Below are 41,116 nucleotides of genomic sequence, written 5' to 3' on the forward strand. Positions count from 1 at the left end.
CAGTTGATCGGCCCAGCGGTGGGCCTCGCTTGCATGCGTCATGGCGCGACACCTCCGTGTCTAAGACAACGCACAAGCCCCGGCTGTAGTACTAGAGCAGGTTCGACTTAGACAGGCTCATATCCGCAGTTCCTGATGTAGTTCTGGCACTCATTTGGCTCGAAGGCGTCAAGCAGTTCTCCGATGGTGGTCCAGAGCGCCTCCTTGGTGCGGGTGCCTGCCTTGCGCAGGAGCGCCTTGAGCTTGGCGAACAGCTGCTCGATCGGGTTCAGGTCGGGCGAGTACGGCGGCAGGTACAGCAAGCTGGCCCCGACCGCTCGGATCGCCTCCTCAACGCCCGCCACCTTATGAGCTGCCAGATTGTCGAGCACGACCACATCGCCAGGCGAGAGGGCTGGTGCCAGCATCTGCTCGACATAAGCGCGGAAGACCTCGCCCCGCATGGGCCCGTCCACCACGAGCGGAGCGATGATCCCGTTCTCCCGCAGGCCGGCCACAAAGGTGGTGGTGAGCCAGTGCCCGTGCGGCACCGCATCGACCACCCGCTGTCCGCGCGGCGCCCTGCCGTAGCGCCGGGTCATGTTGGTGGCCGTGCCGGTCTCGTCCAGGAACACAAAGCGGCTGGCATCCATGAAGCGCTGCCACACCCGAAAGCGGCGGCGCTCCTGGGCTACGTCCGGCCGGTCCTGCTCGGCCGCCCGGAGCGTCTTTTTTGTGCGTCAGGTGCATGCGCTTGAGCATCAGGTGAATGGTCGAGAGCGCCTGCACCACGATCCCGCGGGCGCGCAGTTCGGCTTGGATCTCGGCCAGCGTGATGCCGGACTTAGCGTCCACCAGGGAGCGCAGCAGATCCTGATGCGGCTCGAGGACCGGACGACGATGGCCGCCGATCCGCTCTGGGGTGACCGAGCCGGTCTGGCGCAGCCGCCGCATCAGCTTCACGGCCGCCGACGGGCTGACCTCATAACGAGCGGCCGCCTGGCGGATCGAGCTGCCCTTCTCAACAGCGCGAACGATGCGCCGGCGCAGGTCCTGCGACAACGGTGTAGTCATGGCGAGCCTCTGTCTCACGCCCCTGACCTCCATCGAGTCAGACTTCCCGATTCCGTTCAACCCCAAACCGCTCTAGCTCTACGCTAAATTATGGATCCCGAAACTTACGCTCTTCCGACTACAGCTAAAATTCAGTTGCCGCATCGGCTGCAAATTAGATTAGCCCCCTTCCCCCGGAAATGTCCGAGTTCTGCTACTGCTGATATTAAGCACATCTCCCGCAAGGGCTCGCTCTGGACGCCGACCATGCAATTCAAAAATCAATAAAGACATTTTATAACTCATGCGCCCAGGAAAGGAGCGGTGGCGCAAATTCAGGTTGATATGCCTACAACGCATAGGTCATGTGTGCTGACCTATCTACCGCGCAGCAGCATAAGAATTATCTATTCATCATAGGAGGCTTATTGAACGCCTCTGTAGAGGGATAAGAATTATGCTCGTAACAGCAATCCTCCGCCTCGTGATGCGCGTCGTTAATGCAACTGCCTACGCGAACCAGCTCAGGGCCGAACGTGTTCTGAATGCGCATCTCGCACGCGCTGGCAACAAGCTCGACTGAGAGCGCAAGTAAGCCATAAAGGCAAGATTCCGCAGTCTCTGCGAAGCAACTCACAGCCCTGCCTGTCACGGCGCGTTGCGACTATCAGCGACAACTAGGCTACATTCCTGTGACCGGAGAGACCCGATACGAAGTCGTTCCAAGCACGAAGAGCCGCCCCCTCCGCTTCAGCTGCCGACCCGCACGGTTCTGACAAAGGGCCCTGTGGTGCGACTTCGCTCTCGCAACTGAGGCAGAGAAAATGCGCCTCGTACTGCCCATATAATTCGAGGCAGTTGATCCCTAATTCGGCGCTTCTGCACACTGGGCATGGCTTAGGCTCAGTCATTGTCGTTCCACTCTACCGTTAATACGGACATTGCGGATTAGGGATGCACTAATCTACACGCATGAGATTGTCGCTCGTGCCTTTCCGAGGCTCTCACTCGCTGATGTTGAGGATCGAAATCTTCGACTCTTCCCGACGCCATAACCAGTAACACTCCTGAATAGCCTCACGAGCGAGCTCCGGCTCGCGATCCCTTAGGGCTTGCACGAGTGCCCGGTACGCTTCGACGTTTCGCTCGAACGCACCGCGGACCATGGAGATGATCCTGACCTTGTTCGCAATCACAGATCGGATGACGGACGAGAGGCCATCGATGACGATGACGATTACAGGGTTGCGGCACGCCCTGGCGAGGCTGGCGTGAAGCTCGAACTGGAGCTCAACCACATCTTCCAAGGAGTCCGATGCAGCGATCTGGTCGATGAGATCCTCGAGGGCCTCAAGATCAGCAGTGCTGGCCTGGATCGCGGCGGCTCCTGCCATCTCTCGACCAATCATTTCCATGGCGTTCTGGATCTGATCAATCGAGATGAACCCGAGCTTCAGAGCAACGCCGAAATAGAACTGCAGGAACCGCGAGTTCGGGAGCGCCAGATAGGTCCCGCTGCCTTGGACGCGCTGGAGCAAGCCGAGCGTCTCCAGAACGGTCAGCCGATCCCGCAAAGTCGGGCGCTGAATGCCGAGTTGATCGGCCAGCTCACGCTCGGTGGGGAGCTTGATTCGTCCGCTGCTGTCGGGCCTCAGCTCCATCGCGATGTCGATGACGCGCGCAAGGATATCGTCTTCGCCGTCCGTCATATGAAACCGTAGTTCCTTTTACCCAGTGGCTCGCACCCCAAGCCGGGGCCGTGCCTCTTCATCCGCGTACGGGCCAGAACTACGATCTGCGAGAGCATGCATCAAGTCGCACAGTTGTGGGTAAGCTGCGTCAAAGATCGTGAACATGCGGTCGTAGGTCTCGATTGTCCGTTGGGACCCGGGCCTGATCGCTGTTGCGTTGGCCGAGATCAACGGAAGCTCCCTATCGTCACTGCCCGTGAACAGCCCTGCCGCTATGGCACCAAGCAGGCCCGCTCCCAGTGCCGCAGCATCAGGCATATCAGACATGATATAGTCGAGCTTCAGGACGTCCGCCTTCATCTGCCCCCAGAACTTGTTCCGCGCTCCGCCGCCCACACTGAGCATGCGCTCAGGGCGCTTGCCCCATTTGGCGGAACCCCGTTCCAGAATCTGCCGAAGGCCGAACGTCGTGCCCTCAAAGACGGCGCGGACCATATCCTGTCGGCTGTGTCGGAGGAGAAGCCCGAGCCAGCTGCCGCTCGCCTCTGCATCCCAGATGGGGCTCCGCTCGCCGGCAAGGTAGGGCAGGAACAAGAGACCGTTGGCTCCTGGAACCGACTCCTGCGCCAGGCGCTCCAGTTCGGCAAGAGTCTTGAGCTCCGGCCAGACCTTGTTGTTGAGCCACCCGAACGCACCGCCCAGCGTCGACATTGCCCCATGGGCGAGCCAGCGGCCGGGCACGATATGATGGCGATGCAGGAACGACGGCTCGAAGTCCGGACGGTCAAGGCAGAAGGTAATGACCCCGGACGTGCCGACGGATTCGAAAACCTCGCCGCTGTCCATCAAGCCAACCGCAAAGGAAGCCGCTGCCGTGTCGGCAGCGCCGAGCGCTACGGGAATGCCGGCCGGAACTCCAGTCAGGATGGAGGCTTCATCCGTCACTCGACCGATCATATCGGTGCAGCTACTAATTTCTGGCAGAATAGCCGCATCGAGTCCCCATCGAGCTAGAAGGTCGCGACTCCACGACGGCTCGGGATCAGCAATACGCATCAGACCCGAGTAAGACGCTTGGGTCGGCTCGATGCCGTCCTGGCCACTTAGTCGGCGAGCCAGGAAACCGTTAAGCATGGTAACCCGCTGCACTTTTGCCCAAGCACCCGGTTCATTCTCACGGATCCAGGCCAGGTTGGCTGCCCAGCAAGTAGACGTGCTAGCCCGGTTGCCGGTCTGCTGCACATCTGCTTCAGCATCGGCACCAACTACCTTTTCAAGACCTGCTTGGGCCCGGCCATCGAGGTAAAGGATGCCCGGCCGTATTACCTGCCCCCCCTCGTCAAGAAGGATGGTCGTCGGGCAAGTTGTGGCAAGCCCAATCGAGATTATCGTTGGGACGCGGGCGGCAACCTCCCGAATAGCATCGGCGGTGGCCGCCCAATAGCGGTCGAGGTCGATTTCGGCCCAGAGCGGATAAGGTGTGACCACGGGAACCGCCCGGTGTGCCTTCGCAACCAAGCGGCCTTCGCGCGTGAAGGCACAAACCTTGATCCCGCTCGTTCCAGCATCGACCCCGAGGAAGGCTTCAGTCATTGCGGATTGCTACCTTAAGCGCCCGCCCACTCTCTGCCTCCTTCAGCGCCTCGACAGCATCCGCCAATCCGAAGCGATGGGTGACAAGCGAGTTGGCATCGATGAGCCCGCCTGCGAGCAGGTTGAGAGCCGTCTCATAATCTTGCCGACGCAGCGCGCTGGCTCCGGTCACGACGATCTCGTTGTAGTGCACGAGATTGACGTCGAACGTCGCCATGTCGCCCGCCGAGAACCCCGCGAAGAGGTTGACGCGGCCACCCTTACGCACGAGCTTCAGCGCCTCGTTGGCAAGTGCCGGAACGCCGATGGCCAAGATCGCCACATCCGCGCCGAGTCCGTCAGTCACCCCGCGGATTACCCCTGCCAAATCCTCCTTGGTCGGATCGCAGGCGATGTCGACGCCGCGCTCGAGGGCAGCCTCGCGGCGCATCTGGTTGGGCTCGCTGACGATAACCAGTCGTGCCCCGGCCCGACGCGCAAGCGCCGCATGCATGAGGCCGATCGGCCCTGCCCCGAGGATGACCACCACGTCACCGAGTTCAACGCCGACATTGCGCAAACCATTGATGCAACACGCCAGAGGTTCCGCCAGAGCCGCCGCCTCGAACGGCATCCCCTGCGGGATACGGACTGCGTTGCCGGACTCAAGCGCCAGCGCCGGCACCTTCAGGTACTCGGCATAGGCCCCATCGAACTCGTATCCGATGGCCTGACGGTTCTGGCAGACATTCTCCCGGCCGGTCTTGCAATAGGCGCATTTGCGGCAGGGAATGACAGGATTAACTGACACCGGGTCGCCGCAGGAGAACTGCGAGACGCCGGCTCCCACTTCAACCACCTCGCCCGCGAACTCGTGGCCGAGAACGGACGGGAAGCGGACGCCCTTGGTTTTGCGGCCACGCAGGATGCGGATATCTGTCCCGCACACAGTCGCGGCCCTCACCTTCAGGATCAGCTCACCGGGTCCGGCGGATGGGGTTGCAACATCCTGCAAGACGACGTCGTCGGGAGCGCGAAGAACTGCTGCCTTCATTTCTGGAGATCCTTCTCTTCTTCAAGGGCGCGCTCGTAAACTTTGAGAGCTCCTTCGACGCTGGCGTCATCGTGCATCAAAGCGGACAAGGATTTAATAACGGCGGAGGTATGCGGGTGCGACCACACGAAGCGGCCATAGGTAACGCCGCGCATACCGACATCAAGTGCCTGGCGGGTCATACGCAAATAGTCCTCCAGAGTCTCGCCCATCTCGCCACCAGCCAGAGCCACGATGGACGGGCAGGCATCCACCACCGAGCGGAAGCTCTCGGCAGAACCGGACCACATGGTTTTGATGATGTCGACGCCAAGCTCGGCGCCAGCGCGCACCGCGTAGGCCAACACCTCAGCGTCGTGCTGATCCTTGATCAGCGCGCCCTTCGGATAGATGTGCGCAACAAGCGGCATGCCGGCCGAAGCTGCTTCCTTGGAGATCTTGCCAAGGAATGTCAGCTGCTGGGCTTGGTCGGGGCCGCCGACGATGCAGCCCACCGAAATGGCGTCAGCACCAAAGCGCACCGCTTCCTCCACGTCCGCAACGGGCGTGTCATACGTCGGATGGTACTGCACGGAATAGGCGCTAGCCTTCAAGATGATCGAGGCCTGGCCTGCATAGGGTGCGAACACCTTCTCGGCGATGCCCTTGTGCATGGTGATACCGTCAGGCTTGCCGGCTACAACCTTGCGCATAACGGAGCGGATGTCCACGAGTCCGGGCATCATCCCGCGGGTGATCGGATGGTCAACCGTGATGGCGAGCATGCGGCCAGACTTGGGATTCACGATCCGGTTCAGACGAACTTCTTTCCCGAGAAACATAGAGGCTCCTTAATGCAGGTCGGATGTTGCCGACAAAACTGGGGTGAAATTTGGTTATACCAATTATTGCGCGCCTACAAGAGAAAACATTAATTGGTTGTACCAATTTTACGCTACTAGGTTCCTGGGTTTACCGGCCCGAAATAGCTCGATGTTCTCAAACAGCTGGTCCGTGAGCCCCTGGACAGCCTCGCTGCTCGCCCAAGCCACGTGCGGCGTAAGGATAAAGTCGGGTCGGTCCAGCAGGCGTATGAATGGGTGATCCGCAGCTGGCGGCTCCGCCGTGACCACATCAAAGGCGGCGCCAGAGATGTGTCCGGCTGTGAGCGCATCCGCCAGGGCAGCCTCGTCCACCAGCCCTCCGCGGGCCGTGTTGATGAGCAAGGGCCGACGCTCCATGAGGGCGAATTCCGGAGCGGCGATCATGTTGCGGGTCGACGGCATCAGCGGAGAATGCAGCGTGATGACGTCGCTCTGGCGCAGCACATCCTCGAAAGGGGTGTAGAGCGGACCCATGCCGGTTGAGCCTTTGTAGGCGGAGAACAGCACTCGCATGCCGAAGCCGCGGGCGATGTCGGCGACCGCCTGTCCAAGCACGCCATCGCCAATGATGCCGAGGGTCGAGCCGGCGAGATCGCGAATTGGATAATCGAAGAAGCAGAACTGACCCGCCTCCTGCCATCGGCCTCGGCGAACAGCATCCGCATAAGCTAGGATGCTGCGCCGCAGGGCGAGAATCAGCGCGAAAGTGTGTTCGGGCACAGTGTTCACCGCATAATTGCGGATGTTGCACACGGAAATGCCGCGCTCCTGGCAGGCTGCGACGTCGACAACGTCGTACCCGGTGGCTGCAACAGCGACGAGCTTGAGGTTGCGTGCCTGCGCGATGGCATCGCGTCTTACCGGTGCCTTGTTGGTGATGACGATATCAGCATCAGCAATGCGCGGGCCCACATCGCCCGGAGTGGTCTTGCCATAGGTGATAAGTTCATGGGGGAAAGACAGCGTCCGCAGCTGCGTTTCTGGAGAGAGCGTCTCTCGATCGAGGAACACAATGCGGGCCGGCGCGCCGGGCATGGCTTCAGTCATACGACACCACTTTCTGCGAGTCGGTTGTGGCGATCTATGCGCGGCATGTGAGGTCTGGATCCGCCTCGACAAACCGCCTTCCATCATCGCCAGGAAATGCAAAGGGCCAGATGTTGATACACCCTGCCCTTTCTTAAACTGTTACCGTCAATAGAGCCCGAGGAGCCTGATTGGCCCCAGGGTCAAGACTGGAAACAGGACCAGCGCCAGGATCGCGGCAGTCAGGATCCCAACCGGGATCATAGATCCGCGAATAACGTCCTCAATCCGCATTTTCGCCACTTGAGCCACAGCGAACAGACAGACACCAACCGGCGGGGTGACGAGGCCGAGCGTGAGGGTGATTACGGTCACGATCAAGAAGTGCATCGGGTCGATGCCCATTTTAAGTGCCGGAGGTAGCAGCACGGGTATCAAGATGAACATGGCCGCAATCGCATCCATGAACATCCCAACCACGATGAGGAACAGGAAGATTAGGAACAGCGCCATGGTCGGGCCGGTGCTGATGCTGGCCAGGAAATTGGCGACCTGGACCGGCAGGCCGTCGAAGGCGAACACCCAGGCAGCGAGCTTCGCGGTTGCGGCAATGAACAGAATCGTCCCAGAGGCCCGGGCCGTCTCGACCAGGATATTCCATATCTCTGCTGGAGGAATTGAGCGATAAACGATGACTGACAGGAACATCGTATAGAGCACTGCGATGGCGGCGGCTTCCGTGGGCGTGAAGAAGCCATTGACGATGCCGCCGAGTAGGATGATTGGTGTCAGCATCGGCAGGATAGCGCCAAGCCCAGTTGTCACAACCAAGCGGAGATTAAACGGAGTCGGTGGATTATAGCCGTAGTGCACAGCGTAGAAATGGTTGAACACCATGAACACGAAGGCGATGAACAGGCCTGGGATCAGGCCAGCCACCAGCAGCGTGCCGATGGACACGTTTGCAATCGAGCCTGCGATCACGACCAGGATGGATGGCGGGATGATGGAGGACAGCGTCGAGGTGACGAGCGTCATGCCGACCGCGTAGCTCTTGGGAAAGCCATGCCGCTCCATAGCTTTAATCTCAATCGCGCCGACAGAAGCGATGTCGGCAACGGACGATCCGGAGATGCCGCCGAAGATCACCGAGGAAACCACGTTTACGTGGCCGAGGCCGCCGGGCATCCAGCCGACCATCGCCTCGGCGAAGTCGAAGATACGCTCGGCCACACGCCCCCGCTCCATGAAGTGCCCGACCAGGATGAAGAGCGGCACGGCCACAAGCAGGAAGGAGTTCATCGCCGAGAACATGCTCTGCGAGAGGAGATCGATCGGGGTGGACGTGAACATCATGATGGCCGCCACGCTAGCCAGGCCGAGCGCCACCGCCAAAGGAACACCAAGGGCAGACAACCCCAGGAAGAGAAGAAGAAGCGCAATGCTCACGGCGTATGTCCTTTCGAAACAAAGACATCAGGCTCGTCGAGGTCAACCCGCGGCGCGCCAACCTCCGGAAGCGCAATGAGATCGCGCTTCGTCTTCAGCGACTCAACGATGGCCAAGACAGCTAGAATTGCCGAGATGGGCATGATGAGGCCGATCACCCACATCGGGATGGCGAGCGTCGCCGCCTCCTCGCTCATCATGATTTGCTGGCGAACGAGGCTAAGGCCAGTCCACCCCATGATGCCGAAGAACAGAACGGATGAGACAACATAAATTGGCACCGCCAATCGCCGGAACAGGCGTGGCGCCGCAGCGATGAACACCACAACGCGGGCACTTTCAACGGTGCGGAAGCCCGCGGCGAGGCCCAGGAAGACCATCCAGACAAAGAGAAAGCGAGTGGCCTCCTCAGACCAGGAGACAGGCTGTCCGATCAAGCGGCTTACAATCTGTACGACTACGACAATCAGGATCCCGGCTGCCGTGGCGCCAGCTGCAAAATCGGCGGTGAGCTTGACAAAGCGGCCGAGCAAAGACGGTTGTTGAGCCATGGGGCTTCACCTCTCAGATGGATCCTGGCCGCAGGATCGCGACCAGGATGCCCTGTAGGACTGTCTTACTACTTGCTGACGGCCGCGATGGTGCGGTCGAAGAAGGTCTGATCCTTCACGAGCTTGGCGAAGGTCGGGAACAGCTCCTTGGCGACGTCTACGAAAGCCTTCTGTTGCTCAGGGGTGAGGCGGTCGACCTTCATGCCCTTCTCGGTCAGCGCTGCGATCGACTTGCCCTCGTCTGCAGCGTCGTTTTCCACTTTCCAAGCCTCGGCCTCAACAGCCGCTTCTTTGATCGACTTCTTCTGGTCTTCAGGGAGCGCGTTGTACTTAGCGGGGTTAATTCCCAGGACCCAACCATCCGCCATATGGTTTGTCATGGTGACGAAGGATTGCACTTCATAGAACTTAGCCGTGACCGGGATGTTGATCGGGTTTTCCTGGCCATCAATGACCTTCAGCTGCAGGGCATTGTAAACCTCTGCAAACGCCATTGGGGTTGGGGCAGCGCCCATCTTCTTGAAGAACTCGACCCAAAGCGGATTGTTGGGCACGCGAAACTTCATGCCGGCCAGATCCTGCGGGCCCGTGATCGGCTTGCGGGAATTGGTCATCTGGCGGAACGGACGCGGCCACAGGCCGAGACCTTGAATACCGATCTTGTTAAGGTCAGCGATCAGCTCCTGCCCCAGTGGCCCGGACAGGTATGTGCGGAGCTGGGCTGTATCGGTGAAGAGGTACGGAACTGAAATCGCCGTGAACTTCGGGTTGAAGTTGGCATAGAGCGACGTCGAGAGCAGCAGCATGTCGAGCGAGCCACCTGAAAGCTGCTTCACTGCAGCTGAGGGATCGCCGCCATACAGCTGGCCATTCGGGAACACCTTGATCGTCACCTTGCCGCCTGTCTTCTGCGACACTAGCTCGGCAAACTTGTTGGCGGCGAGAGTGATCTCAGAATTATCCGGATCAGGCGTTGAGAGAGTAAAATTGGTCTGAGCACTCGCTGCCGTCGCAGCAATCATTACAGCGGCTGTGGCCAAGCCACGAATCATCGACTTCAGCATTCTTGTCTCCTCCATGGAAATGTTACGATGTTTTTATTGGTTATACCAAAAAGTTAGCCGAATGCGCAGCGGATGGCAAGCGTTGTCTGAATTGGCATAACCAATTATCACTCATGACAATGGTCGGGTGAAATGTCCTGACCTCCTCTTGCCAAGCGTGGCAGGATTTGGAGGCGTCGGGGCAAGTCCAGCAGATCTGAGGTGGCGGCTGAAAGCTTAGCTTGTGGGAAGGGGCATAAAGTTGCGCTTGCCCGGTCGCATTTGGAGAGCGAAGCTGGATCACCCGAGCATTTCTCATAGACAGGGCTCTGACGCGATGACGACGATCACGGACCTCCCGGAGTGGCACGCGCTGCAGGCGCATTCTAATGGCATGCGCAATCTTCATCTGCGCGATCTGTTCGCCCAAGACCCGCAGCGTTTTAATCAGTTCTCGCTCCGGATTGAGGATCTCCTGCTCGACTACTCCAAGCACCGGATCACAACTGAGACCATGACGCTTCTGCTCGACTTGGCCAGGGCCGCGGATGTGGAGAGCTGGCGGGACAGGATGTTCGCGGGGGAGAAGATCAACAGCACCGAGAATCGAGCCGTGCTGCACGTCGCGTTGCGCAACCGCGTAGAACGATCAATCCTTGTCGATGGCACCGACGTCATGCCAGAGATCGCGGCTGTGTTGAGGAAGATGCGGCTCTTCTCAGAGCGGGTCAGGAGCGGCGCCTGGCGCGGGGCGACGGGCGAGGCCATCACAGATGTAGTCAATATCGGCATCGGTGGCTCCGACCTCGGCCCTGTCATGGCTTGCGAGGCGCTGAAGCCGTATCAACGCCCGGACTTGAGGCCACATTTCGTGTCCAATGTCGACGCGGCCCATCTCTCCCACACCCTCGCTCGGCTCGATCCTGCACGCACGCTGTTCATCGTGGCATCGAAGACCTTCACGACACAGGAGACGATGACTAACGCTGCCAGCGCTCGATCATGGCTGACTAATGCCTTAGGCGAGGACGCGGTGGCGAAACACTTCGTCGCCGTCTCGACCAACGCTACCGAGGTGGCGCGATTTGGCATCGATACGACGAACATGTTCGAGTTCTGGGACTGGGTTGGCGGACGCTACAGCCTCTGGTCCGCTGTCGGCCTGCCAATCGTGCTGGCCGTCGGGTTCGACCACTTCATTGAGCTGCTGGGGGGCGCCCATGAAATAGATGAGCATTTCCGCGGCGCTCCCCTTGAGCAGAATATGCCCGTAATCATGGGGCTACTTGGCGTCTGGTACCGCAATTTCTTGGGCGCCTCGACCCTCGCCCTGCTGCCTTACGACCAGCACCTCGTTCGATTCGCCGCTTATTTCCAGCAAGGCGACATGGAGAGCAACGGCAAGTCCGTGCGCCGAGACGGCGCACGGGTGGATTATGATACGGGCCCGATCATCTGGGGTGAGCCGGGAACAAATGGTCAACACGCATTCTTTCAGCTTCTCCACCAAGGAACGGAGCTGGTACCGGCCGACTTTCTCGCGGCCGCCGAGAGCCAGACGCCCTTGGCAGATCATCATGAAAAGCTGCTCGCGAACTTCCTGGCGCAGACTGAGGCCCTCGCGTTTGGTAAGACGGCAGATGAAGTCCGAGCCGAACTTCGGGAGCGTGGCGTAACGGGTGAGGCCTTGGACGCCCTTGTGCCGCATAGGGTGTTCGAGGGAAACCGTCCTACGACCTCGATCCTTTACCACAAGCTGACGCCACGCCGTCTCGGCTCCCTGATTGCCCTCTACGAGCACAAGATCTTCGTTCAGGGCATCATCTGGGGCATCAACAGCTATGATCAGTGGGGCGTCGAACTCGGCAAGGAACTAGCATCAAGGATCCTGCCGGAGCTCCAAAGCCAGGAGACAGTGACAGGGCACGACAGCTCGACGAGCGGCCTGATCAACCACATCCAGCATCTTCGCAGGTCTACGCAGTAGGTTCGAATTTGCTAGGCCCGAATGCCATCAACGCACTACCAACCGTCCATGTTTTCACTAGCCTCCCAATCTGCCCGCTCAGCGAAGACAGATCAGTCAGCCCGCATTTTACCTTCCCACAAACAAACTCTGGCACGAGGTCAGTAATGTTAAACGATGCTGAAATTCTGCGAGCCCTGTTCGATGCGGCGCTGAACGCAGCTCTCCCAGAGGGAAAGTTCGATGGTAGGCTGCCGCCAAAACCATACGGGCGAACTATCGTCCTAGGCGCAGGAAAGGCCTCAGCGCGCATGGCAACAGCTTTTGAGGAAGCTTGGACGCGTGCGGGCGGAACCTGCGAAGGACTCGTGGTCAACGCGCGCGAGGTTGGCGCCTACTTTAAGAAAGCCATAGCGGATGCCGTGGGACACAACCGCTTCGTGGGCGAGGGTCCGCGGCGAAGGGCTGATGGCAGCCGTCGAGTTCGTGCGCGACCGAGACGACCGCGTCTTCTTCGATGCTTCCGAGAAGGTTGGCGCGCATCACGGCCGCCCTCTTGGAGAGAGGTGTGATCGGCCGCGCCATGCCACAAGGCGATATCTTAGGTTTCGCGGCGCCACTTTGCCTGACTAGGGAGGAGGCCGACACCATTGTTGCCGCTACGAAGGACGCAGTTGAGGCTGTGACGGCTACTCTCCATCCTATGCTTCCATGACGGGCAGACGAGCAATCTGCCCGTCATGAGCCTCATCATCGACAACAACGCAAAGTCGGGACCATTTGGGAGACGCCTACATGCTGATCGGAGTGCCGTCTGAGATCAAGGACAACGAAGCTCGCGTGGGGCTGATCCCCTCGTCCATCCATGAGCTGACCGCCCATGGCCATCGCGTCATGGTGCATTCCGGGGCAGGCCTCGGTTCAGGCTTTACCGATGAGGATTACCGACTCGCCGGAGCCGAGATGGTCAATGGCCCGGATGAAATTTTTTCGCAAGCCGAGATGGTGGTGAAGGTCAAGGAACCTCAAGCAGAGGAGCGTAAGCGACTGCGCTCGGGCCAGATCCTCTTCACCTACCTGCATCTCGCGCCGGACCCGGAGCAGACCAGCGATCTGATGGACTCGAAGGCTGTCTGCATTGCCTATGAAACCGTCACCTCGCCTTCAGGCGCGCTTCCCCTTCTGACGCCCATGTCCGAAGTCGCGGGGCGGCTCGCGCCGCAGGTCGGAGCCCATGCGCTCGAAAAAGCGCAGGGCGGACGTGGCATCCTGCTGGGTGGAGTTCCGGGCGTGCCCGCGGCTTCCGTGGTCATTCTAGGCGGAGGTGTCTCAGGCACTCACGCCACCACGATTGCCGTCGGCATGGGGGCGCAGGTCACTGTCGTCGACCGCTCGCCGGATGTTCTGAGGCGTCTCTCGAGCCAGTTCGGCAATGCGATCTCTACTGTCTATTCCACGCGTGCCGCAATTGCAGAGCTTGCGCGTGAAGCCGATCTCATGATCGGCGCGGTGCTTATTCCCGGCGCCGCCGCACCGAAGCTGTTGAACCGCGATGTGCTGCGCACCATGAAGAAGGGCTCGGTTCTCGTGGATATCGCGATCGACCAGGGCGGTTGCTTCGAGACATCCCACCCCACCACACATTCGAGCCCAACCTATGTCGTGGACGACGTGATTCATTATTGCGTTGCAAACATGCCGGGTGCGGTGGCCCGCACGTCTACCTTGGCGCTCAACAACGCAACGCTGCCGTTCGTGCTGGCTATCGCCGACAAGGGATGGCGCGAGGCGCTGTCGCAGGACTCTCATCTGCTCGCTGGCTTGAACGTGTGCGCCGGCAAGATTACCTGCCAACCCGTTGCGGAGGCACAGAACCTTCCCTACACGCCAGCCCAGACGATTCTGGGCGATGGGAACGGGTAAGCGGCTGAGTGTCTGACAAGACGACGTGGAATGATCCCGCTCATGTGCGCTCAGCTCTGGATATTTGATGCCCGATGATTTCAACTGAACCTTCAGATGCTCCAATTCCGGGAAAGGCGCCTGCTTTGACGAATTCGGCTCTGCAAACTGAAACCTCACTGAGGGGTGCTCTTTCCGAAACCCAGCGCAACCACATTCTCGCCGCTGTCGACATGGCTTTCGAAAGCCAAGTTAGCTTCCTGTCGGACCTGATCCGCTGCGCCTCGTTGCGGGAGCACGAAGCGGAGGTCCAACAACTCGTCGAAGCGACGCTGTTAGATCGTGGATATGACGTCCAGCGTCAGATGCTTGATCAAGCCTTGATCGGCAAGCATCCGGCTTTCTCGCCAGCGACGATTGGCTATGAGAATTCCTGGAACGTGATCGCGCTCCACAACCCTGCGATCATTCAAGGACGATCCCTCATCCTGAACGCTCATGTCGACATCGTGCCCACAGGCGATCCGAAGCGGTGGCAATATCCGCCTTTCGAGCCGTGGCGGGACGGCGAGTGGCTCTATGGCCGCGGCTCCGGAGACATGAAAGCGGGCCTGTCCGCTGTGATCTTTGCGCTCGATGCGATCAGGGCCGCGGGGCTCGAACTGACGGCCCCTGTCCAGATCCATTCGGTCGTGGAGGAGGAGATCACCGGTAATGGAGCCGCGATGGCGTTGGCCAGCGGCAAAGTTGCCGACGCGGTCCTGATCCCGGAGCCAACCGACGAAAAGCTTGTTCGGGCAAATTCCGGCGTGATCAAGTTCGCCATCACGATCAACGGCACTCCTGCCCACCCACGCGAAGTGAGTGGCGGCGTGAGCGCGCTCGACGCAGCAATACGGCTCATTAAGCGTTTGCGTCACCTCGAGACCCGCTGGAACGAGGAACGGACGACAAAGCCGTTCTTCGACGACGTGGACAATCCCGCCGCCCTAACGATTGGGACAATCAATGGGGGCGAGTGGATCGCATCCGTTCCATCGTGCTGCCGGTTTGAGGGGCGCATTGGCTTTTATCCCGGCGACAACCCGCAGGAGCGCGTCAAGGAATTTGAGGCCTTTGTCGCAACGGCGGCGGCGGGCGACCCCCTGCTGCAACGCTGCCCACTGCCTACTGTGGATTGGGTCGGTGTCTTACATGCCGGCTACACCCTTGCCCCTGGGTCAGAAGCCGAGGCAGTCCTTTCCGAGGCCCACGCAGGGGCCAATGCGCCCGATGGTACGCCACTGCAGGCCTACGTTATGGCGTGCTACCTGGATGCCGCCGTGTATTCGGTCCACGCGGGCATACCATCGCTGGTCTACGGTCCGATCGCAGAGAACATCCATGCCATCGATGAACGAGTGTCTCTTCCCTCATTGCGCCGCGTGACCAAGGCAATTGCTCTGTTCGCGGCGTCGTGGTGCGGGGTTCGCCGTGTAGAGACGACGCATCAAATCTCTGCCGCAGGTGTTGATACCTGAACTTTCGATAAGAGGCCTCGTTGGAGGGACTAAAGCTCGGCAATTCCGAGAGGATGTGCCAGACGTTGCCATGCCTGCGTAAGGCGCGTTTAGTGTTACCAGCTGCATCTCCTCCCCTACAGAGAGGTTTTCGATGAGCTCGCCTTATTCAGATTACTGAGATTGAAGAATTCAGGAGATCGGTCACAAGCATATGCCCCGGCGCGTGAGTGATACAGAATTCTGGTTGGATATTTGCGATGACAGACTGAGGCGTGACCCCGCAGGCCCAGAAGACCGGGATTTCACCCTCGCGGATCTCGACCGGGTCACCGTAATCCGGATTGTTGATATCCGCGATACCGATCAATGAAGGATCTCCCAGGTGTACCGGAGCACCATGAACTGAAGGAAAGCGAGATGTAACCTGAACCGCGCGAATCGCATCGGCTGCCTTCAATGGGCGCATGGATACGACGAGCGGTCCTGAGAAAGGGCCCGTTGCGACTGTAGGAACGTTCGTCCGGTACATCGGGACATTGCAGCCCTGCTCAATGTGGCGCACCGGCAAGCCATCAGCCAGCATGGCCTCTTCGAAGGAAAACGAGCAGCCGATCAAGAAAGCCACCAGCTTCTCGTTCCACAGGTCTCGAATGTCGACAGGCTCCGATACGAGCTCGCCATTCCGCCATACTCGGTAGCGAGGCACATCAGTGCGAATATCAATATCCCGCCCTAGTTCAGGCAATGACGGATCGCCTGTCTCGGAAACGGCAATAAGTGGGCATGGTTTGGGGTTACGCTGGCAGAACCGCAGGAAGTCGTGCGCCAGTTCCTCTGGAAGGATAGCGAGATTGGCCTGAACATGCCCTGGAGCGAGGTTTGCGGTCGGGCCAGTTAGGATGCCACCGCGCGCGTCCAAGCGGGCTTGGTAGGCAGCACCAACGTTGATCGTTACAGACATCCTTTGGTCCTTCTGCCAGTGTGTGATTTACACCTGCTTCGGTGAGAGCAGGGCTTCGACTGCCATACCAATGGCAAGAACCCTGCGATCGGAACCCGCAGGCCCAGCGATCATCAGCCCTACAGGAGCTTCGCCGAGTGCGTGGCACGGCACGGACAGAGCGGCGCCATCAAGAAAGTTGATCAGCGTCGGATTACGCAGGATCAAGCCATTGGCAGCGTAGTAGACCTCGTCGCTCGCAGCGAGTTCTGCAATGGCGGGTGCGACAACAGGAACGGTTGGGAGAACCAGGGCATCGTAGCCTTCGATGCGTGCCTCCACGCCTGCTCTCCAGGTTCTGCGGGCTGCAAGCAGGTCGAGGTAGTCGGCGGCAGATATATCTTTGCCCCGCAGAATACGCGAGCCGACGCGCGGATCGTAGCGGTCGCCTGCACGACTGATCAGGTCCCGGTGCCAAGTCCACGCTTCGGCTGCAGTGAAACCTCCTTTGGAATTGATCGCGGCAAGGCCAACGAATTCTGGCACGGCGATCTCGTCAATCTGCGCACCGGCAGCCGAAAGAGTTGAGAGTGCCGCTTCGAAAGCACTCGCAACGTCCCTGTCCATTCCTTCAAGCGCGAGGGTTGTAGGGACTGCGAGCCGGAGCTTGCCGATGTCAGCTGGCTGCGGGAGCGGCTCCTCGTCACTAGCCATGATCGCGTCGAGGACAGCACAACACGCCACAGAGGGAGCAATAGCACCAATGGAATCGAGGCTGAATGAAAGTGGCAGAGCCCCGGTCAGCGGCACACGCTCTGCAGTCGGCTTGAATCCTACGAGACCACATAGTGCAGCGGGTATGCGAACTGACCCGCCAGTATCCGATCCAATTCCTGCAACTGCCATTCCGTCAGTCACGGATACCGCCGCCCCTGACGAAGAGCCGCCTGGAATACGCCCGGTTGTGCGATCCCAAGGATTGCGTGGAACATCGTAGTGCGGATTGAGGCCAAGACCCGAGTAAGCGAACTCGGTCATGTTTGTGCGTCCGACAATCACTGCGCCTGCAGCCCGAAGGCGCTTGACGACGACGGCGTCCTCCGCAGCCGCTGGCTCACCTGTACGAGCGAGAGATCCGGCCATAGTGACCTCGCCGGCAACATCGAACAGGTCTTTGATTGACACTGTCAGGCCATCGATAGCCGAGCGGACCAGACCGGCACTCCGCAGGATGTCAGAAGCCTGTGCGGCAGCACGAGCCTCATTTGTGTAAAGCTTGGTGAAAACACGCGAGCCCTCCCCATTCGGATCGGCGGCCCGGCTAAGCGCCTCCTCCGTGAGGGCCAATGACGTGGTGCTGCCGTCTAGAAGCGCTAGATGCTGTTCGTTCACTGTCGAAATCATGTCACATCAACCATCGTAGGGGGATGTATTGGAATATGGATCAAGCGATCTCCGGCAAAACTTCAATTTCATAGCTGTGGCTCAAAGTACGCCCGCGACGAGGGTCGAACAATTCCATGGTGAAAAAGGGTGCGGGCCGGATGCCCCCCTTTGCCCCAACCGTTCCGCAGACCATGCCTGTACCCTCAGGAAGCTCGGACTTGCCGGCAAAACCGGAGATCAGCTCAAGCGGCGGTCGGAGTGAGGCAAGCGTGCCCTCCTGATAGAGAACCCGTTCGCCATTCTCCTGGATGTAGGATCGAATAACAAGTTCATCCCAATATTCTGCAACGTCAGCATAGAGCCATGCCTCGGCAGCAACCGGCTTTGCACAGACCTGCTTCGACAGAGCAACGCTGTGGGTCTCGAGCTTACGGTCGGTATGATCGGAGGCAATGCTGACATAGAGCTCACCGCCTGCCAAAAACACGAATGTCTCCACTTCGCCAGATGACTGGTTACCCACAACCTGAATGCGCGAGGCCTGAGTCAGCTGGTTTTCCGCGACACGATAGTAAAGTGGAACGGAACTCGGTCGCGGCACACCGATCGCGAAGAGCTCTTCAATGTGATGCTCGATTGCATGCTGATCGCGACCAGCCCACCCGGCGACAATAAGTGAGGAAATCTCGACGTCGATTGTGTGGGATTCTGAGAGAGCTTCTGTTTTGAAAGAGAGTTTCATTGTAAGAGCACCTATTGAGTTGAAAAACGTTCGGCCGGCTGTGAAGGCTTAGCTGAAGACGCTCGGGAGCCAGAGTGCGAGGCCTGGGAAGAACGCTAGCAATGCGAGCAGAATGAACATTGCCAGGACGAACGGCAGCGAACCTGTGATGACAGCGCCCATTGATCCACTCTTGCGAATGCTTTGCACGACGAAGAGATTGAGTCCTACGGGTGGCGTAATCAGAGCCGCCTCAACCAAGACGATGATGACGATGCCGAGCCAGATCGGATCGTACCCAAGAGCGATCATTATCGGCGCAACGATCGGGATGGTGGTGATCATCATGGAGAGCGTCTCCATGAAGCATCCAAGCACCAAGTAGAAGATGATGATGACCAACAGCATCCATCCGGGCGAAACCCCGAGACCCGTGATTGAGCTGGTGATTGCGTCTGTGAGACCAGTGGCCGACATAATGAAGTTCAGGAAAGCCGCGCTGATCACGATCAGCATGATCATCGCGGTGGCCTTCATCGTGCCTTCGATAGACTCGCGTAGCATTGTTAAGGTCAATCGGCGGAACCATGCTGCGAGGATAAAGGCCCCTGTCACGCCGAGAGCCGCAGCCTCCGTCGGCGTGGCAAGACCGGCATAGATCGAACCCACGACGAGAAAGAAGATCCCGAGAGGAGGTGCAAGATGGACCAAGCTCTTAAAGCGCTCGCCCCAGGTGGCATGAATCTTGTGACCCCCCCAGGATGGCTTAGAGATACAGCTAACCACAATCACCAGCATGAACAGGCCGGCCAGCATAAAGCCAGGGATAATCCCCGCGAGATAGAGCCTAGGAACGGAAGAGTTGGTGAGGACGCCATAAATCACGAGATTGATCGACGGCGGAATGAGGATACCGAGGGTCCCACCTGCCGCAAGACTGCCGAGAAAAAGCGGCTCATTGTAGCCATACCGCTTGATCTGCGGGATCGCGACGGTTCCTACGGTAGCTGCGGTAGCGACACTCGATCCAGATGTCGCCGAGAACAAGGTCGAGGCGCCGATATTCGCATGCATCAGACCGCCGGGCAACCATGAGAGCCAGAGGCTCATGGCGCTGTACATTCTCTCAGCAAATCCAGCCCGCAGTAGAATCTCTCCCAACAAAATGAAGAGAGGCACCGCCACCAAAAGGAATTCATTGTTCGTGCTCCAGGCCAACTCGCCAATGGCACGTGTCAGCGGTAGCATAGAATACAATGGATCCAAGACCAACCCAAGCACGCCGAGAGCAGCGCCGACAGGGATGCTCAGACCGATTAGGACGAGCAGGAGGATGAGTGCAGTGGCAACCATATCGCCTTACCCCTTAACCATGCGCTCGCCCGCGGCGGCTTCTTCTTCGGCTTCTTCTTGGGTTGAGCGAACGCCTGCAATGGCTTTAACTTCGTCGATTCTACCTGTGACGAGCGCTACAGACGCCCGAACAAGCATGAGACCCAGCACTAGGCACAACCAGATCAGCCCCAACAGCCAAAGACCCTGCGGAATATAGAGGGGGGTTGCAAGCGGTGTGTTAGCAGCCGAGTTCTGAGTCCAAGAGGTGGCGGCAACGTCATAGGCATAATAGGTCAGCATCACCATGAAGACACCGAGCGTCACCACTGAGAGCCAATCCAGCACGGCCGACAGACGAACCGGCAGATACTGATAGAGCACGTCGACGCGCACATTCGCCCGTTGCAGGGTCGCAAATGCGAATGCCCATGAAGTGCTGATCGCGAACGCATAGCTCGACAGCTCATCGGCGCCCCCGGTAGTGAAGCCTAGGAATTTACGCGCGAGAACGTCGAAGGAGATCAGCAGCACACTGCCGATCGTCAGAGCACCGCCGAACCATACGGCCCAGCGGGACATATGCTCGGCTGCGCGGCTCAAGCCGCCAAGGAAGGAAGGGCGTACGGTTAGCGCCATGAGAAGTACCTTGCCAGCGCAAGAGCGCCGCATTGGATCAGAGAAGGATCTACCAAGAGGTGCGAAAGGACGCGCCGGTTCTGGAACCAGCCCGGCGCGCCGAACCGGTTTATTTGGAGGCCGTGACGTTCAGCGTCTTGCCAATCGTATCGTTGAAGCTCTTCACACAATCAGCCGAGCAGCGTGCTGCCCACTTCGGTAGAACTGTCTCCTGAAGGACCTTCTTCAGAAGCTCACGGTCAGCGGCGCTTGGTTCTACCAGCTTCATCTTGCCCTTGACCGGCAGCGTACAGGCCGCAGCGCCCGTGTTGCAGTCATAACCCTGCTTGGTCTGCTCATCGGCGGCCTTCCAGATGTCGTCCATCAGTGTCTTGATGTTGGTCTGGATGAACCCCTGAACCTTCGGATCCAACTTATCCCAAGCCGCCTGATTGACAGCATGGATCTGCTGGTTCCAGTTGATCGGGAGCGCGTAGAGGTGGGTCGAAACTTCGTACCACTTGGCAGAATAGCCGGAGAGCGAGCCCGTGATGGCGCAATCAACGACCTTGTTCTGGAGGGCGGGAACCACTTCGCCGAATGCCATGGTCACGCTCGCGCCTCCGAAGGCCTCAACGAATTCGGCCTGAGTTCGGCTACTGGTACGAACCTTCTTGCCCTTCAGATCACCAAGGCTGTTCACTTCGGCATTGCAAAACAGAACTTGCGCCGGATAGGTGGAGATACCCAGAAGCTTCACCTTGGAGCCTTCGCCGTAGAATTTGCTGTAAACCGGCTCAAACGCCTCAGTAACTTTACGGGCAGTCTGCACGTCAGGCGCAAGACCGGCAAGATCAATTGCTTCGTTGATCGGGTTGTCGCTGGCGAAGTACGAAAGCGTCGCTGTACCAAACTGAATGACGCCTTGTGACATCAGGCGGAGAATCTCAGGCCCTTTAAGGCCCATCTCATTGAAGCCTTTGATCTCTGCTGTGACTTGCCCGTTCGAACGCTCGGGAATGGTCTTGGTCCAGAACGGCTTTTCGAAGTCATTGTATGCCGTTAGATTGCTGAGGCCTCCGACGATTTGGAGGTTGGTTTTCGGCAGATCCTGAGCCAGAGCTGCACTAGATAGGCTCAGCAGGGCTGCGGCTCCAAAGGTATAAATGGTTCTTTTCATGATGTGTCATCCTCTGGTTTAATCTTGAGGCTGAGCGAAAACACATTCAGGTCAGATCAAAGCGCCTCTGTCCGTTTTCCGGCTTTAAGGATCTCTCAGTCGATCACCAAAAGACCCATGTCGTCACAGTGCGCTTTTGATACGCCACCTGGCTGTCGTTCCTCAGCCTGATCACATAGCACCCTAGGAACCTTTAGCCTGTCTATTCGTATGTTTTAATGGGGGATATAAAAACTATTTATATCCCATGGGCGCTCTGCCCTTAGTGCGAACAGCTACATCCTGGGCGAGTTCAGCGAGTGAACGCATGGGCCGACTGTCGAGACCATCAATCCAACTCGCGGTAAAACTGAGATCTGGCAGCGGATCACTCTCCACCTCAAGGATCTGCAGTTCACCAGAAGCAAGCTCCCGGTCGAGGAATACCGGCGTGATTACAGCCGTTCCAATACCGTCCAAAGCCATGCGCACAATCATCGAGACTGAAGCGCTACCGTACATTCGAGGCGTCTTTACTCCAGCGCGCATAAGCATATCACGCACCACCTGGTAGGGACTGCTGTTGGATGGATGAGTGATGATGGGACGACTTGCTATATGATCTAGCGTTACCAAAGGCCCTTCTAGTTGCAGTTTTGGACTAGCAACCCACGAGAGCGAATACGTGCATAGTGAAAGGTTCTCGACCCGCTCCTCGAGAATAGGGCCCATCAGGAACGCAATATCAATCTGCCGCGACCTCAGGTGTGAGCGAAGCACATGTGTACTGTCGACCTCGATCTCCAAGACAAGCGCCGGATAGGCGCTGTGCACTTCCTCAATAAAGATGGATAGCCAAGTCTGCACGATGGTTTCAGCGACACCAATTCGAACCGTGCCACTCATGACATTCTGATCTTGGGCCGCCTTCAACATATCGCGCCGCACTTGCATCATGCGCTCAGCGTGCGAGAGCATTTCCTGCCCCTTAGCCGTCAGTGTCACGCCTCGGACGTCACGCTCAAACAAGCGCACGCCAAGAGCGGCCTCCAGCGAGGCGATACGCTGTGACACCGCAGGCTGCGTTGTCCCGAGCTTCTCAGACGCCGCTCTCAAGCTGCCCAGCGCGGCAGCCCAAAAAAACGTTTCAATGTTTCTAAAATCGATCATCAGGGTCGGTTCGGTAATCAGAGGCAGCTTGCTTTGCGGTCACCATACCCGGAGTCACTGCAGTTCGCGATGCAATCGGTACAACGTCCAGCAATGCAGCACAGGAGCTTTGTTCTCAATCTGCCAAAACAGTCTATATGGCTCACGAGAGAGGTCCTATCGCCTTGCCGCACTGTTCGCTCTTGCGGGTCTGAGTGGGTGAGTGCATCTCTTCTGAACACCCCACAAATGCTTATCCCATTCCAGCAAGTCCGACACTTCGCCATCACCGCCCAAAGGAGTGAATTGTGAGCCGCCTTTTCGAGCCTATGCAGATCGGAAATCTTCACCTGGACAATAGAATTGCTATCGCACCTATGTGCCAGTACTCCGCAGAAGGTGGCCTCCCCAACGACTGGCACTTGATCCACCTCGGGCAACTCGCCCTATCAGGTGCGGGTCTGCTGATTCTTGAAGCCACAGCCGTCTCGCCGCAGGGTAGGATTTCACCCTATGATCTTGGACTCTATTCTGATGAAACAGAGGACGCTTTTGCGCGTCTGCTGAAGGGGGTCAGGCTGCACTCTAGTATTCCGCTCACCCTTCAGCTTGCCCATGCCGGCCGAAAGGCCTCAAGCCGAGCCCCATGGGAGGGCGGCGCCCAAATCAGTCCAAACGAGCCCCTGGGTTGGGAGACAGAGGCTCCATCGGCAATACCGCATGCTGAGGGCGAGAGTGTACCTGCAGCCCTCGACAGAGATGGGCTCAAGCGCGTCCGAGATGATTTCGTGAATGCCGCACGGCGGGCAGCACGACTTGGCTTCGATGCAATCGAGATTCATGCAGCCCACGGCTACCTACTCCACCAGTTCCTCTCGCCGATTGCTAACAAGCGTGAGGACGAATACGGCGGCAGCCTTGAAAACCGGATGCGCTTCCCACTTGAGGTCTTCGATGCTGTCCGTGACAGTTTTCCCGCAGATCGGCCGGTCTGGGTACGGATTTCCGCGACTGATTGGGTTCCCAACGGTTGGGATATTGAGGGAACAATCGCCTTTGCGAAGGCTCTTCAGAGCCGAGGCTGCGCCGCCATCCACGTATCCACCGGAGGGGTTTCGCCGGCACAGGCAATCACACTCGGACCAGGTTATCAGGTACCCTATGCAAAGAGAGTAAAGGCTGAGGTTGGTCTACCGACGATTGCCGTTGGGCTGATCACTGAACCTGAGCAAGCAGAAGGCATTATCGGAGGCGAGGAAGCAGACATGGTCTCCCTCGGACGCGCCATGCTGTACAATCCGCGCTGGCCCTGGCACGCTGCCGCCAAACTCGGCGCCCAAGTTCATGCACCGAAGCAGTACTGGCGCTCGCAGCCCCGCGAGCAGAAAGATCTCTTCAAAAACACCCAATACGGACAGCGGTGAGCAGCTTTCCAATAAGCAGATAAACGAAAGTCGGGATGATCAAATCCCGGCTCTCCCCCCTAAACGCCAGCGCCGTACTGCAATCAATGAGGCGTTCCACCCGATGCTCACCGCCAAGGCTAAGATTAGCGCGACGGGGGCTCCGAGGCGCACGGCGCATAAATGCAGCAGACTGAGCGCTCCTACGAAGCCGAGCATACCGGGCACGCCATTGGCAACCACGGATGCCGCTGCCGTGCCGCCCATACGTGGCTGCAGAATTAAAGCTACGCTGATGAGGACGACAGGAGCCAAAGCAGCCGCGGCAGCGATCGAGGGACCAAGCGTCCTCCCTACTACCAGCGTTACGCCGACAACAGTCATAACCAAGGCTGCACGGAAAGGAACGTCCCAAGCACGCTTCTTTGGAGCAACGGGCACGGCAGCAATGGAGAATTTGCGCGTGAGCGGTATGGCGAGAGCATATACCGCCATGTTCAGTGCAAGAGCACTCCCAAGAGACCATTGCCACTTGAGAATAGCCGCTATGGCGATGACCCAGACTCCTAATGCAGAGCCGACGCTCGGCAGAACTCGAAATCGTTGAGCAAGGGCAGCATAGACAACCATGTAGATGACCGTCGCTGCAGAGACGGGCAGGCCGGCCAAGGCGCTAGCTGCTATGAAACCAGAACCATGATCAAGCGCTAGAAACACATAGGCCGGCCCAGCCGAAATCGGCAGGGTCACAATCATAGCGCCTAAGAACGGACCGCTTCGCTCCACCACCAGCGATGCTCCAACAACGATCGCCGCGCTGGTCAGCATCTTCATCACAAGAAGCGCCCAGAAAGAGAAGTCCAAGATTTTCAACCTTTGATGACGTGCCGTGAGGAAGCACCATGTTGTCGGAGCACCAAGGTGCATATGACAGACCTGCTTTCCTTATATTGGCATAGAACTGAATTCTACTGGTCGTTTCCGGCTGTGCTCCCGGTCTTGTTGCGATCTCACCTTGTCATGTGTATCTGTTGTATGTCTCTGAGACTTGTCTCCCGCGCTGGATGAGCATTGGCAAGGTGACCGATGAGGTCAACCGTTGTTGATCGGCGGGTTAGCATCAGGCATGTGGCTTCCGGCCCAATGGTTCGGGTCGCATGCCAAACGCCGGCATGCATGCAAATTCCGACCCCAGGAGATAAGTGAAAGGCCCGGACGGTGGCGAGATCGGGAGCACCCTCCCCGTCACTTAAGGCTACGACTTGAATAATTTCCCCGATCAGCGGTACGACCGCTTGCTGGGTCAGATGATGAACCTCTAGGCGATCGATTGCCTGACTAGCATCGTTATAGGTCACCCAAAGGACCTCTACTTCCCCACCCGGTCCAGGATCAAACAGATGCTCCTGCCAGAAGGCAGTCGCAGTATTCCGGTAGGCTGTGGCACCGGCTTTTGGTGGATATGGCTTACCCAGCATCCAGCCGAATGGTGCAACTGCAATCGAGTCGGGACACTGAATGCTCACTGCATTATTGATTGGCATGCCCATTCCTTCCCCTTTTACGTGCCCGGCAGATCTGACGACGTACATAACAGGTTTATAGTCAGCTGGGCATGTGAGAACATTTCCATAACGGCAAATGAGGGAGTCGAGCTCACATGCCAGTTTTGAGGTTGTCACAATCCTGAAGAGCCAATGCCCCTCCTGGTATAAACATCACAATCCCACAGATCAGAGAACTTGAGTTCTCGCGCTTGCACAAGACTTTAAGCAAAGAAACCTGTGACTGGCTCCCGTAGGATGGAACCCGGCTACGAAGCGTCGAGAGGCTCCTGAGAAGCTCTTGGACAGTCCAATTAGAAGAGCGGCCCCTCAGTGCCGCGGATGCTGCCAAACACCTTTATTTCGCGTCGTAGATAAGTGCCGGCGGACATCGCCCGTGCCATCATCTGAAAGTTTTCGTCCGTGATTGCCTTAAGACTCATCAGTAAAAGCCTAAAGGCCAAGATAAGCTTTACGGATCATCGGGTGTCCTTGTAACTCCTCTGACGGGCCGTCGAGCACCTGCTTGCCATTCTCGAGCACGTAAACGCGGTGACTGACAGCGAGGACCTGTTTCACGTTCTGCTCTACCAGCAGGATTGGAAGACCAGTCTCAGCGACCCGCCTTATGGCTGCCATCACTTCTTTGACGAAAAGCGGCGACAGCCCGAGACTTGGCTCGTCCATGATGAGCATCTTGGGTCCGAGCATAAGAGCGCGCGCGATAGCCACCATCTGCTGCTGTCCACCAGATAACTGACCAGCCATCGCGTTGGTGTAGCGAATTAGGTCAGGGAATAGAGTTTCGACCTTCGCCATGTTTTCGTCCCGGGCCGCCTTTGCTTCCGGCAAATAGGCCCCCAGCATCAGATTTTCACGTATCGTCATATTTGGGAACAACTGACGACCCATGGCTACGTGGGCCAATCCCTTACGAGCCATCTGATGAGGCCGTGCTCCCTTGATCTCCTCGCCATCGAATAGGATGCGACCGCTCCATGGAGCAATCATCCCTGAGATCGCCCTGAGGATTGTCGATTTGCCGCTACCGTTTCCCCCAACGAGGCCGACCAACTCGCCGCGATCCACATACAGGGACGCACCGAACACCACCTTCAGCGCACCATAACCAAGGTCGACATTGTCAACCTGCAGAACTGTCTGCCCCATCAGTCGGTCCCCAAATACGCTTCGATCACGCGCTCATTGCTCGTTACTTGCTGCGGAGTGCCTTCAGCGATCTTCTCGCCGCTGGCGAGCACGATGACATGGTCGGACAGCTCAATGATCGCCTCCATGATGTGCTCGACCATCAAGACCGCGAGACCTTGCGCGCTTAATGACCTTACGAAGACGATCATCTCCCGCAACGCAGGAGGATTTAGACCCGCCATGATTTCGTCGAGAAAGATCACCTTCGGTTTTACCGCGAGTGCTTTTGCTAATTCCAGCCGCCGTCGGCGCGCAAGATTAAGATCCAGTGCTGGCTGGTGAGCGCGATCCGCCAGTCCTACCTGCTCGAGAACACTCATTGCGAGGCGCTCCGCCTCGCTCCGCCGTTTGGCCGTCAGAAACGCGGCAACGAGCACATTCTCCAGGACCGTCAACTCCTCAAACGGCCGTTCGGTCTGGAAAGTCCGGCCGAACCCCAAACGGGTCCGCTTAAATGCCGGGAGCGCGGTGATATCCTTATCGAGCAAGGTGATCCTGCCGGAGTGCATGGGGGCAAAGCCCGTCACCGCATTGAACAGTGTGGTCTTGCCGGCTCCATTCGGGCCGATTAGCCCAAGGATCTCGCCGGAGCTAAGGGATAGGGAAACGTTGTTGACGGCCGTTACCCCACCAAACTTGACGGTAATGCCGTCAGCCCTGAGCACGTTTGGCATAGAGCCTCCGAATATGTCTGCGGGCCAGCTCCCCGACAATGCCGCGAGGAACGAAAAGCACAACCACAAGGATTAGGACTCCGTAGATCAGCATGTTCGCCTCAGCGAACGTGGTACGGAACATCTCTCCCGCTCCGATCAGCACGATGGCGCCGACTGCGGGCCCCCAGATCGTCCCGCGCCCACCGATGATGGCTGTGAGGGCGATCTGCACGGACAAGAGAAGGGCGAAAATGACGTGCGGCTCGATGAAGGCGAGTACGATCCCATAGATTCCGCCGCCAATTGAGGTGAGCGCGGCGGATAGCATAAACGCCTTCAGCTTCGTCGCCGTCGGATCAATGCCCGCCGCCATCGCCGAGTCCTCGTCTTCGCGGACAGCTCGTAGCTGATAGCCAAACCGGGCCCGGGAGATCACGATGACGGTCGCAATCACGACGGCCGCAAAAGCGAGCGCCATATAGAACTGCGCGGTTCTGGAGAAGAGGTCGACCCCAAATGGCTCGGGCAGGGTTGCAATGAACACGCCCGTAGCGCCGCCAGTCAGCCACTCCTCGTTGATGGCAACCAATCGGAGGATCTCCGCAACCGCGATGGTGGAGAGTGAAAAGTACGGCCCTCGCAGGCTGAAGGTCAGCCATCCCCAAAAATAGGCGAGGACTGCCGCAACAGCGGCTGCCATGGCCATCGTCCACCATGGCGCAAGTCCGAACTGGCTCTGGCCGATGAAGACAAAATAGGCTCCAAGGCCCACGAACGAGGCATGGCCAAGGCTCACCTGGCCATTCCATCCGCCGAGCAAGTCCCAGGATGTGGCCCAGCCGGCGAACAGCAGGACAGAGATCGCAACCGTCAGATTGTTAGGGAAGATGGCCGGATAGGCCATGCCGACAGCGAGCAGCACGCCCAATCCAATGAGATGTTTTGTCATACGCGCTTCACCGTCCGTCCAAATAGACCCTCAGGCCGGAAGAGCAGGATCAGCAGGAACGCAATCAATCCATAAGCCTCACGGTACTCGGACATAAAGTAAGAGGCGCCCAGAACCTCGACGACGCCCAGCAGAATGCCCCCGGCGATTGCCGCACCGACGTTCCCCAACCCACCAAGGACCGTAACGACGAAAGCCTTCAGCGTGAACACGGCTCCCGTGTTGGTCGGGGTCGCGAACAGGAGCGGGATGAGCGTGACACCTGCCATGACCGCCAGCATCACACCGAGACCAAAGACGATGCTATGAATCCGCCGCGTATCGATACCAACGAGCTCGGCGCCGAGTCGGTTTTCCGCAGTGCCGCGGATGGCACGGCCAACTTCAGTCCGATTCAGCAGCACATAGAGTGCCGCGATCATAATGACTGTGGCGATCCCAGCAAGAAGCAGGACCATAGAGACGTTCACTCCTGCAATAGAGAAGGTCGATGAGGCATACGACACCTGAACTGAGCGCGGCTCACCACCAAAGGTGAGCAAGATTGCGTTTCCGATGATCAACGAGATTCCGAGTGTCGCCAGAAGTGCTGACTCCGGCGGCGCATCGACGACCCGTGAGAGGATGAAGCGCTCAACAATAACGCCAGCAAAAAAGCCGATCGGCATCGCAAGAAGCAGCGACAGATATGGATCCCATCCGAGAAGAGCGTTGAAAAGGACAGCACTGTACATGCCGAGCACGACGAAATCGCCGTGGGCGAAGTTGATCGTGCGCATGACGCCGAACACAAGGGTCAAGCCAATTCCAATGAGGGCATAAACGCCCCCGATCAGAACGCCGTTGGCGATGTTCTGTAGAAAAATGTCCAACTCGGCCATTCCTGTTCCTGACTGCTGTCACGTGTTCATCCGCTGCAAGCAAGTGCGCGGTTGCGAGCCAATCGTCATGTGTGACTGCCGTTTTGATTGGACCGGCGGCTGTGCCGCCGGTCCAACGGTGTTAGCGGGTTGACCACTCCGGCGTGGGGTGCTGCGCCTGCTTCGCAGCGAGATCATCCGGGAATACCGTGACGTGCTTGCCGTCCTGGATCTGCAGGATAAGGCTTCGAATCGGGTTCTGGCCCTGGAAGCCGTCAGCACTCTTGAAGTTCACTGTCGTCACGGGCGTCGTGATGTCGGTGGCAGCCAACGCATCGCGCACAGAGTCACGCGACTTCGGGTCAGCACGGCGCAGAGCATCGGCCGCGACCATCAGCGCGAGATAGCCTTCTGCCTCATAGAACGAAGGCTCACCGCCGGCCTTGGCCTTCAGGCGCTCATAGAGCTCCTGAGCACCAGGATACTTCACGTCCTGGCTCCAGCTTACGGCCGTTGCAACATAGTCAGCCGATTTTCCGACTTGCTGAACAAAGCTCGGAAGAGCCGCGGACGTATCGATGGCGATGACCTTGGCGTTGAGGCCAACCTCACGCATCTGCCGGGTGATCGCGACACCATCCTCTGCATAGGATACAATATAAAGGATATCCGGGTTGGCGCCGCGGAAGCGGTTGAGGATCGGTCGGAAATCAGTCACACCCTGATCATAGGATTGGTCACCGACGACCTTGTACCCACGCTCCGAGGCGAGACGCTTGCCTTCCTTCGCCAGTGAAGTCGGCCAAGCACCGTTGCCGTACAGCATGGCGACCGTCTCAAGAGGTACATCTTTTTTTGTATTCTTGAGATGATCGAAGTAATCGAAATATGCCTTTCCGACGATTGTGGAGTTGTGCTTGGCGCGGAACACCCACGGCGAACCCGGCTTCGTGATGCTGTCGTCGGCGCTGCCCAGAACGATCATCGGAACCTTCTGGCGTGTCAGGAACTGCGCAAGAGGTCCTGTGATCGAGGAAGCGTAGGAGCCGATGACAAGCGGAACGTCTTTGCTGGCAAAACTCTCAGCTGCGGCAAGCGCACTCTTCGCTTCAGACCGGTCATCCTGGATCGTGAGGGTGAGCTGCTGCCCCTTAATGCCTCCGTTCGCATTGATCTCGTCAAGTGCAACCTGAAGGCCTGTACGATAGCGCTCGCCGAACGCGGCGAAGTTACCTGAAAGGCTGTTGATAACACCGACCTCAACCTGCGCCTGAGCAGGAGCGCCGGCGATGGCCAGAGTGGCTGCCAATGCAGCGGCGATAGCAATCCTCATTTTTCCTCACCCTTTTATCTGCTTCGCTAAGAAGTCTGTCACTGCAAAAAGGGACTCATTCTGCAGTGACTTAAACCTAGTGCGCGTTCCCGCCCCGCCAAACACTTTTTTCCTCGACAGAGCTTAGCTCGAGATTATCCTCTGCTACGGAGTGACATCTGTCATGGTTAGCATACAAGCGCCGCCGAAAGCGGCTATGTTTTAATATTGCGAGGGACGCTGAATGGTCGTGTTGGAACAGGATCCACTTGGTCAGGGAGGACTCTCTGGTTTCGCCCGACGGTTTCGAGCTGGCGAGATAACATCCGAACAGGCGACGCGGGCTTATCTCTCCCGCATCGAAGCGCTCGACCCGAGGCTCGGCGCATTCCAGCATGTTGCCGCCGAACAGGCGCTTGAGACCGCCCGCGCAATCGACGCGCTCTATTCGGCCGGCACTGACCTTGGTCTGCTGATGGGTGTACCGATCGCCGTGAAAGATCTGTTCGTTGTCGAAGGTATGCCCACGACAGCGGGCACCAAAATGAGCATCGACGACATCGCTGGACCAGAAGGTCCTCTGGTCAAGAGTTTGCGTCAGGCAGGATGCGTTATCCTTGGTAAGACAAGGACTGTCGAGTTCGCCCTCGGCATTACCGGGGTATCCAGCGCCCAGGGAACACCGATCAATCCATGGGACGCCCAAACGCCGCGCCTGCCTGGAGGCTCGAGCTCCGGTTCAGGCGTCGCAGTCGCCGCCGGTTTATGTGCTTTCGCCGTTGGGTCGGATACGGGCGGTTCAGTCCGCGTCCCCGCCGCGTTCAACGGAATATTTGGGTTCAAGACGACACCCGGTTTCTTCTCGACTGATGGAGCGTTCCCCCTGGCTCCTCATTTGGATACGCCTGGCCTGCTAACGCGCAGTGCCCGAGACGCTGCTATTGCTGTGGCTGCGCTCACTGGTGAACCGGAGGCACGCCCCCTTCCGGTCGAGGCGCTCCGGCTTGGCATTCCTCAGGAGTACTTCTTTGATAACCTCGATCCGGTTGTCGAAGCGCAAATTAGGGGTGCGATGGAAGCCCTGTCGGCTGCAGGGTGCCGGTTGAGGCCTGTGTCTGTTCCCGAGGCGAGCGAACGCGAGCGCTATTTCCCCGCTGTTCTCCCGGCTTGCCTTATTGCGACCCTTGGCCGAGATCGCTTCCTTGCCGGTCGTGACCAGATGGATCCAATTGTTGCGAAGCGCGCAACCTCTGGCCTTGATGTGACGGCAGCAGATTATCTCGCTCTTGAGGCGAAGCGAGCCAAGTCCCGCCAGAGCGTCTCCGAGAAATTCTCAGGATTCGACGGTTGGGTCACTCCAACGACCGCAACGCCTCCACCTTCCGTGGCTGACCTGGATGACGAACAGAAAGCCCTTGATCTTGCTTTGGGTATGACCCGCAACACTCAGCCTGCGAATTATTTCGCGTGTCCTGCCGTGAGCATCCCTCTGCCGCAGAAGCCTGGGAATCTCCCAATAGGACTGCAGATTATTTGTCCTGAAGGGGCTGATGTGCAGGCACTATCAATTGCACTAGCGATTGAGGAAATGCTCGGCACTCCTGAGGCTCCAAACTTGGCCGACTTTCTGAGCTGACCAAGTGCAGGACTGCTAGAGGACACATCCCTGGGTATCAGTCCCCACATGGGGACTGATACCCAGGGATTATGATCTGGCGCCACGCAAGGCTAAGCCGTTGACTATGCTTTTGATTTTTCCGGTATGCACTAACTCTGCGCTAACGGAGCATTAGGCTTCAAACGAACCCAGGAGAATATCAGATATAGTCGGCGTCCGATTGTATCAATATGACAGCAGCTTCATCAACGCTCGATCTGTCCAACCCCGGGGCTTCTCGTTCTGTATGAGCGGTACTAAGGCCATAGGTCAGCGCCCCCTTCTTGAAGTCACTGGTTTGGCTGGGGGCAAGATCCTCGTGCGCCATGAGGACAGCGAACTCAGCCTTTTCGCTAAGCTCTTGTGTCAAAAGCCCCTCGAAAAGGTCCCGGGAAGTTCGACGAGTTCGACTGCAGATGCGGTCATTAGTGGATCCCGTTGCGATACAATGGTCGGAATGAGTGGCCGACGTCGCCATCGCCTTTGGCGATGACGTGAACCGGTTCAATGCGTGTTGAAGTCGACCGTCCTTGTGCAGGCCGCCGCACCGACCTTCTTGCAGGCTGATCCGTGCATTCCGAGGGAGATGACAGTCTTCCCCTTGCGGGTCACGACTTTGTAGTCCCGGACGTACTCGTCGAATTTCACCACCCATTTGCCGGGTCCGGATGAGATCAGCATTTGCGTGAGACTGCCGGCACTGCCACTATAGGCGATGTGGGACTCGTCACATACCAGCCCGCCGTAATCGATGATCCAGTCCTTGATGCCGTCCCCGTTCAGGTCAGCATCGTTACGGGCAAAATCGTCCTCGAGCTGGAACGTCTCGCACATCTCAAGATTCGGCTTGATCGCCTCGACGATGTCGGCGGGATAAATCGAGATGTCGGTCGAAGGCTCCGGCGGGGGCTTGGAGCCGGGCACGAGGAAGCGGGAATCCACCCAACCCGATAGCTTGGACGTGCGGATCTGACAGAAGCGGGGAAGTCCTGCGGTGGGCTGCCCAAGGTCGGGGATGACCTTCTCTCCGTCGACTGCGTTGCAACCGAAGTTCTTCAGGCCCTTGGCATCATGCGGGAGTTCACCGACCTTTGGGGAGGATGGGGGCGGGTAACGGTGCAGGGGGAGCATCTGGCCGGGCTGGAGGCCTGTAACATTGAAGTGCTCGGCCTTCTCGTCCAGGGTGAAGGACTCTTCCCCGTACCACTTGGCGCCGCCGACCTTGATCGGCTTATGAGCACCGCACCTGAATGCATGAGCTTTGGTATCGGCGATCTCCGCCGCCTGCTTGTTGGCGTCCTTAGGGCGAGCGTTCACATAGGCCATGTGGCACGCGTCCTTGCCCTCCACCTTCGTGACAGCCAGCACCTCGGCATCTTTCCCGTCGATATTGCCGAGGAAGAACCTCAGGATCGAGGCAAACGGTTTTCCATCGCGAACGCGCCATTCGATCTTCTTGCCGAAGCCGTTTTTGCTTGGCCAGAACTCCGGCTCCCATGTGGTGTTCGTCGGCTCGCCGAAACGGACCACCATAATGCCGCCCGTATCACCGAACAGCACTGTCCGACCACCCGGGGCGGAGCATGTCCATTCACTCAGCTCCTCCTCACGGACGGTCTCCTTGCAAGTCCCCCCCTGAGTGTCGGAATAGACGGCGGTGACCGCCCCAGCTGGTGGAGGCGAAGTATCCTCGAGATCGATCAACGCCGGTTCCGGCTCCTGCTCCGGGAATATCCCGTACCGTACTTCCTTCGTGCAGTCGGAGACGAAGCTCCCCTTGTCGGTGACGTTGAAGAAGACGCCTAGCTTCGGAACATGGACGGCGAAGTTGTTTCTCTGGAGAGCCTGCTTCCCTTCCAGCCCTAATCCTTCCGTTGTCACGCAGACGGTACCCTCGACAGTGCGTGAACTACCGCCTTCCATGACCTTGACCCGGGCGGGACAGGTAGCCCAGAACTGCTTGCTCGTGCCGGAGTTTGGGCCATTGTCGCAGGCAGAATCATAGGCCCGGTAGATCGATGCGATCACGGTCGTGTCGCTGTCTTTGAATTCCTTGCCAAACACGTAGCCGGGCACCGGACCGGCGTTCGTCGAGCCATCCCTCGCCTTACGGCGCTCGGCGTCGGCCTTGTCGATGAGGTCCTTCCACATCTCAACTGCAGGCTCAGAATGCACCCCGGATGTGCGCAGGTCGTAGATCTTCATGAGGTTGCTTCTCATGAAGTCTTCTAGGGGGTCAGCGACGGCAGGAGTCACGAGCAAAGCCAAGACAACGGCTCCAGCTCGGATAATCTTTTTTGTGAGCATGATCTCTAGTCTTAGGTTGGCCTTCGGATCAGCAACGGGCTTTAGCAATCATTGCTGCGGGCTTTGACGAGGATCCTGGGCAGCCGCGATAGCGATTAAGGATTGGAACTTTGGAGCGCTGAACTCATGGAAGGGTAAAAGTGCTTTCTTATGGGTGCAGGGCTCTAGCGCATCGTACGGAACAGTGGACCCGGCTTTCCACGCGATGCGCTCTCCAAAGAGTGAAGCATCGGGCCCCAAAAGTGGAACGGCTTTTGGGCCCGATGATCTAGGACACTGAAAGAAAGTGTATTGTCGTTAGTCCTTAAATGACGAAGATGTCATCGTACTTCAAAGCAAGGCCTCTCTTCAGCTGAGCGAACTCCACCGCAGCCTTCGAGCCTGAGCCGTCCGAGTCATAGGACAGAACGCCAGTCTTCTTGTTATAGACAATGTAGTCGTTCTTATCCTTGGCCTTGTCTCCGACTGTGAAGTACTTCTTGTTCAGCAGTGCTGGAGCCGCCTCAGAGCCTTTCTTCCCGAGCTTGGAAAACACCTTGTTGTCGAGCCAGATGGTGTCATCGGCCGCCTTGAAGTCGGTCATCATATCAAAGTTCACCTTCCGGTCAGTCTTGGAGGTTCCAAGCTTCGAGTCAAAGATGAATGTGTCCCAGCCGTCCCCTCCGTACAGCTTGTCATTGCCCAAGCCGCCATTCAGCACATCGTTACCAGCCTCAGCCTTCACAATGTCCTTGCCCGATAGAGCAGACAGGCGGTTGGAGAGTGCATCACCCACGACGGTATCATTACCATAACCTGCAATCACGTGTTCCACACCCATGATCAGGTCGGAGTCGGTTTCCGAACCGAACGCCGTGCCAGCAGAAAGATTGATAGTCACGCCGCGCTTGGTGCTTGTGAACGTGATGGTATCGATATCAGCGCCACCATCGTAAGAGTCGTTGCCCTGACCGTGACCCGCAACCAGGATGTCATCTCCAGACCCGCCCAGAGCGCGGTCGTTACCGGCGCCCGGTTCGATCCGATCATTGCCAGAGCGTCCATCAATGAAGTTGTCGCCATCATCACCGAACAGGCTGTCGTTGCGTTCCGAGCCGATGCCTCGCACCTCCCCGCTGCGGACCTCGAACTCCCACACACCAGGGTTGCTCATGCTGCCGAGTGCAGATGTCAGGCCGAGCATGCCAGACTCAGATCCGGATTGGGGCAGCTCGAAGTAGTGCTCTCCATCTCCGGAGGAGAAGCCAGCACGAGCAACGTACCCACCGAGGCCGCTATAGCCAGATGAGGCATCACCTGTCGTCCAAGTCAGTCCGCCATAGCGGAAGATGATGTTGAAGTCGCCGCCACCCTGGTCGGTCAGTTCAAGCTGAAATGAGTTGAACTTCGAGACATGGCTATATCCGACCGCATTGTAATAGTCGACGTTGCTCCAAGTAACAATGAAGGAGTCACGCTCCTGGTTCAGTCCGTAGGTGACCTGTGATCCTGCTCCCCTTGTGTCGACATCAGCCCAGAACGGCGCAATAATCGCAAGGCTGTTTGAGCCGCCGATGATGCTGGGTGTGTAGGTGTAAAGGTCTTGGGAGAAGGTAACGTTCCCGTTGTTATTGACGTAGAGACCGTCGAAGTGCCTCCCGAAGAAGTTGATGCCACCTTCGAATACGGACGTGATGTCGATGTAGGAGCTCGATTCATCATCGTTCGCTGGCAAAACCTCGCTGCCAAACGGAGCAAAAATATTGTTTGCAACCATGTTTCTCCCCTGTTCTCTCGCTTAGTAGTACGGGTATGCGCCGGTACTTCATCGGGAGCTGATATCAGATGAGTTTTCAAAGGAGCACAGGGTAGAAATACAGTATGCTCACGCCCGAGATCGAAGACGATCTGTTATGCTCTGCTCGATCATGTGCACGCAACGCACTCGTCGGGAAGACTCCGCTCCAAGTGCAGTCGAGGCCGATCTGCTGAGGGCGCCCCGAGACGGCAGGCCTGATGATCGAACTGGTTGGTGCACCCCGGCGTCAGTTTCCCGGATGCGGCCAGTAATACATGTGGCGTTGCATATGAGGGCTCTCCTGGACGCTTCAGGCTGACCATTTACCAAACGACTTCCAATCCTCCTCATGCCTATAGCTTGACGCAAGGTTCTATGGTTAAGCTTCCGGGATCGTAGCTGTACTTCTGGTATGTGTCGCATGCAGTCCCGAGAGCTTTTCCGTCACGCTGCCGAGCAGTGGGCAAACCTCAAACCGACCTCTCATGACGATGCATTCCCACTCATGAAGCAGCTTGAAGAGTTCTGCGACTCATCGACAAATCTCTATTTTATCGACATGCAGGCTGATGACCCCTTAGCGTATGCGCTTCATCGGGTCGTGGAGAATGTGAATCTCCGAAGCTCCTCATCGCTGCTTGGCGACTATCCGGATCAAGCATACATGCGGAATGACGTCGCGCCTGCATACCACGCGGCTAAAGGTTCAGGTCTCATCAGCCAGATGACTCTGACCTCCCGCATTCAGGATCAGATCGCCACCTACGATCGGCATATTCTGCCTGCCCCACGGCAGAAGGGAACGCCGGCCTTCGCCGTTACCTTGTCAAAGACGCGGATCCTTCTTCCTGTCGAGCGTAAGCTTCTCACCGGTCGTGAGGAGGATGTTCTTGACCTGCTGGCACAGGGCCTCTCCTCAAAAGAGATCGCTCTCAAGACCAATGTGTCATTCCGTACTGTGGAACATCGCATCGCATCCATCAAAACCAAACTACAGGCGAAAAATGTCACTCACGCCGTCGCGATTTGGATGTCGCGTTTCCTCGGTATCGAGGTACGTCGCTAGCGCATCGGGCCTGAAATTGAATCCACTTTAGGCCCGATGCTCCACCCTTTGCCTGGCGGAAGGTTGCCTTCTCGCCACGTTCAGCCCGCAGTTTCCTTTCAGGAGACGGGCTTGCCCTCAAGGGCCTTAACAATGCCCTTGATAACCTTGTAGAGGTAGTAGATGCCCGTGCCGATGAGGATTGGGAGCCCAATGATGGCCCCCACGTAAGTAACAGTCAGTAGGAGGCCGACGACGCCGAGAGCAAAGGAGATCCAAAATGTTCGGATGAGCCACGGGTAGTGAGTAGCATAGGGCGTGCCGGTCGCATCACCGCGCTTAACATATGAGATGATAAGACCAACGATGGGGGTCAGTGGCACTACGATGCCGACCAGGAACAGCACATAGGCGATCATAGCAAATGTGCGCGATTCGGAATTGAGAATCGGGTTCTCGGAAACAGCCATCGCAGGCTGTGGGATATCGTCTGAGATTGGCTTAGCGGACGTCATCTTGATCACCCCAGTAAATATGGCTCGTTGTATAGGTTTCCAGCCCGAAAGGCTGGATCAGGATCTCAGGCAGCGACGACAGTAGGGTTCGCCCTCAGGGCCTTCAGGCCCCGTATTGCTGTAAGCACGACAAGCACAACCAAGGGAGCAACTCCAAAGTGAGGCCCGAAGGATACGAAGCTGGATACATCTGCGGATCGTCCGAACAGGGCCCGTGATCCGGCTCCGGCCATAGCAATCTCGCTGTAGCCTCTGACAAAGGCAGCGAAAACGACAATCGCTGCGAGGATAGCTCCGGCACCCATGAGAATAGCAATCACCCGTGTGGCGGACTTCGTCCCATCGAATGCTGGTGCAATAACGCAGCCCACGGAAACTAGACTAAGCCAGTAGGCCCATGAGCCGAGTACGGCTTCGTTATCTAGCCCGAATGAAGCGCCCATGCCAAAGGCTGACGAGCTGCCGAAGGGCAGGAACAGGGTGATAAGCATGAGAGCCACGATGGCAACGCGGCTGCGGATATCCGGAACAGCTTTGAATTTCAGAAGGAGATCTGTTGCCTCAGGAGTGCTATTGTCGTTCATCTTGATGATCTTTCTATTCGATTTCTGAAACCAGAAACACCGAAGTCGCACATCCTGAACGGGTAGGCTTTTCCGTCTCACATTACGATACGGTAAATCTACCTTATTTGATGCAGTTCTCCGGCACTGTATTCCTGGGGCAAACCTCACCACCCGCAACGGTTGATCTCGACCTGCGCGGCCCACCACCTGAGCCTCCAATGAGAACTAGAAGACTACTCAGCATTACATGCGCGGCGTTCCTGGCCATGGCTACGCCCGCTTCTATGAGCCATGCAGAAGAGAAAGGCCCTACCTACAGCAGCGAGCAGATCCTAAATTTCGAGCTCGCTGGCCTCAAGCTCAATATGACTGACGTTGACGCCGCCAAGGCGATGACGGACGCCGGCTACGAGGGCAAGTGGGACCAGGAGATCAGCGATTACGTTAAGGGATGGCAGCAGGTTGACCGTGCTATCTTCCCGTTCCGCTATATCGCAAAGGATGGCAAGGTCCGGCTCTGGAGCGTCAAGTACAAGCAAATCTTCGATGTGAACATGTCTGAGGACATCCTCAAGGCGAAGATCACCGAGAAGTATGGCGAGCCTACCAAGATCGAGAACGGTGACCTCGTTTACGAGTCCCCCTGGCCGTACGACAAGATCACGAAGAACGACGCGCACAGCTGCATCTTTTTCAGCGGATCCTTCTGCAAGAACAACCCCTTCAAATCCAAGCATGAGCTTGAAGTGGCCTACAACAACGCCGAGATGCGCCCGCAGCTGCGCGTCAGCATCGGTCCGAAGGAGCTGGTGGTCGATCTTAACTTCCGACTGGCAGTGGAGGAGGCCAAGCAGTTCCATACTGACCAGGCTAAGGCTGCCGAGGAAGAAAAGCGCCGTAAGGCATCCAAGAATTTGGATCTCGGTCTCTAACGGAGTCTTACCCATGAAGCGCGTTCTTGGAATGCTCGTAGCCCTCAGCACGACGGTCAGTCCGCTCATTGTCTCGGCCCATGAGTTCAGCCCGCACAACGTATTTCTCGCTTACCTCAAGCTCGCAGAGCCAACGAGCCTGACCCCCTACATCTCGATCTAGGAAGAGCGCTTTGCTCCGAAAGTGGTCGGTCCGCAGAACGAATTCAGCAAAGTGACAACCATTGGCGATGCTGAAAAGATCTTGGCCAAAAACCTCCAGGCTTTTGATGTCACCGAGTCGTTTACGATCCCGGTATCAGCGAGCTTTGGGGAGTACGACTTCGACAGGAAGGTCTTCGATTTTCGCCCCGTCACGGCTGCTACCGCCTTCAACAGTGGCGATCGCCCGTGGAAGGGATCCGGAGATATACAGGTTGTGTTCATAAACACGAAGGACTTCTACGGCCTCCCAATGAGTCCCGCCGAAGCGGAGGTCTTCGTAAAGAAGAACGGCCGGGGCGTCGCCATCGACGTTGAGTTCGTTCCAGTCACCGCACTTGAAGGCTCCGAGAAGATCCGGGCCAAGATCGTGAAAATCGATGTCTATGCCGATAGCGGCCGGAAGAAACTCATCCACACGATGACGGCGCCCACCAGCTAGAGCACCGGACGTGAAAAGTGGATACACTTTTGGGATCCAATCCGATGCTTGGCTCTTCAAAGAACGCATTGTTGGGCGCGGACTCGAAGGGCCGCGCCAGTGACCCGCAGGGCCACACGACGCGCTAGAATTAGTCGAAGCTCGATTGAGCAGCGGGCTTCATATCCACCCTGTAGGTATTCGGACCACTCCCTCTGGCCAACAGTCCAGAAACAGACCACAAGGAAAGTATATGCGTAAGTTTGCATTTCTGCTTGTTGCCGCCTCTATGCTGGCGGCTCCGATCTCTCAGAGTTTTGCGGCCCCCCGCAACCAAATGCCGAATATCACCCAGGAATACCCGGGAGAGGGGTACACACAGTATCGCCGCTATTACGGCGGCCCTCGTTACTACCGTCGTGGCGGCAATGGTGGCGCCGTCGCAGCAGGCGTTCTCGGCTTAGCGGCTGGTGCCCTGATCGCAGGCGCTATTGCCAACCAGGCTCAGGCCGCACCGCCCCCTCCTCCCGGAACGGTCAACCCGCAGCTTGCCGCATACTGCGCCCGCAAGTACCGGTCCTATGATCCGCGAACCGGCACCTTCGTCGCTAGCAACGGCTACCGTTACGTCTGCACGTACTGATTAGCTCTGCATTGATCGGACGGAAAGAGGCTCCGAACCGGAGCCTCTTTTTTGTGTCGTAAATCCTAATACTACAGCCGGGCCTTGTGCGTTGTCTTAGACACGGAGGTGTCGCGCCATGACGCATGCAAGCGAGGCCCACCGCTGGGCCGATCAACTG

At 57.8% G+C, this 41,116-nt stretch carries 37 protein-coding genes and 2 pseudogenes; 12 read left to right on the top strand and 27 right to left on the bottom strand.

Features of this window, described 5'->3' with window-relative positions; genetic code table 11:
- Nucleotides 1-107: 107 nt before the first annotated feature.
- The 9 genes from JKG68_RS21310 to JKG68_RS21350 all read right to left on the bottom strand — a co-directional run bounded on the left by JKG68_RS21310 (nucleotide 108) and on the right by JKG68_RS21350 (nucleotide 10,302).
- Nucleotides 108-1,053 (bottom strand): IS630 family transposase gene (locus tag JKG68_RS21310; protein WP_376773182.1). Its coding sequence is split into 2 segments (ribosomal slippage): nucleotides 108-719 and nucleotides 721-1,053, totalling 945 coding nucleotides; the frame shifts between segments, so codons are not numbered across the junction.
- Nucleotides 1,054-2,036: 983 nt separating this feature from the next.
- A complete protein-coding gene (locus JKG68_RS21315) occupies nucleotides 2,037-2,741 on the bottom strand; it encodes a FadR/GntR family transcriptional regulator (RefSeq protein ID WP_202063374.1) in 705 nt (234 codons plus the stop codon).
- An 18-nt stretch (nucleotides 2,742-2,759) separates the two neighbouring features.
- Nucleotides 2,760-4,316 carry a xylulokinase gene (locus JKG68_RS21320; protein ID WP_202063375.1) on the bottom strand — a complete coding sequence of 519 codons (1,557 nt, stop codon included), beginning with the start codon at nucleotides 4,314-4,316 and terminating at the stop codon, nucleotides 2,760-2,762.
- Nucleotides 4,309-5,349, bottom strand: coding sequence for a zinc-dependent dehydrogenase (locus JKG68_RS21325; protein ID WP_202063376.1), 1,041 nt, complete (start codon nucleotides 5,347-5,349; stop codon nucleotides 4,309-4,311). Before JKG68_RS21325 ends, JKG68_RS21320 begins: the two co-directional genes overlap by 8 nt.
- A complete protein-coding gene (locus tag JKG68_RS21330) occupies nucleotides 5,346-6,170 on the bottom strand; it encodes a class I fructose-bisphosphate aldolase (RefSeq protein ID WP_036356137.1) in 825 nt (274 codons plus the stop codon). Before JKG68_RS21330 ends, JKG68_RS21325 begins: the two co-directional genes overlap by 4 nt.
- Before the next feature lie 108 nt (nucleotides 6,171-6,278).
- Nucleotides 6,279-7,259, bottom strand: a complete 981-nt coding sequence (locus JKG68_RS21335) for a D-2-hydroxyacid dehydrogenase (RefSeq protein WP_246515694.1) — start codon at nucleotides 7,257-7,259, stop codon at nucleotides 6,279-6,281.
- Between the two features lie 147 nt (nucleotides 7,260-7,406).
- Entirely contained in the window at nucleotides 7,407-8,687 is a 1,281-nt protein-coding gene (locus JKG68_RS21340) for a TRAP transporter large permease (RefSeq protein ID WP_202063377.1), read from the bottom strand.
- Nucleotides 8,684-9,238, bottom strand: a complete 555-nt coding sequence (locus JKG68_RS21345) for a TRAP transporter small permease (RefSeq protein WP_202063378.1) — start codon at nucleotides 9,236-9,238, stop codon at nucleotides 8,684-8,686. Before JKG68_RS21345 ends, JKG68_RS21340 begins: the two co-directional genes overlap by 4 nt.
- A 68-nt stretch (nucleotides 9,239-9,306) precedes the next feature.
- Nucleotides 9,307-10,302, bottom strand: coding sequence for a DctP family TRAP transporter solute-binding subunit (locus JKG68_RS21350; protein ID WP_202063379.1), 996 nt, complete (start codon nucleotides 10,300-10,302; stop codon nucleotides 9,307-9,309).
- Between the two features lie 316 nt (nucleotides 10,303-10,618).
- Between JKG68_RS21350 and pgi the strand changes: the two genes are divergently transcribed.
- The 5 genes and pseudogenes from pgi (at nucleotide 10,619) to JKG68_RS21370 (ending at nucleotide 15,669) form a co-directional block, all read left to right on the top strand.
- Complete coding sequence (pgi, locus tag JKG68_RS21355; protein ID WP_202063380.1) at nucleotides 10,619-12,268, top strand: glucose-6-phosphate isomerase; 1,650 nt, start codon at nucleotides 10,619-10,621, stop codon at nucleotides 12,266-12,268.
- A gap of 146 nt (nucleotides 12,269-12,414) precedes the next feature.
- Nucleotides 12,415-12,573, top strand: a pseudogene (locus JKG68_RS21360) (DUF4147 domain-containing protein); the annotation flags it as partial.
- 39 nt (nucleotides 12,574-12,612) lie between these two features.
- A pseudogene (locus JKG68_RS33590) lies at nucleotides 12,613-12,962 on the top strand (aminotransferase class III-fold pyridoxal phosphate-dependent enzyme); the annotation flags it as partial.
- 80 nt (nucleotides 12,963-13,042) lie between these two features.
- Nucleotides 13,043-14,170 carry an alanine dehydrogenase gene (gene ald / locus JKG68_RS21365; protein ID WP_202063381.1) on the top strand — a complete coding sequence of 376 codons (1,128 nt, stop codon included), beginning with the start codon at nucleotides 13,043-13,045 and terminating at the stop codon, nucleotides 14,168-14,170.
- A gap of 74 nt (nucleotides 14,171-14,244) precedes the next feature.
- Complete coding sequence (locus JKG68_RS21370) at nucleotides 14,245-15,669, top strand: ArgE/DapE family deacylase (protein ID WP_202063382.1); 1,425 nt, start codon at nucleotides 14,245-14,247, stop codon at nucleotides 15,667-15,669.
- Between the two features lie 148 nt (nucleotides 15,670-15,817).
- On the opposite strand, the gene JKG68_RS21375 is transcribed toward JKG68_RS21370, so the two are convergent.
- From JKG68_RS21375 to JKG68_RS21405, 7 genes are all read right to left on the bottom strand, one after another.
- Nucleotides 15,818-16,612: a putative hydro-lyase gene (locus tag JKG68_RS21375; RefSeq protein WP_202063383.1), complete on the bottom strand. Its 795-nt coding sequence runs from the start codon at nucleotides 16,610-16,612 to the stop codon at nucleotides 15,818-15,820.
- 27 nt (nucleotides 16,613-16,639) lie between these two features.
- Nucleotides 16,640-17,995: an amidase gene (locus JKG68_RS21380; protein WP_202063384.1), complete on the bottom strand. Its 1,356-nt coding sequence runs from the start codon at nucleotides 17,993-17,995 to the stop codon at nucleotides 16,640-16,642.
- A gap of 40 nt (nucleotides 17,996-18,035) precedes the next feature.
- Nucleotides 18,036-18,719, bottom strand: coding sequence for a DUF2848 domain-containing protein (locus JKG68_RS21385; RefSeq protein ID WP_202063385.1), 684 nt, complete (start codon nucleotides 18,717-18,719; stop codon nucleotides 18,036-18,038).
- Nucleotides 18,720-18,767: 48 nt separating this feature from the next.
- A complete protein-coding gene (locus JKG68_RS21390) occupies nucleotides 18,768-20,051 on the bottom strand; it encodes a TRAP transporter large permease (RefSeq protein ID WP_202063386.1) in 1,284 nt (427 codons plus the stop codon).
- 6 nt (nucleotides 20,052-20,057) lie between these two features.
- Nucleotides 20,058-20,669 carry a TRAP transporter small permease subunit gene (locus tag JKG68_RS21395; RefSeq protein ID WP_246515695.1) on the bottom strand — a complete coding sequence of 204 codons (612 nt, stop codon included), beginning with the start codon at nucleotides 20,667-20,669 and terminating at the stop codon, nucleotides 20,058-20,060.
- 109 nt (nucleotides 20,670-20,778) lie between these two features.
- Nucleotides 20,779-21,828, bottom strand: coding sequence for a TRAP transporter substrate-binding protein (locus JKG68_RS21400; RefSeq protein ID WP_202063388.1), 1,050 nt, complete (start codon nucleotides 21,826-21,828; stop codon nucleotides 20,779-20,781).
- A 234-nt stretch (nucleotides 21,829-22,062) separates the two neighbouring features.
- Complete coding sequence (locus JKG68_RS21405) at nucleotides 22,063-22,977, bottom strand: LysR family transcriptional regulator (RefSeq protein WP_202063389.1); 915 nt, start codon at nucleotides 22,975-22,977, stop codon at nucleotides 22,063-22,065.
- 284 nt (nucleotides 22,978-23,261) lie between these two features.
- Between JKG68_RS21405 and JKG68_RS21410 the strand changes: the two genes are divergently transcribed.
- Nucleotides 23,262-24,380, top strand: coding sequence for an NADH:flavin oxidoreductase/NADH oxidase (locus tag JKG68_RS21410; RefSeq protein ID WP_202063408.1), 1,119 nt, complete (start codon nucleotides 23,262-23,264; stop codon nucleotides 24,378-24,380).
- A gap of 39 nt (nucleotides 24,381-24,419) precedes the next feature.
- Here JKG68_RS21410 and JKG68_RS21415 read toward each other — a convergent pair whose 3' ends face one another.
- From JKG68_RS21415 to JKG68_RS21445, 7 genes are all read right to left on the bottom strand, one after another.
- A complete protein-coding gene (locus tag JKG68_RS21415; RefSeq protein ID WP_202063390.1) occupies nucleotides 24,420-25,223 on the bottom strand; it encodes a hypothetical protein in 804 nt (267 codons plus the stop codon).
- A gap of 146 nt (nucleotides 25,224-25,369) precedes the next feature.
- Nucleotides 25,370-25,909, bottom strand: a complete 540-nt coding sequence (locus JKG68_RS21420) for an ureidoglycolate lyase (RefSeq protein WP_202063391.1) — start codon at nucleotides 25,907-25,909, stop codon at nucleotides 25,370-25,372.
- Between the two features lie 447 nt (nucleotides 25,910-26,356).
- On the bottom strand, nucleotides 26,357-27,073 hold the full coding sequence (locus JKG68_RS21425; RefSeq protein ID WP_202063392.1) for an ABC transporter ATP-binding protein: 717 nt from the start codon (nucleotides 27,071-27,073) through the stop codon (nucleotides 26,357-26,359).
- Nucleotides 27,073-27,789, bottom strand: a complete 717-nt coding sequence (locus tag JKG68_RS21430) for an ABC transporter ATP-binding protein (protein ID WP_202063393.1) — start codon at nucleotides 27,787-27,789, stop codon at nucleotides 27,073-27,075. Before JKG68_RS21430 ends, JKG68_RS21425 begins: the two co-directional genes overlap by 1 nt.
- Nucleotides 27,767-28,720, bottom strand: coding sequence for a branched-chain amino acid ABC transporter permease (locus JKG68_RS21435; protein ID WP_202063394.1), 954 nt, complete (start codon nucleotides 28,718-28,720; stop codon nucleotides 27,767-27,769). Before JKG68_RS21435 ends, JKG68_RS21430 begins: the two co-directional genes overlap by 23 nt.
- Nucleotides 28,717-29,601, bottom strand: coding sequence for a branched-chain amino acid ABC transporter permease (locus tag JKG68_RS21440; RefSeq protein ID WP_202063395.1), 885 nt, complete (start codon nucleotides 29,599-29,601; stop codon nucleotides 28,717-28,719). The genes JKG68_RS21435 and JKG68_RS21440 overlap by 4 nt, the downstream gene beginning before the upstream one ends.
- A 121-nt stretch (nucleotides 29,602-29,722) precedes the next feature.
- Nucleotides 29,723-30,913, bottom strand: coding sequence for an ABC transporter substrate-binding protein (locus JKG68_RS21445; RefSeq protein WP_202063396.1), 1,191 nt, complete (start codon nucleotides 30,911-30,913; stop codon nucleotides 29,723-29,725).
- 223 nt (nucleotides 30,914-31,136) lie between these two features.
- Here JKG68_RS21445 and JKG68_RS21450 point away from each other — a divergent pair, with 223 nt between their 5' ends.
- Nucleotides 31,137-32,528 (top strand): amidase, encoded by a 1,392-nt coding sequence (locus JKG68_RS21450; RefSeq protein WP_202063397.1) that lies wholly within the window; start codon nucleotides 31,137-31,139, stop codon nucleotides 32,526-32,528.
- A gap of 525 nt (nucleotides 32,529-33,053) precedes the next feature.
- Here the strand turns inward: JKG68_RS21450 and JKG68_RS21455 are convergent.
- Both JKG68_RS21455 and JKG68_RS21460 read right to left on the bottom strand, forming a co-directional pair.
- A complete protein-coding gene (locus JKG68_RS21455; protein WP_202063398.1) occupies nucleotides 33,054-34,769 on the bottom strand; it encodes a hypothetical protein in 1,716 nt (571 codons plus the stop codon).
- Between the two features lie 391 nt (nucleotides 34,770-35,160).
- A complete protein-coding gene (locus JKG68_RS21460; protein ID WP_202063399.1) occupies nucleotides 35,161-36,612 on the bottom strand; it encodes a nidogen-like domain-containing protein in 1,452 nt (483 codons plus the stop codon).
- Nucleotides 36,613-37,138: 526 nt separating this feature from the next.
- On the opposite strand from JKG68_RS21460, the gene JKG68_RS21465 reads away from it, so the two are divergent.
- Nucleotides 37,139-37,699 (top strand): response regulator transcription factor, encoded by a 561-nt coding sequence (locus tag JKG68_RS21465; protein ID WP_202063400.1) that lies wholly within the window; start codon nucleotides 37,139-37,141, stop codon nucleotides 37,697-37,699.
- A 98-nt stretch (nucleotides 37,700-37,797) separates the two neighbouring features.
- Here JKG68_RS21465 and JKG68_RS21470 read toward each other — a convergent pair whose 3' ends face one another.
- Complete coding sequence (locus JKG68_RS21470) at nucleotides 37,798-38,193, bottom strand: DUF4870 family protein (protein ID WP_202063401.1); 396 nt, start codon at nucleotides 38,191-38,193, stop codon at nucleotides 37,798-37,800.
- Nucleotides 38,194-38,258: 65 nt separating this feature from the next.
- Nucleotides 38,259-38,777, bottom strand: a complete 519-nt coding sequence (locus tag JKG68_RS21475; protein ID WP_202063402.1) for a hypothetical protein — start codon at nucleotides 38,775-38,777, stop codon at nucleotides 38,259-38,261.
- Nucleotides 38,778-38,887: 110 nt separating this feature from the next.
- Between JKG68_RS21475 and JKG68_RS21480 the strand changes: the two genes are divergently transcribed.
- From JKG68_RS21480 to JKG68_RS21495, 4 genes are all read left to right on the top strand, one after another.
- Entirely contained in the window at nucleotides 38,888-39,691 is an 804-nt protein-coding gene (locus JKG68_RS21480) for a hypothetical protein (protein ID WP_202063403.1), read from the top strand.
- Nucleotides 39,692-39,704: 13 nt separating this feature from the next.
- A complete protein-coding gene (locus JKG68_RS21485) occupies nucleotides 39,705-39,854 on the top strand; it encodes a hypothetical protein (RefSeq protein WP_202063404.1) in 150 nt (49 codons plus the stop codon).
- A 51-nt stretch (nucleotides 39,855-39,905) separates the two neighbouring features.
- Nucleotides 39,906-40,334: a DUF4852 domain-containing protein gene (locus JKG68_RS21490; protein ID WP_202063405.1), complete on the top strand. Its 429-nt coding sequence runs from the start codon at nucleotides 39,906-39,908 to the stop codon at nucleotides 40,332-40,334.
- A 232-nt stretch (nucleotides 40,335-40,566) separates the two neighbouring features.
- The gene (locus JKG68_RS21495; RefSeq protein ID WP_202063406.1) at nucleotides 40,567-40,956 is read left to right on the top strand and encodes a BA14K family protein; all 390 of its coding nucleotides are present in this window, start codon (nucleotides 40,567-40,569) and stop codon (nucleotides 40,954-40,956) included.
- Nucleotides 40,957-41,116: the final 160 nt, after the last annotated feature.

Source organism: Microvirga aerilata, assembly GCF_016743775.1.
Lineage (GTDB): Bacteria > Pseudomonadota > Alphaproteobacteria > Rhizobiales > Beijerinckiaceae > Microvirga > Microvirga aerilata.

Excerpts from the sequence above, each read along its gene's own strand:
- JKG68_RS21315 (WP_202063374.1), bottom strand. The coding sequence starts at position 2,741 with ATGACGGACGGCGAAGACGATATCCTTGCGCGCGTCATCGACATCGCG.
- JKG68_RS21320 (WP_202063375.1), bottom strand. The coding sequence starts at position 4,316 with ATGACTGAAGCCTTCCTCGGGGTCGATGCTGGAACGAGCGGGATCAAG.
- JKG68_RS21325 (WP_202063376.1), bottom strand. The coding sequence starts at position 5,349 with ATGAAGGCAGCAGTTCTTCGCGCTCCCGACGACGTCGTCTTGCAGGAT.
- JKG68_RS21330 (WP_036356137.1), bottom strand. The coding sequence starts at position 6,170 with ATGTTTCTCGGGAAAGAAGTTCGTCTGAACCGGATCGTGAATCCCAAG.
- JKG68_RS21335 (WP_246515694.1), bottom strand. The coding sequence starts at position 7,259 with ATGACTGAAGCCATGCCCGGCGCGCCGGCCCGCATTGTGTTCCTCGAT.
- JKG68_RS21345 (WP_202063378.1), bottom strand. The coding sequence starts at position 9,238 with ATGGCTCAACAACCGTCTTTGCTCGGCCGCTTTGTCAAGCTCACCGCC.
- JKG68_RS21350 (WP_202063379.1), bottom strand. The coding sequence starts at position 10,302 with ATGCTGAAGTCGATGATTCGTGGCTTGGCCACAGCCGCTGTAATGATT.
- pgi (WP_202063380.1), top strand. The coding sequence starts at position 10,619 with ATGACGACGATCACGGACCTCCCGGAGTGGCACGCGCTGCAGGCGCAT.
- ald (WP_202063381.1), top strand. The coding sequence starts at position 13,043 with ATGCTGATCGGAGTGCCGTCTGAGATCAAGGACAACGAAGCTCGCGTG.
- JKG68_RS21370 (WP_202063382.1), top strand. The coding sequence starts at position 14,245 with ATGATTTCAACTGAACCTTCAGATGCTCCAATTCCGGGAAAGGCGCCT.
- JKG68_RS21375 (WP_202063383.1), bottom strand. The coding sequence starts at position 16,612 with ATGTCTGTAACGATCAACGTTGGTGCTGCCTACCAAGCCCGCTTGGAC.
- JKG68_RS21380 (WP_202063384.1), bottom strand. The coding sequence starts at position 17,995 with ATGATTTCGACAGTGAACGAACAGCATCTAGCGCTTCTAGACGGCAGC.
- JKG68_RS21385 (WP_202063385.1), bottom strand. The coding sequence starts at position 18,719 with ATGAAACTCTCTTTCAAAACAGAAGCTCTCTCAGAATCCCACACAATC.
- JKG68_RS21390 (WP_202063386.1), bottom strand. The coding sequence starts at position 20,051 with ATGGTTGCCACTGCACTCATCCTCCTGCTCGTCCTAATCGGTCTGAGC.
- JKG68_RS21395 (WP_246515695.1), bottom strand. The coding sequence starts at position 20,669 with ATGGCGCTAACCGTACGCCCTTCCTTCCTTGGCGGCTTGAGCCGCGCA.
- JKG68_RS21400 (WP_202063388.1), bottom strand. The coding sequence starts at position 21,828 with ATGAAAAGAACCATTTATACCTTTGGAGCCGCAGCCCTGCTGAGCCTA.
- JKG68_RS21405 (WP_202063389.1), bottom strand. The coding sequence starts at position 22,977 with ATGATCGATTTTAGAAACATTGAAACGTTTTTTTGGGCTGCCGCGCTG.
- JKG68_RS21420 (WP_202063391.1), bottom strand. The coding sequence starts at position 25,909 with ATGGGCATGCCAATCAATAATGCAGTGAGCATTCAGTGTCCCGACTCG.
- JKG68_RS21425 (WP_202063392.1), bottom strand. The coding sequence starts at position 27,073 with ATGGGGCAGACAGTTCTGCAGGTTGACAATGTCGACCTTGGTTATGGT.
- JKG68_RS21430 (WP_202063393.1), bottom strand. The coding sequence starts at position 27,789 with ATGCCAAACGTGCTCAGGGCTGACGGCATTACCGTCAAGTTTGGTGGG.
- JKG68_RS21435 (WP_202063394.1), bottom strand. The coding sequence starts at position 28,720 with ATGACAAAACATCTCATTGGATTGGGCGTGCTGCTCGCTGTCGGCATG.
- JKG68_RS21440 (WP_202063395.1), bottom strand. The coding sequence starts at position 29,601 with ATGGCCGAGTTGGACATTTTTCTACAGAACATCGCCAACGGCGTTCTG.
- JKG68_RS21445 (WP_202063396.1), bottom strand. The coding sequence starts at position 30,913 with ATGAGGATTGCTATCGCCGCTGCATTGGCAGCCACTCTGGCCATCGCC.
- JKG68_RS21450 (WP_202063397.1), top strand. The coding sequence starts at position 31,137 with ATGGTCGTGTTGGAACAGGATCCACTTGGTCAGGGAGGACTCTCTGGT.
- JKG68_RS21455 (WP_202063398.1), bottom strand. The coding sequence starts at position 34,769 with ATGAGAAGCAACCTCATGAAGATCTACGACCTGCGCACATCCGGGGTG.
- JKG68_RS21460 (WP_202063399.1), bottom strand. The coding sequence starts at position 36,612 with ATGGTTGCAAACAATATTTTTGCTCCGTTTGGCAGCGAGGTTTTGCCA.
- JKG68_RS21465 (WP_202063400.1), top strand. The coding sequence starts at position 37,139 with ATGAAGCAGCTTGAAGAGTTCTGCGACTCATCGACAAATCTCTATTTT.
- JKG68_RS21470 (WP_202063401.1), bottom strand. The coding sequence starts at position 38,193 with ATGACGTCCGCTAAGCCAATCTCAGACGATATCCCACAGCCTGCGATG.
- JKG68_RS21475 (WP_202063402.1), bottom strand. The coding sequence starts at position 38,777 with ATGAACGACAATAGCACTCCTGAGGCAACAGATCTCCTTCTGAAATTC.
- JKG68_RS21480 (WP_202063403.1), top strand. The coding sequence starts at position 38,888 with ATGCAGTTCTCCGGCACTGTATTCCTGGGGCAAACCTCACCACCCGCA.
- JKG68_RS21485 (WP_202063404.1), top strand. The coding sequence starts at position 39,705 with ATGAAGCGCGTTCTTGGAATGCTCGTAGCCCTCAGCACGACGGTCAGT.
- JKG68_RS21495 (WP_202063406.1), top strand. The coding sequence starts at position 40,567 with ATGCGTAAGTTTGCATTTCTGCTTGTTGCCGCCTCTATGCTGGCGGCT.